The sequence below is a fragment of the Hydrogenophaga sp. NH-16 genome (assembly GCF_004006415.1).
Classification (GTDB): domain Bacteria; phylum Pseudomonadota; class Gammaproteobacteria; order Burkholderiales; family Burkholderiaceae_C; genus Hydrogenophaga; species Hydrogenophaga pseudoflava.
Genome location: NZ_CP029344.1, coordinates 2184821 through 2241856, shown reverse-complemented (window position 1 = coordinate 2241856; position 57036 = coordinate 2184821). Strand labels below are relative to the sequence as shown.

General features: G+C 67.4%; 50 protein-coding genes and 2 pseudogenes (2 of these 52 only partly in view). 31 read left to right on the top strand and 21 right to left on the bottom strand.

Annotation, left to right across the window (positions count from 1 at the left end; all coding sequences use genetic code 11):
* Positions 1 to 1198, bottom strand: partial view of a M48 family metalloprotease gene (locus tag DD542_RS10855; protein ID WP_127805673.1) — the 5' portion only. 371 nt of this gene lie to the left of the window's left edge; 1198 of the gene's 1569 nt are visible here — the first part of the coding sequence; the start codon lies at positions 1196 to 1198; its stop codon lies beyond the left edge, outside the window.
* A gap of 61 nt (positions 1199 to 1259) precedes the next feature.
* Between DD542_RS10855 and moaC the strand changes: the two genes are divergently transcribed.
* The 3 genes and pseudogenes from moaC to DD542_RS10840 form a co-directional block, all read left to right on the top strand.
* Positions 1260 to 1760 carry a cyclic pyranopterin monophosphate synthase MoaC gene (gene moaC / locus DD542_RS10850; protein ID WP_127805672.1) on the top strand — a complete coding sequence of 167 codons (501 nt, stop codon included), beginning with the start codon at positions 1260 to 1262 and terminating at the stop codon, positions 1758 to 1760.
* A gap of 87 nt (positions 1761 to 1847) precedes the next feature.
* Entirely contained in the window at positions 1848 to 2813 is a 966-nt protein-coding gene (locus DD542_RS10845; protein WP_127805671.1) for a GSU2403 family nucleotidyltransferase fold protein, read from the top strand.
* Positions 2814 to 2859: 46 nt separating this feature from the next.
* A pseudogene (locus DD542_RS10840) lies at positions 2860 to 3018 on the top strand (cyclic pyranopterin monophosphate synthase MoaC); the annotation flags it as partial.
* On the opposite strand, the gene tfpZ reads toward DD542_RS10840, so the two are convergent.
* From tfpZ to sucC, 8 genes are all read right to left on the bottom strand, one after another.
* The gene (tfpZ, locus tag DD542_RS10835; RefSeq protein WP_127805670.1) at positions 3015 to 3782 is read right to left on the bottom strand and encodes a TfpX/TfpZ family type IV pilin accessory protein; all 768 of its coding nucleotides are present in this window, start codon (positions 3780 to 3782) and stop codon (positions 3015 to 3017) included. The pseudogene DD542_RS10840 and the gene tfpZ overlap by 4 nt on opposite strands.
* A 100-nt stretch (positions 3783 to 3882) precedes the next feature.
* On the bottom strand, positions 3883 to 4491 hold the full coding sequence (locus DD542_RS24205; RefSeq protein WP_127805669.1) for a prepilin-type N-terminal cleavage/methylation domain-containing protein: 609 nt from the start codon (positions 4489 to 4491) through the stop codon (positions 3883 to 3885).
* 187 nt (positions 4492 to 4678) lie between these two features.
* Positions 4679 to 5482 carry a 3',5'-cyclic-nucleotide phosphodiesterase gene (locus DD542_RS10825; protein WP_127805668.1) on the bottom strand — a complete coding sequence of 268 codons (804 nt, stop codon included), beginning with the start codon at positions 5480 to 5482 and terminating at the stop codon, positions 4679 to 4681.
* Positions 5483 to 5517: 35 nt separating this feature from the next.
* Positions 5518 to 7779, bottom strand: a complete 2262-nt coding sequence (locus tag DD542_RS10820) for an adenylate/guanylate cyclase domain-containing protein (RefSeq protein WP_241559750.1) — start codon at positions 7777 to 7779, stop codon at positions 5518 to 5520.
* 42 nt (positions 7780 to 7821) lie between these two features.
* A complete protein-coding gene (locus DD542_RS10815) occupies positions 7822 to 8442 on the bottom strand; it encodes an FHA domain-containing protein (protein ID WP_066159395.1) in 621 nt (206 codons plus the stop codon).
* A 39-nt stretch (positions 8443 to 8481) separates the two neighbouring features.
* Entirely contained in the window at positions 8482 to 9270 is a 789-nt protein-coding gene (locus DD542_RS10810) for a Stp1/IreP family PP2C-type Ser/Thr phosphatase (RefSeq protein WP_066159398.1), read from the bottom strand.
* 188 nt (positions 9271 to 9458) lie between these two features.
* A complete protein-coding gene (gene sucD, locus DD542_RS10805; RefSeq protein WP_066159401.1) occupies positions 9459 to 10352 on the bottom strand; it encodes a succinate--CoA ligase subunit alpha in 894 nt (297 codons plus the stop codon).
* A 15-nt stretch (positions 10353 to 10367) separates the two neighbouring features.
* Positions 10368 to 11528, bottom strand: coding sequence for an ADP-forming succinate--CoA ligase subunit beta (gene sucC, locus DD542_RS10800; RefSeq protein ID WP_066159404.1), 1161 nt, complete (start codon positions 11526 to 11528; stop codon positions 10368 to 10370).
* Positions 11529 to 11711: 183 nt separating this feature from the next.
* Here sucC and argC point away from each other — a divergent pair, with 183 nt between their 5' ends.
* Entirely contained in the window at positions 11712 to 12635 is a 924-nt protein-coding gene (argC, locus tag DD542_RS10795) for an N-acetyl-gamma-glutamyl-phosphate reductase (protein ID WP_079364815.1), read from the top strand.
* 11 nt (positions 12636 to 12646) lie between these two features.
* Here argC and recX read toward each other — a convergent pair whose 3' ends face one another.
* On the bottom strand, positions 12647 to 13096 hold the full coding sequence (gene recX, locus DD542_RS10790; protein ID WP_079364814.1) for a recombination regulator RecX: 450 nt from the start codon (positions 13094 to 13096) through the stop codon (positions 12647 to 12649).
* A gap of 8 nt (positions 13097 to 13104) precedes the next feature.
* Positions 13105 to 14199: a recombinase RecA gene (gene recA, locus DD542_RS10785; RefSeq protein ID WP_066159414.1), complete on the bottom strand. Its 1095-nt coding sequence runs from the start codon at positions 14197 to 14199 to the stop codon at positions 13105 to 13107.
* 137 nt (positions 14200 to 14336) lie between these two features.
* On the opposite strand from recA, the gene DD542_RS10780 reads away from it, so the two are divergent.
* The 3 genes from DD542_RS10780 to DD542_RS10770 are packed head-to-tail and all read left to right on the top strand — an operon-like array spanning position 14337 to position 17033.
* Positions 14337 to 14825, top strand: coding sequence for a helix-turn-helix domain-containing protein (locus DD542_RS10780; protein WP_066159416.1), 489 nt, complete (start codon positions 14337 to 14339; stop codon positions 14823 to 14825).
* Between the two features lie 43 nt (positions 14826 to 14868).
* Positions 14869 to 15537, top strand: a complete 669-nt coding sequence (locus DD542_RS10775) for a response regulator transcription factor (protein WP_066159418.1) — start codon at positions 14869 to 14871, stop codon at positions 15535 to 15537.
* A gap of 26 nt (positions 15538 to 15563) precedes the next feature.
* On the top strand, positions 15564 to 17033 hold the full coding sequence (locus tag DD542_RS10770) for a sensor histidine kinase (RefSeq protein ID WP_127805667.1): 1470 nt from the start codon (positions 15564 to 15566) through the stop codon (positions 17031 to 17033).
* Here DD542_RS10770 and DD542_RS10765 read toward each other — a convergent pair whose 3' ends face one another.
* Together DD542_RS10765 and DD542_RS10760 are read right to left on the bottom strand one after the other, a co-directional pair.
* Positions 17034 to 17684, bottom strand: a complete 651-nt coding sequence (locus DD542_RS10765; protein ID WP_127805666.1) for a glutathione S-transferase family protein — start codon at positions 17682 to 17684, stop codon at positions 17034 to 17036.
* A gap of 33 nt (positions 17685 to 17717) precedes the next feature.
* Positions 17718 to 20657, bottom strand: coding sequence for a DNA topoisomerase III (locus DD542_RS10760; protein WP_127805665.1), 2940 nt, complete (start codon positions 20655 to 20657; stop codon positions 17718 to 17720).
* A 99-nt stretch (positions 20658 to 20756) separates the two neighbouring features.
* On the opposite strand from DD542_RS10760, the gene DD542_RS10755 reads away from it, so the two are divergent.
* From DD542_RS10755 to DD542_RS10745, 3 genes are read left to right on the top strand one after another with little or no spacing between them, the layout of a single operon-like run.
* Positions 20757 to 21242: an SET domain-containing protein-lysine N-methyltransferase gene (locus DD542_RS10755; protein WP_241559749.1), complete on the top strand. Its 486-nt coding sequence runs from the start codon at positions 20757 to 20759 to the stop codon at positions 21240 to 21242.
* Positions 21239 to 22036, top strand: a complete 798-nt coding sequence (locus tag DD542_RS10750; protein ID WP_127805664.1) for a biotin--[acetyl-CoA-carboxylase] ligase — start codon at positions 21239 to 21241, stop codon at positions 22034 to 22036. The genes DD542_RS10755 and DD542_RS10750 overlap by 4 nt, the downstream gene beginning before the upstream one ends.
* A complete protein-coding gene (locus DD542_RS10745) occupies positions 22030 to 22713 on the top strand; it encodes an SPOR domain-containing protein (protein WP_127805663.1) in 684 nt (227 codons plus the stop codon). Before DD542_RS10750 ends, DD542_RS10745 begins: the two co-directional genes overlap by 7 nt.
* Before the next feature lie 120 nt (positions 22714 to 22833).
* Here DD542_RS10745 and gap read toward each other — a convergent pair whose 3' ends face one another.
* Both gap and tkt read right to left on the bottom strand, forming a co-directional pair.
* The gene (gene gap / locus DD542_RS10735; protein WP_127805662.1) at positions 22834 to 23832 is read right to left on the bottom strand and encodes a type I glyceraldehyde-3-phosphate dehydrogenase; all 999 of its coding nucleotides are present in this window, start codon (positions 23830 to 23832) and stop codon (positions 22834 to 22836) included.
* A gap of 46 nt (positions 23833 to 23878) precedes the next feature.
* A complete protein-coding gene (tkt, locus tag DD542_RS10730) occupies positions 23879 to 25954 on the bottom strand; it encodes a transketolase (protein WP_127805661.1) in 2076 nt (691 codons plus the stop codon).
* Between the two features lie 146 nt (positions 25955 to 26100).
* On the opposite strand from tkt, the gene DD542_RS10725 reads away from it, so the two are divergent.
* The 15 genes from DD542_RS10725 to DD542_RS10655 all read left to right on the top strand — a co-directional run bounded on the left by DD542_RS10725 (position 26101) and on the right by DD542_RS10655 (position 44311).
* On the top strand, positions 26101 to 26802 hold the full coding sequence (locus DD542_RS10725) for a nucleotidyltransferase family protein (protein WP_127807364.1): 702 nt from the start codon (positions 26101 to 26103) through the stop codon (positions 26800 to 26802).
* Between the two features lie 43 nt (positions 26803 to 26845).
* Positions 26846 to 28243, top strand: a complete 1398-nt coding sequence (locus DD542_RS10720; protein ID WP_127805660.1) for an aminopeptidase P N-terminal domain-containing protein — start codon at positions 26846 to 26848, stop codon at positions 28241 to 28243.
* 46 nt (positions 28244 to 28289) lie between these two features.
* The gene (locus DD542_RS10715) at positions 28290 to 28823 is read left to right on the top strand and encodes an MOSC domain-containing protein (protein WP_079364871.1); all 534 of its coding nucleotides are present in this window, start codon (positions 28290 to 28292) and stop codon (positions 28821 to 28823) included.
* Between the two features lie 44 nt (positions 28824 to 28867).
* The gene (locus tag DD542_RS10710) at positions 28868 to 29818 is read left to right on the top strand and encodes a 1-phosphofructokinase family hexose kinase (protein WP_127805659.1); all 951 of its coding nucleotides are present in this window, start codon (positions 28868 to 28870) and stop codon (positions 29816 to 29818) included.
* Between the two features lie 168 nt (positions 29819 to 29986).
* Complete coding sequence (locus DD542_RS10705; protein WP_127805658.1) at positions 29987 to 32143, top strand: TonB-dependent siderophore receptor; 2157 nt, start codon at positions 29987 to 29989, stop codon at positions 32141 to 32143.
* Positions 32144 to 32187: 44 nt separating this feature from the next.
* On the top strand, positions 32188 to 34350 hold the full coding sequence (locus tag DD542_RS10700) for a TonB-dependent siderophore receptor (protein WP_127805657.1): 2163 nt from the start codon (positions 32188 to 32190) through the stop codon (positions 34348 to 34350).
* A 38-nt stretch (positions 34351 to 34388) separates the two neighbouring features.
* A complete protein-coding gene (locus DD542_RS10695) occupies positions 34389 to 34694 on the top strand; it encodes an iron uptake protein (RefSeq protein WP_079364801.1) in 306 nt (101 codons plus the stop codon).
* 11 nt (positions 34695 to 34705) lie between these two features.
* Positions 34706 to 36418, top strand: coding sequence for a PepSY-associated TM helix domain-containing protein (locus DD542_RS10690; RefSeq protein ID WP_127805656.1), 1713 nt, complete (start codon positions 34706 to 34708; stop codon positions 36416 to 36418).
* On the top strand, positions 36411 to 36779 hold the full coding sequence (locus DD542_RS10685) for a DUF3325 family protein (RefSeq protein ID WP_127805654.1): 369 nt from the start codon (positions 36411 to 36413) through the stop codon (positions 36777 to 36779). Before DD542_RS10690 ends, DD542_RS10685 begins: the two co-directional genes overlap by 8 nt.
* A gap of 70 nt (positions 36780 to 36849) precedes the next feature.
* Positions 36850 to 38037 (top strand): imelysin family protein, encoded by a 1188-nt coding sequence (locus tag DD542_RS10680; RefSeq protein ID WP_127805652.1) that lies wholly within the window; start codon positions 36850 to 36852, stop codon positions 38035 to 38037.
* A 6-nt stretch (positions 38038 to 38043) separates the two neighbouring features.
* The gene (locus DD542_RS10675) at positions 38044 to 39549 is read left to right on the top strand and encodes a di-heme oxidoredictase family protein (RefSeq protein WP_241559748.1); all 1506 of its coding nucleotides are present in this window, start codon (positions 38044 to 38046) and stop codon (positions 39547 to 39549) included.
* Positions 39550 to 39559: 10 nt separating this feature from the next.
* Positions 39560 to 40624 (top strand): imelysin family protein, encoded by a 1065-nt coding sequence (locus tag DD542_RS10670; RefSeq protein WP_127805650.1) that lies wholly within the window; start codon positions 39560 to 39562, stop codon positions 40622 to 40624.
* A 136-nt stretch (positions 40625 to 40760) separates the two neighbouring features.
* Positions 40761 to 41795, top strand: coding sequence for a DUF1513 domain-containing protein (locus DD542_RS10665; protein WP_241559747.1), 1035 nt, complete (start codon positions 40761 to 40763; stop codon positions 41793 to 41795).
* Positions 41796 to 41921: 126 nt separating this feature from the next.
* On the top strand, positions 41922 to 42284 hold the full coding sequence (locus DD542_RS10660) for a hypothetical protein (protein WP_127805648.1): 363 nt from the start codon (positions 41922 to 41924) through the stop codon (positions 42282 to 42284).
* A 191-nt stretch (positions 42285 to 42475) separates the two neighbouring features.
* Entirely contained in the window at positions 42476 to 44311 is a 1836-nt protein-coding gene (locus DD542_RS10655) for a hypothetical protein (RefSeq protein ID WP_127805646.1), read from the top strand.
* A gap of 102 nt (positions 44312 to 44413) precedes the next feature.
* Here DD542_RS10655 and DD542_RS10650 read toward each other — a convergent pair whose 3' ends face one another.
* From DD542_RS10650 to DD542_RS10640, 3 genes are all read right to left on the bottom strand, one after another.
* Positions 44414 to 45835: a class II fumarate hydratase gene (locus DD542_RS10650; RefSeq protein ID WP_127805644.1), complete on the bottom strand. Its 1422-nt coding sequence runs from the start codon at positions 45833 to 45835 to the stop codon at positions 44414 to 44416.
* A gap of 100 nt (positions 45836 to 45935) precedes the next feature.
* Positions 45936 to 46376 (bottom strand): hypothetical protein, encoded by a 441-nt coding sequence (locus DD542_RS10645; RefSeq protein ID WP_127805642.1) that lies wholly within the window; start codon positions 46374 to 46376, stop codon positions 45936 to 45938.
* A 14-nt stretch (positions 46377 to 46390) separates the two neighbouring features.
* On the bottom strand, positions 46391 to 46717 hold the full coding sequence (locus DD542_RS10640; RefSeq protein ID WP_127805640.1) for a hypothetical protein: 327 nt from the start codon (positions 46715 to 46717) through the stop codon (positions 46391 to 46393).
* Between the two features lie 220 nt (positions 46718 to 46937).
* On the opposite strand from DD542_RS10640, the gene bfr reads away from it, so the two are divergent.
* The 5 genes and pseudogenes from bfr to DD542_RS10615 form a co-directional block, all read left to right on the top strand.
* Positions 46938 to 47414 carry a bacterioferritin gene (gene bfr, locus DD542_RS10635; protein ID WP_066159482.1) on the top strand — a complete coding sequence of 159 codons (477 nt, stop codon included), beginning with the start codon at positions 46938 to 46940 and terminating at the stop codon, positions 47412 to 47414.
* Positions 47415 to 47524: 110 nt separating this feature from the next.
* Complete coding sequence (locus tag DD542_RS10630) at positions 47525 to 47737, top strand: (2Fe-2S)-binding protein (RefSeq protein ID WP_066159489.1); 213 nt, start codon at positions 47525 to 47527, stop codon at positions 47735 to 47737.
* A gap of 205 nt (positions 47738 to 47942) precedes the next feature.
* Complete coding sequence (locus DD542_RS10625) at positions 47943 to 50249, top strand: NADP-dependent malic enzyme (protein ID WP_127805638.1); 2307 nt, start codon at positions 47943 to 47945, stop codon at positions 50247 to 50249.
* A 205-nt stretch (positions 50250 to 50454) separates the two neighbouring features.
* Positions 50455 to 50886, top strand: a complete 432-nt coding sequence (locus DD542_RS10620; protein ID WP_066159496.1) for a ribonuclease — start codon at positions 50455 to 50457, stop codon at positions 50884 to 50886.
* 58 nt (positions 50887 to 50944) lie between these two features.
* Positions 50945 to 51340: pseudogene (locus DD542_RS10615) on the top strand (barstar family protein); the annotation flags it as partial.
* Between the two features lie 192 nt (positions 51341 to 51532).
* Here the strand turns inward: DD542_RS10615 and rsmA are convergent.
* From rsmA to DD542_RS10600, 3 genes are read right to left on the bottom strand one after another with little or no spacing between them, the layout of a single operon-like run.
* The gene (gene rsmA, locus DD542_RS10610) at positions 51533 to 52297 is read right to left on the bottom strand and encodes a 16S rRNA (adenine(1518)-N(6)/adenine(1519)-N(6))-dimethyltransferase RsmA (RefSeq protein ID WP_079364789.1); all 765 of its coding nucleotides are present in this window, start codon (positions 52295 to 52297) and stop codon (positions 51533 to 51535) included.
* 22 nt (positions 52298 to 52319) lie between these two features.
* On the bottom strand, positions 52320 to 53657 hold the full coding sequence (locus tag DD542_RS10605) for a peptidylprolyl isomerase (RefSeq protein ID WP_241559746.1): 1338 nt from the start codon (positions 53655 to 53657) through the stop codon (positions 52320 to 52322).
* Between the two features lie 25 nt (positions 53658 to 53682).
* Positions 53683 to 56085, bottom strand: a complete 2403-nt coding sequence (locus tag DD542_RS10600; protein WP_127805634.1) for an LPS-assembly protein LptD — start codon at positions 56083 to 56085, stop codon at positions 53683 to 53685.
* Between the two features lie 236 nt (positions 56086 to 56321).
* Here DD542_RS10600 and DD542_RS10595 point away from each other — a divergent pair, with 236 nt between their 5' ends.
* Positions 56322 to 57036 carry the 5' portion of a phosphotransferase gene (locus tag DD542_RS10595; protein WP_127805632.1) on the top strand. It continues 377 nt past the right edge of the window, so only the first 715 of its 1092 coding nucleotides appear in the window; it begins with the start codon at positions 56322 to 56324; the stop codon falls past the right edge of the window.

Here is a 57036-nt window from a genome sequence, read left to right as displayed (position 1 = left end):
CCCGCAGTGTGGCCAGCGAAGCGTCGTTGAGCGCCCGGGCATTCGGCCCAACCAGAATCTCCAGCTGCAGCAGAGCCCAGGCGTCCTGGGTACCCGGCGCTGCGGCGGCGCGGCCCTGGCGCGCGATGGACAAGGCCTGCGCCGACTGCCCGAGCCGGTGGGCGGAGAGGGCTGCCGCGTACTGGGCCGCGGGCGCGGCGTTGGGCGCCTGCCCGGCCTGCAGCCAGGCGCGCTGGCGGTCTGGCCCGTTCTCCGACAGCACCCGGGCACGGGCCGCCATCAGTGAATGCAAGGCCTTGGAGGGCGTGGCCGCCGGCCCCGTGACCGGAGCGCCGACGCGCGGACCGGTCGGTGGAGCCTCGGCCAGCGGCACCCGGGCCCGCATGTCGGCCATGCGCTCGCTGGTCAGCGGGTGGCTGCGCAGATAGGGGAACGACCCGTCGTCATTCAGCCGGGCCGCCTGCTGCAGCTTTTCGAACATGGTCACAAAGCCCAGTGGCTCAAATCCGGCGCCGGTCAGCACACCAAAGCCGACGCGGTCGGCCTCGCGCTCCATGTCGCGCGAGAAGTTGAGCTGGTTCTGGATCGCCACCGCCTGGCTGCCGGCGATGGCGGCGTTGGCCACGTCCACATTGGCCCGCGCCGCCAGCACACCGAGGATCATGGCCCCCATCAGCCAGGGCGCCGCCTGGTCCTGTTTGGTGAGCATGCGCGCGATGTGGCGCTGCGAGACGTGGCTGAGCTCGTGCGCTAGCACGCTGGCCAGCTCCGCAGACGACTCGGTCGCCGCCACCAGCCCCAGGTGCACCCCCAGGTACCCTCCCGGCAGGGCGAATGCGTTGACCCGCTTGTCGCGCGAGATCAGCAGTTGCCAGGCCAGCCGGTCCGACAGCTCGGGCGGCACGTCGCCCCTGGCCCGCGCAGCGCCCAGCAGCGGCTGCCAGAGCGTCTGCAGGTAGTCGACCAGCACCGGGTCGTCCAGGTAGTCCGGGTCGCGGTAGATATCGCGCGCGATGCTGTCGCCCAGCCGCCGCTCGGCCGCGATGGACATGCCTGCGCCGTCGCCCAGCGAGGGCAGGTTGACACCGGACTGCGCATGCGTGACCGCCGAGGGCGGCAGCAGCAGCGCGGCAGCGAGCACGGCGACGGACCAGCGGCGGAAAGGCGGCGACAGCGGGGGGCGGGCGTGGAAAACCATCCTCGTATGATGCCGCCAAGCCCCAGAGGTTTCTGTAAAGACCGCGCAAAGACCAGCCACCATGTCCGACACATCCACCCAGCCGCCCAGCCCGCTCACCCACTTCGACGCCCAGGGCCAGGCCCACATGGTCGACGTGTCGGCCAAGGCCAGCACCCACCGGGTGGCCATCGCGGAGGGCCGCATCACCATGCTGCCCGCCACGCTGGCGCTCATCCGCAGCGGCAGCGCCAAGAAGGGCGACGTGCTGGGCATCGCCCGCATCGCGGGCATCCAGGGCGCCAAGAAGACCAGCGACCTGATCCCCCTGTGCCACCCGATCGCACTCACCCGCGTGGCGGTGGAGTTCGAGGTGGACGAGGCTTCAAGCAGCGTGCGATGCCGCGCGACCGCCGAATGCACCGGCCAGACCGGGGTGGAAATGGAGGCCCTGTCCGCCGCCAGCGTGGCGCTGCTGACGATCTACGACATGTGCAAGGCCGTGGACCGCGGCATGACCATCAGCGGGGTGCGGCTGATGGAGAAGCATGGGGGGAAGAGCGGGAGTTTTGTGGCGGAGTAGCTTCCGCCCTCTGAAGATCAACAACGTATTGATTTTTATGAGTGTTCAATGTAATTTGCAATTTTCGAAAAATACATTGAACACCCCATGGCACTGACGCACCTCATCACCGAAAACTCGGAAAACCAGCTTCGGCAGTACACCGATGCGTCGGCTGTTTTTGAAGCGCACCGACGTGCCGCGAAAGAAGCCTCGGCGGTGCGTGGCTCCATGTTCTGGCGCGATCTGAGGGGCGCCAGAACCCTCATTCGTACGTCGGCAGCGGGCGCCCAGCATTCATTGGGCAAAGAGTCCGAACAGACCCGAGCCATGTACGCCAGCTTCATGGAGAGAAAAGCGCAACTGGAGCAGCGCTACAAGTCCCTCTCCATCAAGCTGGAAGAGATGCGCAAGCTCAACAAAGTCTATGGCGTCGGTCGAACGCCTCAGGTGGTGGTCTCCTTGCTGCAAGCAATGGAAAAGGCGGGCATTGCCGAGCAGTTCCAGACGGTTGGAACGCACGCGCTGTATGCCTACGAATCGGCCTGCGGGGTGCGGGTGGGCACTGAAGCGCTGGCCACCCGCGACGTCGATTTGTTGTACGACACGCGCCAGCATGTCTCGTTCGTCACCACCATGAACCGGCTGGATGCCTCGTTGATCAGCGTCTTCCAGAAAGCAGACAAAACCTTCCGCGTGCGCAAGGAGCAGTTGCAGACCGCTGTGAACGACGACGGTTTCGAGATCGATGTCATCCGCCGCATCGCCATGGACAACGATCCCCACCCACTGCCCATGAGCGGCGCAGAGGAAGACCTTTGGGCGGCTCAGGTCGGCTCAGGGAATCAGCTGGTTTCTGGCCGGAGGCACGAACAAATGGTGGTCTCGCCCAGAGGCGACATGGCCTTGATGCGCACCGTCCATCCGCTGGATTTCATCCGCGTGAAAGCTGCGTTGGCGGCATCGGTGGATCGCGATCCGCTCAAACGCCCCAAGGACAGGCTGCAGGCGCAGGTGGTGCAGCGGCTGTGGGACGAGTATTTGCGTCACCGACATCAGGACACGGCGGTTTGAAACGGGCGGTTGATTCCACTTGCGTCGCGCGACCGCCGAATGCACCGGCCCGACCGGGGTGGAAATGGAAGCCCTGTCCGCCGCCAGCGTGGCGCTGCTGACGATCTACGACATGTGCAAGGCCGTGGACCGCGGCATGACCATCAGCGGGGTGCGGCTGATGGAGAAGCATGGCGGGAAGAGCGGGAGTTTTGTGGCCGGCTAGAAGCCATCCACGGGCGCAAACGACTTTATCTCGGCGGATGTGGCGTCGACGAAAGCCACCCATCCTGTAGATTGAAAACTCGTGATCGGCAGCCAGCGCAGCTGCGCCTCCTGCAGACCACTCTCCGAGATCGAAGCATCGATCAGTGATCTCTGGTCTGGGCGCTTCTCGCGCAGCTCAGAGACCGGACGAGACTTTGCCAATACGCGCGGACGAACCTCTTCATACGGAACCCACCAGTCCGGACGCACTGCAGGATCAATACCCCCCAACGAAAGGTCCAGACTGCGCATCATTTCTTCATTGTTTTTGGGTTGACGCACGCCGATCACACGAGGTCCAGTCCAGCCGATTGCATGCAGGCCGCCCATTTCAGGATGCAGCTTGTCGCGCTGGACATCGGCCATCGTGACCGCCCGGAACCTGTCGACCTCGAAGGCCAGGTACACCGGCCGCGCCTCCACCACCGTGTGCAAGCCATAGGCCAGTGCTGCAAGCTGTATCACCGCGACGATGGACAAGTCCAGAGCCAGTTCACGGCGGGATTTCAGGTGGTTGAACAAGACCAGTGTGAGCAAAGGCCCACACACCACGTCCACCGCCACCACGATCACGAACAGCTCACGCCCCCCCACCAGCTCCCGGTACGGGTAAGGAAACCAGACCCCGAACACCAGGCCCGCAGCCACCACCGCCACCAGCACGCTCACCAGCAGATGCCATCCTGCGGCACCCAATGCACGACGTAGACGCGTTTTCACCATGTTCGGAAGCGATCGGTTGTTGAGCCAGTGCCGATCGTAGCTGTTTCAACGCCCAAAAAAAAAGAGCGCCGTAGCGCTCATTTTTTATGTTCAGCCGAAATCAACGGCATTCGGCCGGAGCGAACTTGGCGAGCACACCGTTCGCCAGAGCCGCTGGCGGGTTTGCAAAGTTGCGGTCAGCGTTGTTAGCCGTCGCAGCGGTTGCGCTCACGCAAGCCCAGTCAATAGCACCGGTCCCGCCAGCCGCCCACGCGACCGCCAGCGCAACCGCGTCGGCACCGGCAGCGCCGGTGCGCACACGGGGGTAGAGAGCCAAATGTGATGCGGCGGCAGTGATACCACCCACCGTCACAGGGTTGTAAATGATCCGAATATTTTCCGCGGCGACGCCAGTTCCTGCGCCCGCAGCCAGAGGAGCACCGGCTGCGTCCGAGAACAGCACCGAGTTAACAAATTTGGAGTTGGCACCCGAGTTACCTGCCTGGGCGTTCCAAGTGTCAACGAAGCTGGCGTAGTCGGCCACAGACGCGGCACCGTCCGTGGCCAGACCCGAGCGTGCCGGCTGGGCCAGCGTGAAGCCTTCAGAGATGCGGGTGCGGACCGTGTAGTCCTGGTAAGCCGGCAGAGCGATCGCAGCCAGGATACCGATGATGGCCACCACGATCATCAGTTCGATCAGGGTGAAACCTTTTTGCAGGGAACGCTTCATTGAAAACTCCTTGAAGGGGGTTGTGGGTTGAGGACAGGGACTTCGACGCACAGAGCGTGCCAGCCCGATTTGCCCTGCTTTTCGCATGCTTTTTCACGCCTCGCCCGCTGTAAGTGACGATTTGTGTCCTCTGTCGCCGGCGGTCACTGACAATTTTTGTCACCCGACCCTCGGGGGACAAAAATTGTCACAGCTCGAAGGTCTGTCCTGCGCTGAGCCAGCGGATGTCGTGGCGCACGTCGTTCGGGCGGTTGGGTGCGTCGTCGAAGCGGCGGATCTCTTCCATGATCAGCCCGGTTTCCGCCGGCTTGGTGTGGGTGATGTAGATCGGAAAGCGTCGGCTGCGGTCGATCTGGTCCAGTTCGTCGGCCAGCGAACTGGGCGCCAGATGCAGGCTGCGCTGGGCCAGTTCGCGTTCGCGGTCGCTGAACGCGGTCTCGATGATCAGCATGGCCACATCGATCCGGTTGACGCGCTGCCAGAACGCCGGGTTGCGCTCGGTGTCGCCGCTGAACACCCAGTGGCCGCTGGGGCTGTCGACCGCATAGCCCACGGCCGGGACGGTGTGCACCGCCGGCAGCACCTCGATGCGTTTGCCCCCCACGCGCAGCAGTTCGCCCACGGTGATAGGCACAAAGCGCATCAGCGGCGTCTCTGCGCTGGGGATGGTCGAAAAATCGGGCCAGATCAGGTTGTTGAAGATGTGCACCCGCAGCGCGGAGATGGTGCCCGGCAGGGCGTGTACCACCAGCGGCGCGGCGCCCGCCGCCAGCCGCCGCGCGGCGACGGCATCGAGCATCAGGGGCAGGCTGGCCACATGGTCGAGGTGGGAATGGGTGAGCAGCACATGGTCGACCCGGGCCATTTCGTCGAGGCTGAGGTCGCCCACCCCTGTCCCGGCGTCGATCAGCACATCGTCGTCGAGCAGGAAAGAGGTCGTCCGGCAGCCTTGCGATATGGCGCCCGAGCAGCCCAGTACGCGTACCCTCATCAATGTTCCAGGAGTTGGTGGCCCGTTCGGGCGGGTTATTTGGTGTCGAACGCGGTGGAGCCGTCCCAGTCCGGCGGCGCCGGCTCGATCCGCATGGAGACTACCCGTTCGGCGTAGAGCCGGTAAAGGACTTTTTTGGCATTCTTCCGCTGCAGCTTCTCCAAATGAGCAAGGCAGCGGTCCCAGTTCTGCTGGCGCCAAGCCTGCAGTGCCTGCTCCCATTCTTTCAACTCGTCTGAAAGTTCCGGCGTCATCTGGTCGCCGGCGCACAGGGGCGTGTGGATGTCCACGGCCTGCGCCTTGCCCTTGACCCGCACCCGGTCCAGCTCCTGCCAGACGAAGTCCGGCGCCTGCTGGCGCGTGGACCCGCTGGCCACCACGTCGACGCCGTACACACGGGTCAGCCCCTCCAGCCGGGCGCCAAGGTTCACGGCGTCGCCGACCACGGTGTAACTGCGCCGCACGTCCGATCCCATGTCACCCACGCACATGTCGCCAGTGTTCAGCCCGATGCCCACACCGATGGCAGGCTGATTCGCTGCCTGGCGTTCGCGGTTGATGGTCGTTATCTCGGCCGCCATGTCCAGCGCCGCCTGCACGGCCAGCGCCGCATGCCCCCGGGTGTCGACAGGAGCACCCCAGAAGGCCATCACACAGTCCCCCATGTATTTGTCGATGGTGCCGCGGTGGTGGCGGATCACCCGCGTGAGTCGGCTGAACACGGTGTTGAGCAGCGACTGCAGCCCGGTGGGCGTCATGGATTCGGCAATGGCCGTGAAGCCGCGCATGTCGCAGAACAGCACGGTCAGTTCCCGGGTGCTGGCCTCCATGCTGTAGCTGTCCGGATCCTTGACCATCTCGTCCACCAGCTCGGGCGGCACGTAGGTGCCGAACAACTGGGCCAGCTCCCGTTTGGCCCGGCTTTCCACCAAGTAGCCGTAGCTCATGTTGATCACGAAGGTGAGCCCTGCCATCACCAGGGTGCCGGCCATGGGCAGTGCCAGACCATGGCCCAGGTACAGCCAGGTGTTGAGCCCCACCACGGCGGCGAATACCGCCAGGCTCAGGCCTACGGCACCGGCAGCGCCCACCAGAGGCAGCCCGAACGCCAGCACCATGCCGACCAGCAACAGCACGACCAGCTCGTAGCCGGTGGCGTAGTCGGGTCGTGCGACCATGCGCCCGTCCATCAGTGCCGTCAGCACGTTGGCATGGGTTTCGACGCCGGGATAGGCCTCGCCCACAGGTGTGGCGCGCAGGTCCAGCAGACCGGGGGCGGTGGTGCCCAGCAGCACGATGCGGCCCTTCAGCACATCAGGCGCCACCCGATGGGCCAGCACATCAGACGCCGAGATATAGCGGAACGATCCCCCCTGAGGACCACCAGGCCCGCGGAATGGCACCAGCACCGCCAATCGTTCGTCCACCGGGATCTCCAGCGTTCCGCCTTCCTTGCGCAGTGCGATGCTGCGGGGCAGGTCGTAGCGGCCGCCCACCGCCGGCTGTGGCGGATAGCGCGGCTCGACCGTCGGCATGCCGGTGATCGTCCGGAACATGGCGAGGGACAAGGACTCGTAGTACGCCCCGCCGTGCTCGGCCAGCAGGGGGAGGGAGCGCACCATTCCGTCGTCACCGGGCACGGCATTGAAGAATCCCGCCAGTGGCGCAGCAGACGCCAGACCCGGCAGGTTGGCGCCGTAGCCCGTCCACTGCGTGGCCTGCAGAGCGCGGCCCTGCAGGTCGGCGCGCCTGAGCACGGGCTCAGGCAAAGCCCCGAATGTCCGCCCGCCGGATTCGTTGCTGAAGTAGAAGCCCATCACCACCGGCCGACCGCGCAAAGCGTCGGCCAGGCGCAGGTCATGATCCAGCCCCTGACGCAGGCGTGTGAGCGCTGATGAAAACTCTGGAAGATCTTTCAGGTCTTCGCGAGCCAGTCGCTCCAGTTGGGGCAAACCGGAACTTCCGTCCGGCTCGGCAAACACCGTGTCCATGCCGAGCAAGGCGATCTGGTGGCGATCAAACAGCGCATCCACCAAGTCCGCCACGCGGTTCCTGGGCCAGGGCCAGCGCCCCACCTCCGCCAGGCTCTGTTCATCGATGTCCACGATCACCACGCGCTCGTCCAGGGTCGCCGGCATGGTCCAGCGCAGGCGCGCATCATAGAGATGGTCGTCGAGCCGCTGCAGACTGTTCAGAGGCAGCAGGCCCAGGACGTGCAGCACACCCAGCAGAAGCGGCAGCAGGGAAACGGCCACGCGCCGGCCATGTCTGCTCAAGGCCCGCATGAGGCGTTTCATGGCAAGCGGGCCGCCTAGGCGGCGACTCCCGCAGACAGAACGTCAGGCTTGGACGAACTGCATCTGGGTGCCGGCCAGTTCGATCATGTCGCCGTTCTGGAGGTTCACGGCCTCGGTGGTCAGCGCCTTGCCGTTCACCGTGGGCTTGACCGCCCCCTCCACCAGCGCCACAACGAAGCCATGCGGACGGCGAGTGATGGCCGCCACGGCAACACCGGGCTTGCCGATCGTGGTCACCACCTTGACCAGCGGCACCTCGCGGCCAGCCGCCGCCCCCGACATGACCCGGATGGAGGCTTCACCCACCGTCGAAGGCTCGGATGCCACCACCGCACCCGAATTGATCACTGTCGTTTTTTCCTGCTGATCGGAAGCCCCTTCGTGGAAGAACTTGATCTTGTACTTGCCGATCTCGACGGTATCGCCGTTCTGCAACTGCTGCTTCTTGATCGCCTTGCCGTTGACGTACGTTCCGTTGGTGCTGTTGAGATCTTCCAGGAACACATCTGCACCCGACATCTGCATGACGGCATGCTCGCCGCTGACCGCCAGGTTGTCGATCACGATGTCGTTGTAGGGCCGACGGCCCAGCGTCGTGCGATCCTTGGTGAGCTGCACTTCCTTGATGACGACGCCGTCGATGGAAACGATCATTTTCGGCATGGCCGACTCCTCTGGAACCTAATAACTAATGCCAATTGTTTACGGCTGCCCCAGCATACGCGACAACAGGCCCCTCTTGACCGGTTTGGCGCGGGCCTGGGCCAGTATCACCGAAATATTATCGCGACCCCCGTTGCCATTGGCGCAGTCGACCAGGCTGCGACCCGAGGCCTCGAGCCCAGCCTCCTCCAGCAGGATCTCTGCGATGCGCTCGTCGGGCACCATGTCGCTCAGACCGTCGGAACAGAACAGGTAGATGTCGCCGTCCTCGACCCGGAACTCGTTGACTTCAAGCAGCACGGTGTCTTCAACACCCAGCGCCCTCGTCACCAGATTCTTGTGGGTGGCAAATTGCGCCTGCTCCACCGAGATCAGCCCGGCATCGATCTGCTCCTGCAGCAGCGAATGGTCTCTGGTGATCTGCTGAAGGGTCCCGCCCCGCAGGCGGTAGCAACGCGAATCGCCCACGTGCCCAATCATGACCCGGGCGCCCTGGAACACCCCCATGACCAGCGTGGTGCCCATCCCCGCATACAGCGGATTGGAATTGGCCGCATTGAAGATCGACCGGTTGGCGTTGTCGACGCAGATCTCCATGGCCCGCTTGAGCTCGCGCGCATGCGCCTCGTGACCGCCCTCGGTCATCCAGCGGCCCAGTTCGTTGTGAATGAAGCCCGTGGCCATGGCACTGGCCACTTCGCCAGCGTTGTACCCACCCATGCCATCAGCCAGAACGACCACCTGATTGGCAGGATCGAGCGCGACCGAGTCTTCGTTGTTTTCACGAATCAGGCCGGGATCTGTCTGGCTGTAATACTCGAAGATCATGTAGACCGGTTTTATAGCTTGAATCAGATTCCGCGGCCGTTGCTCGCTGAGACATTTGTCACGCTTTGAAGACAGTCACCTGTCTTTTCTCGGCTTCAAACCCGGATGCCAGACTTTGAACCATCGACCGCCAACGGAACAAAAAAAGGCCACGAATGCGTGGCCTTTTCTCTCGTTGTTGACGCTGATTACAGCTGTGCCTTGAGCAGCTTGCCCAGCTCGGACGGGTTGCGCGTGATCACGAAACCACACTCTTCCATGATGGCCAGCTTGGCGTCGGCTGTGTCGGCACCGCCAGAGATCAGCGCGCCGGCGTGGCCCATGCGCTTGCCGGGAGGGGCCGTCACGCCAGCGATGAAGCCCACCACGGGCTTCTTCATGTTGGCCTTGCACCACTGGGCCGCTTCGGCTTCGTCCGGGCCGCCGATTTCGCCAATCATGATCACCGCGTCGGTGTCTGGATCGTCGTTGAAAGCCTTCATCACGTCGATGTGCTTCAGGCCGTTGATGGGGTCGCCACCAATGCCCACGGCGCTCGACTGGCCGAGGCCGACTTCGGTCAGCATGGCCACGGCTTCGTACGTGAGCGTGCCCGAACGTGACACCACGCCGATGCGGCCCTTGCGGTGGATGTGGCCGGGCATGATGCCGATCTTGATCTCGTCTGGGGTGATCAGGCCAGGGCAATTGGGGCCCAGCAGCAGGGTCTTCTTGCCGCCGGCAGCTTCCTTCGCCTTCATCTTGTTGCGCACCATCAGCATGTCCTTGACGGGAATGCCCTCGGTGATGCAGATGGCCAGATCCAGGTCGGCTTCCACGGCTTCCCAGATCGCATCTGCAGCGCCTGCTGGAGGCACGTAGATCACCGACACGGTCGCGCCGGTCTGCTGGGCTGCTTCCTTCACGGAGGCGTAGATAGGGATGTTGAAGATCGACTCGCCAGCCTTCTTGGGGTTCACGCCAGCGACAAAGCAGTTCTTGCCGTTCGCGTATTCCTGGCACTTCTCGGTGTGGAACTGGCCAGTCTTGCCCGTGATGCCCTGGGTGATGACCTTGGTGTCTTTGTTGATGTAGATCGACATGTGTGTTCTCCGGGCTTACTTGACGGCAGCAACGATCTTGGTCGCTGCTTCGGCCATGGTGTCTGCAGCGATGATGGGCAGGCCGGACTCGGCCAGCATCTTCTTGCCCAGCTCTTCGTTCGTGCCCTTCATGCGCACGACCAGCGGCACGCTCAGGTTCACGGCCTTGCAGGCGGTGATCACGCCGGTGGCGATGGTGTCGCACTTCATGATGCCGCCGAAGATGTTGACCAGGATGCCCTTGACTTTGGGGTTCTTGAGCATGATCTTGAAGGCTTCGGTGACCTTCTCGGGGGTGGCGCCGCCGCCCACGTCCAGGAAGTTGGCCGGCTCGCCGCCGAACAGCTTGATGGTGTCCATGGTGGCCATGGCCAGGCCAGCACCGTTGACCAGGCAACCGATGTTGCCGTCCAGGCTGATGTAGGCCAGGTCAAACTTGGAAGCCTCGATTTCGGCCGGATCTTCCTCGTCCAGATCGCGGAAGGCCACGATTTCGGGATGGCGGAACAGGGCGTTGGCGTCGAAGTTGAACTTCGCGTCCAGGGCCATCAGGTTGCCCTTGGAGTCGCAGTTCAGCGGGTTGATTTCCACCAGCGATGCGTCGGTGTCCATGTAGCACTTGTAGATCTTGGCAAACAGATCGACCGCCTGGTCCACGGAGCCGCCTGTCAGGCCGATGGCGGTCGCCACCTTGCGCGACTGCGCTTCGGTGATGCCGGTCAGCGGATCGATCATCTCGGTGATGATCTTCTCGGGCGTGGAGTGGGCCACTTCCTCGATGTCCATGCCGCCTTCGCTCGACGCGATCAGGGCCACCTTCTGCGTGGCGCGGTCGGTGACCAGCGACACGTACAGTTCGTTCTTGATGTCGGCGCCGTCTTCGATGTAGAGGCGGCGGACCTTCTGGCCTTCTGGACCGGTCTGGTGCGTGACCAGTTGCATGCCCAGAATATCCGTGGCGCGGGCCTTGACGTCGTCAATGCTCTTGGCCACCTTCACACCACCGCCCTTGCCACGGCCACCGGCGTGGATCTGGGCCTTGACCACCCAGACCGGGCCACCGAGTTTCTGCGCGGCTTCGACGGCTTCCTGCACCGTGAACGCGGGAATGCCGCGGGGGACCGGCACACCAAACTGACGCAAGATTTCCTTGCCTTGGTACTCGTGAATCTTCATGAGGTTTCTCTCGGACTGGGGTTGTTCGATCCGGCCAAAGGGCACAGCCGGTGCGCGGACTCGTGGACACGGCAACCGACGACTGTATCATGTTGCGACGCACCAATATATAAGCGCTGGCTTACATAATGCATAATTATCGAGCCCGTCGCTGAACCCTGACTGACACCAACAGGAGCCGCCATGACCAGAATCTTCATCGACGGCGAGGCCGGGACCACCGGCCTGCAGATACGCGAGCGTCTGCAACAGATGCCCGTCATCGAAATGTTGAGCATTGCGCCCGAACGGCGCAAGGACCCCGAGGCCAAGAAGGCCCTCATGGCAGAAGCCGACCTGGTGATCCTGTGCCTGCACGACGATGCGGCCATCGAGTCGGTCGCCATGGTCGACAGCCTGCCGGGCCGCAAACCCCGCATCATCGATGCCTCCACCGCACACCGCTGTCACGATGGCTGGATCTACGGCTTCCCCGAACTGAGCGCGGGTCAACGCGAGGCCGTGCAGAAGGCGGACCGCGTCGCCAACCCCGGGTGCTACGCCACAGGAGCCATCGCGATCCTGCGCCCCCTCATCGATGCAGGCCTGTTGCCCAGAGACTTTCCGGTGTCGCTGCCCTCGGTCAGCGGTTACTCGGGCGGTGGCCGCACCATGATCGAGGCCTACGAGGCCGGCAACGCCCCGCTGCACGAGGCCTACGCGCTGGGCCTGTCGCACAAGCACATTCCCGAGATCCTGCGCTACACCGGCCTGAACCGGCGCCCCATCTTCATTCCTGCGGTCGGCAACTTCCGCCAGGGCATGCTGGTGCAGCTGCCCCTGCATCTGGACGACCTGCCCGGTCAGCCCAAGGCCAGCGATCTGCACGACGCGCTGGAGGCGCACTATGCGGCCAGCGCGGCGCAAGGCGGCTGGGTCAGCGTATTGCCCGCGACCAGCGACGGCAAGCTGGACGCCACCGCACTGAACGACACCAACCAACTCGAATTGCGCGTGTTCGCCAACGAGACGCACCGCCACGCCGTCGTCATCGCGCGCCTGGACAACCTCGGCAAAGGCGCCAGTGGCGCGGCCGTGCAGAACCTGCAGCTCATGCTGGGGCTGTAACGCCCGCCGTATCAATCGTCGTCCGCACCGCGGACCACACGACGGATCGCCTCGGCGCCAAAGCCGCGCGATGCGAGGAATCGCATCTGCTTGGCACGACCCGCCGCGTCCGCCGCGGGCTCGCCAAATTTCTTGCGCCAGACCTCGCGGGCCCGCTCGGTCTCGGTGCCCCGAAGCCGGTCCACCGCCTCGGCAACCGCCTCGGCACTGACGCCCTTGGCCTGCAGTTCCTGCTTCACGCGACCTGCGCCCAGCCGGGCGGACCGCCGGTGGATCACCGACTCGACCACCCGCTGTTCGCTGATGAAGCCCTTGGCCTGCAGCTCGTCCAGGGCGCGCTGCACTTCACCAGGCTCCTGCTCGTGGGGTGCCAGCTTCTTCTCCAGCTCGGCGCGCGAGTGTTCGCGGCCGGCCAGCAGCCGCAGCGCTCGGCCCTTGAGCGAGATCTTGTCGAACCCCACCGCAGGACTTATTCAGCGGCCTCGGCTTCGGTGGCCTTGGCCTTCTTGCCCTTGGCAACGGCCGGGGCAGCTTCTTCGGCTCCCGCATCAACCGGCAGCAGGGGCACCCCCAGCTCGGTGCGCACCTTGTTCTCGATCTCCACGCGCAGCTCGGGGTTCTCCTTGAGGAACTCGCGCGCGTTGTCACGACCCTGGCCGATCTTCTCGCCGTTGTAGGCATACCAGGCACCGGACTTCTCGACCACCCGGTGCAGCACGCCCAGATCAAGGATTTCGCCTTCGCGGCTGATGCCTTCGCCGAACAGGATGTCGAATTCGGCCGTCTTGAACGGTGGCGAGACCTTGTTCTTCACCACCTTCACCTTGGTTTCGTTGCCGATCGCGTCCTCGCCTTTCTTGATGGTGCCGGTGCGGCGGATGTCCAGGCGGACGGAGGCGTAGAACTTGAGCGCGTTGCCACCGGTGGTGGTTTCGGGCGAACCGAACATCACGCCGATCTTCATGCGGATCTGGTTGATGAAGATGACCGTGCAGTTGGTCTTCTTGATGGTGGCAGTGAGCTTGCGCAGGGCCTGGCTCATGAGGCGGGCCTGCAGGCCGGGCAGGCTGTCGCCCATCTCGCCCTCGATTTCGGCCTTGGGCGTGAGCGCCGCCACCGAGTCGATGATGACCAGATCGACCGCACCAGAGCGCACCAGTGAATCCACGATCTCCAGCGCCTGTTCGCCGGTGTCGGGCTGACTGATCAGCAGGTCGGGCACATGCACGCCCAGCTTCTGCGCGTACTGGATGTCCAGCGCGTGTTCGGCATCGACGAAGGCGCAGGTGCCGCCGAGCTTCTGCATCTCGGCAATCACCTGCAAGGTCAGCGTGGTCTTACCCGAGGATTCCGGGCCGTAGATTTCGATGACACGGCCACGGGGCAGGCCGCCGACACCCAAAGCAATGTCCAGACCCAGCGAACCGGTGGAGACCACCTGGATGTCCTCGATGGCCTCGCCTTCGCCCAGGCGCATGATGGTGCCCTTGCCGAACTGCTTTTCGATCTGGGCCAGCGCGGCCTGCAGGGCCTTGGCTTTTTCGGTGTTGGTGGCGTTGTCCATGTGCGGTGCTCCTGTGTGTGAGTGGGTACTTGCATCAGTCTGTGGATTTATGTACAGGCTGGATGTCTGAACAGGAGTGTATCGCCACATAAACTTCTCACAAGCCAATAAATGGTCAGTTTGCCTTACCATTTGCCATGCCTGTCTCACCCGCTTCCACGACCGCCGACGACCGCTGGCGGGCCACCCACCTGGGCCGTGTCATGGGTCATGCGCTGCGCCGCTTTGACGAGCGCGTGCTGTTCCTGATGGCGCACGACGCCAATGTGCCCCTGGCCCTGTCCAACCTGGCCGCACGCGAGCAGATCGGCGCCGCCCACATCCACATCACGCGCCACCTCGCCCTCAAGGGTTCGCGCCTGACCGAACTGGCCGCCGCCGCAGGCATGAGCAAGCAGGCCATGGGCGATCTGGTGGCGCAGTGCGAGGCCTGGGACCTGGTGCGGCGCGAGCCCGATCCGCTGGACGCGCGTGCGCGGCGCATCGTCTTCACCGAGACCGGCCTGCTCTGGCTGGAGGCCTTCCGGCTGGCAGTGGCGCGGGCGGAAACCGAGTTCCGCGCGCAGGTCGGCACCGAGGTGGCGACCGTGGTCGCGCTGGGGCTGGAGGCGTATGCTTCGCGCTAGGCGCGCCACCTACAATGACCCCAGAACCCGTAAGGAGACACCCATGCGCATCCTGATTGCAGAAGACGACCAGGTCCTGGCCGACGGTCTGTTGCGCAGTCTGCGGGCCGCAGGTGCCGCGGTCGACCATGTGGCCAATGGCAGCGAGGCCGACGCGGCCCTGATGACCAACAACGAGTTCGACTTGCTGATCCTCGATCTCGGCCTGCCCAAACTGCACGGCCTGGAGGTGCTCAAGCGCCTGCGTTCACGCGGCTCGGCCCTGCCCGTGCTGATCCTGACCGCCGCCGACAGCGTCGATGAGCGGGTCAAGGGCCTGGACTACGGCGCCGACGACTACATGGCCAAGCCGTTCTCGCTGCAGGAGCTCGAAGCCCGGGTGCGCGCGCTCACGCGCCGTGGCATGGGCGGCGCCAGCTCCACCATCAAGCACGGCCCGCTGGTGTACGACCAGGCCGGCCGCGTGGCCACCATCGACGGCAAGATGGTCGAACTCTCGGCACGCGAGCTGGGCCTGCTGGAGGTGTTGCTGCAGCGCGCCGGCCGCCTGGTCAGCAAGGACCAACTGGTCGAGCGGCTGTGCGAGTGGGGCGAGGAGGTAAGCAACAACGCCATCGAGGTCTACATCCACCGTCTGCGCAAGAAGATCGAGAAAGGCCCGATCCGCATCGCGACCGTACGGGGGCTGGGCTACTGCCTCGAAAAGATCTGAGCGCCTGAGCGCCCTCCTGCCCCGACATGCCCGATCACAAGCAGGACAGCCACCGGATCACCTTCGGACTGTTCCAGCGCGAGCAGCGCAGCCTGTTCGGTGAGATCCTCGACTGGATGCTCACGCCGCTGCTGCTGCTGTGGCCGCTGTCGCTGGCACTGACCTGGTTCGTGGCCCAGAGCATTGCGTCCAAACCATTTGACCGGGCGCTCGAGTTCAACCTTCAGGCACTCACACAGTTTGTCGTCACTAAGGACGACAAGGTCAGCTTCAACCTGACCCCGCAGGCGCGCGACCTGCTCAAGGCGGATGACAGCGACCTGGTGTACTACCAGCTCCGGGATGCCCGGCAGGGCGTGATCAGCGGCGAGGCCGATTTCCCGCCACCACCCGACACCAGCGTGCCGGCCGCCGGGCGGGTGCTGTTGCGCGACGACGAGGTGCGCGGCGACGAGGTCCGCGTGGCCTACACCTGGCTAGCGCGGCACAGCGACCCCAGCCAGCTGGTGCTGATGCAGGTGGCCGAAACCAAGGGCAAGCGCTCGACGCTGGCCACGGAAATCATCAAGGGCGTGATGGTGCCGCAGTTCGTGATCCTGCCGCTGGCGGTGCTGCTGGTGTGGCTGGCGCTGGTGCGCGGCATCCGCCCGCTCTCCGACCTGGAGCAGAAGATCCGCGCCCGCAAGCCCGACGACCTCAGCCCGATCGAAGAGTCCTTCATCCCGCAGGAGGTGGCCCCGCTGGTGTCATCGATCAACGACCTGCTGACACGCCTGACCGCCTCGCTCACCACCCAGAAGCGTTTCCTGGCCGACGCCGCGCACCAGCTCAAGACGCCGCTGGCCGGCCTGCGCATGCAGGCCGAACTGGCGCAGCGGGAATCCAACCCGCAGGAGATCCGCAGCTCGCTGCAGCAGATTGCGCACTCCAGCACACGCGCCACCCACACCGTCAACCAGTTGCTGGCCCTGGCCCGCGCGGAAACCACCGGTCGCACGCTTCCCACCGCGCAGATCGACCTCGCGCAGCTGGTCACCGGCGTGGTGCGCGACTCGGTGCCCCGGGCGCTTGAACACGGCATCGACCTGGGCTACGAGGGCCCGGACGAGATGCCCGAGATCTGCCTGATGGATGGCAACCCCACGCTGCTGCAGGAGATGACGCGCAACCTGGTCGACAACGCCATCAACTACAGCGGCCGCAGTGGCGTGGTGACCGTGCGCGTGCTGTTCGACCGCTTCAGCGGCGTGCAGATCCTGCAGGTGGAAGACAACGGACCGGGCATTCCGGAGAACGAGCGCGAGCTGGTGCTGCAGCCCTTCTACCGGGCGCTGGGCACCAACGTCGATGGCTCAGGCCTGGGGCTGGCCATCGTGCACGAGATCGCCCAGCAGCATGGCGCCGTGGTGATGATGGAGGACGCCCACCCGGACGCTCCGCGGCGCGGACTGCGGGTCTCGATCCGCTTCGCCGCGCGCCGTTCACCCGACGAGTGATCAAGTGGCGGGCTGGTAGACGTTGAGTTGCAGGCGCTCGCGCTCGATGACGCGGGCCACCGCCGGCAGCGCGGCGAACCGCTGGACCAGGGTCCAGGTCGCGGGCAGCGTGGTCGGGTCGATGCCGGCGTAGCCACCCCAGCGCAGCAGGGTCAGCGCGTAGGCGTCCAGCGCACATGGCGCCTCGCCGCACAGCCAGGGCGAGGCCTTGGCGGCCATGGCCTCGATCTCGCCGAGCAACCCCTTGTAGCTGTTCGCCGCAAAGGCACGGATGATCTTCTGCGCCCCCTCGTCGTCGGTGAACTTCTGCGGCATGAACACGTGGGTGAAGGTCGGGTGCACCGTGTTGTTCATCCAGGCCAGTGTGGACAGCGCGCGGGTGCGCGCCACGCCCGAGGCGGGCAGGATGCCGGCCTGCGGGAACTTCGCGTCCAGGTGCAGCAGGATGGCCACGATCTGCGTGATCACCTCGCCGTCGTCCACCAGCACCGGCACCTGGCCGCGCGGGTTCATCGCGAGGTACTCGGGGCTGCGCTGCTCGCCCTTGTGCAGCTTGACCATCATCGGCTCGAACGGCACGCCGGCCAGTTCGAGCATGGCGTGTGGCACGAACGAGCAGGCGCCTGGGGCGAAGAAGAGTTGGAGGCTCATGGACCGTGTCTCCTGGTGTTGTGGTGAATGGAATCAGTCGACCAGGTGCTGGCCGACGATGCCGGCGATCTCGAACATCGTGACCTGGTCCTTGCCGAACACCGGGCGCAGCTTGGCGTCGGCGTTGACCTTGCGCTTGTCGGCCGCGTCCTGCAGGCCATGGGCCTTGATGTAGTCCCACAGCTTCTTGACCACCTCGGGGCGCGAGACCGCGCCTTCGCCGATCACCGCGGCCAGCGCAGCGCTGGGCTGCTTGCCGGTGGCGGCGGTGGTCTTGCGCGGGGCCTTGGGCGCGGCGGCCTTTTTCGCAGCCGGCGCCTTCTTGGCTGCGCCAGCCTTCTTGGCAGGTGCGGCCTTGGCCGCAGCTCCGGCGGTCTTGCGCGGTGGGAACTTGCTCTCGCGCGGCTCGAACTCGAAGTTCACTTTGCCGGCATCCTTGTCCCAGGCCAGGAAGGCCTTGAAGCTGCGGCGCGTGCGCATGGAGACGAACTTGTCCAGCAGGTCGGTCTTGCCCGTTGCCAGCAGCTTGCTCATCTGCTCGCGCGCCACCGGCTGCTGCAGGATGATCTTGCCGCTCTTGAACGTGCAGCTGGGCGTGGGCTGGGCGGCCGTGGGCACCGCCTTGCTGCAGACGTAGTTGGCCCCGTGCTCGAACACCTGGGCGCCGCAGACCGGGCAGGCGCCCAGGCCCTCCTGGTCCGCAAAATCCACCAGCTCGCCGGTTTCTTCGGCGTTCTTGTCGTCGCCGAAGTCGAACTCCAGCTTCCAGTTTTTGTCCTCGTCGCTGTACTTGAGGGTCATCTCGGCCACGAAGGGCCAGCCGGCCTTGGAGCGGAAGCCTTCCAGCGGGCCGATGTGCCTGTCGCGCACAAAGGCCTCGGCTTCGGTCACTTCGAAGGTGCGGCCGGCGGGCGACTTGGTGAACGAGAAGCCGCAGCCCTCGCTGTTGCCGTCGGCGCCGGTGCAGGCGTAGCGGCGGTAGTTTTCCTTCACCACGCCGCCGCAGTTGGGGCAGGGCGCTTCGAGCGTGGCGTAGTTGCCAGGCACGGTGTCGCGGTCGTATTCCTTGGCCTTCTTCACCATGCGCTCGGTCATGGCGGCGATCTCGGCCATGAAGGCCGCGCGCGAGAGCTTGCCGTGCTCCATCTGGGCCAGCTTGTATTCCCACTCGCCGGTCAGTTCGGGGCGCGAGAGTTCCTCGACCTCCAGGCCGCGCAGCAGGGTCATGAGCTGGAAGGCCTTGGCGGTGGGGATGATCTCGCGCCCTTCGCGCAGCATGTACTTCTCGTTCAGCAGGCCTTCGATGATGGCTGCGCGCGTGGCCGGGGTGCCCAGGCCCTTCTCCTGCATGGCCTCGCGCAGCTCGTCGTCCTCGATGAACTTGCCCGCGCCTTCCATGGCGCCCAGCAGCGTCGCTTCCGAATAGCGCGCCGGCGGCTTGGTCTTCAGGCCCTTGGCCTCCACGGTCTCGGTGCGCACGGTCTCGCCCTCGCGCACCGGCACCAGGTTCTGGCCCTTGTCGCCGGCCTGGGCGCCTTCCACGTCCTCAGCGGCTTCCTTACCGTAGACCGCCATCCAGCCCGGCTTGACCAGCACCTTGCCCTCGGTCTTGAAGTGGTGGTTCAGCACCTTGGAAATGCGCGTCGTCACCATGAACTCGGCGCTGGGGAAGAACACCGCCAGGAAGCGGCGCACCACCAGGTCGTAGAGCTTCTGCTCGGCCTCGCTCAGGCCGCTGGGCGCCTGCAGCGTCGGGATGATGGCGAAGTGGTCCGAGACCTTGCTGTTGTCGAAGATGCGCTTGCTGGGCTTGATGTAGTTGCCGTTGAGCGCCGTCAGGGCGTGCGGCGCCAGGTGCTTCATGCCGCTGTCGGCCAGCATCTCGAAGGTCTGCTTCACGGTGCCCAGATAGTCCTCGGGCAGGTGGCGCGAATCGGTCCGCGGGTAGGTCAGGGCCTTGTGGCGCTCGTACAGGCTCTGCGCCAGCTGCAGCGTGGTCTTGGCCGAGAAGCCGAAACGGCCGTTGGCCTCACGCTGCAGGCTGGTCAGGTCGTACAGCAGGCCGCTGGCCTGCGTGGTGGGCTTGCTCTCTTCGGTGACGCTGGCGGCCTTGCCGCGCACCGCCTCGACGATGGCCAGCGCCTCGCGGTGGTCCCACAGGCGGTCCGCGCGCAGGTCGGCGTCGGCGTCGTCGCCGGTGGGCTTCTTGAAAGCGGGATCGAACCACTTGCCGGGGTACTCGCCGGCCTCGGCCAGGAAGCTGGCGTGGATTTCCCAGTAGTCGCGGCTGCGGTGGGCGCGGATCTGCTCTTCGCGCTCGACCACGATGGACAGCGTGGGCGTCTGCACCCGGCCGACGGTGGTCAGGAAGAAGCCGCCGTCGCGCGAGTTGAAAGCGGTCATGGCGCGGGTGCCGTTGATGCCCACCAGCCAGTCGGCTTCTGAGCGGCTGCGCGCGGCGTCGGCCAGGCCGCGCATCTGCTCGTCGCTGCGCAGCTTTTCAAACCCGTCGCGGATGGCCTGCGGCGTCATGGACTGCAGCCACAGCCGCTGGACCGGCTTGCCCAGGCCCTGGTACTGGCCGCTTTTCTGCCCGCCGGCATACTGCTCGATCAGGCGGAAGATCAGCTCCCCCTCGCGGCCCGCGTCGCAGGCGTTGATCAGGCGGCCCACGTCCTTGCGCTTGGCCAGCCTGACCACGGCCGACAGGCGCGACTTGGTCTTGTCGATGGGCTTGAGCTCGAAGAACGGCGGCAGCACCGGCAGGTGGGCGAAGCTCCACTTGCCGCGCTTGACGTCGAACTGCTCGGGCGCGGCGATCTCCACCAGGTGGCCGACGGCGGAGGTCACGACGTACTGCTCGTTCTCGAAATGGTCGTCGTGCTTGTCGAACTTGCCCGCCACCGGGGTGAGCGCGCGCACGATGTCCTGGGCCACGGACGGCTTCTCTGCAATGACCAGTGTTTTGTTCATCTCTACAATTTGGGCTTCACGCGCGTGTACACGCGCACGGGGGCGCACACGCACATACGCGCGCACCTGCATGAAACAACCTTACCAAAATTCCCGATCGTGAAGAAAACCGCCCCCGCACGCCGCATCCAGACCCGCCGCTCGGGCGTTCACGGCAAGGGGGTGTACGCCCTGGTCGATCTGGCCGAAGGCGAAACCGTCATCGAGTACGTGGGCGAGGTCATCAGCTGGGACGAGGCGCTACGCCGCCACCCGCACGATCCGAAGGACCCCAACCACACCTTCTATTTCCACATCGACGAGGACCACGTCATCGACGCCAAGTACGGCGGCAACTCCTCACGCTGGATCAACCACAGCTGCGACCCCAACTGCGAGGCCGAGACCGACGAGGGCCGGGTCTTCATCCGCGCCAAGCGCAACATCAAGGCCGGCGATGAGCTGTTCTACGACTACGGCCTGGTGATCGACGAGCCCTACACGCCAGCCCTCAAGAAGCAGTACCCCTGCTGGTGCGGCTCGAAAAACTGCCGCGGCACGCTGCTGGCCCCCAAACGCGGCGGCCGCGCCACGAAGCTCGGATGACCGACCTGCTCGCCCACGCCGAATCCGTCTGGCAGTCGGTCGTCGCCGACCTGCCGACCTTCACCGTCGAGGTGCTGCCCCGCATCGACTCGACCAGCAGCGAACTGATGCGCCGCGCCCGCGACGGGCTGGTGGAGCCGGTGCTGCTGGCGGCCGAGGAACAGACGGCTGGCCGGGGCCGCATGGGCAAGGGCTGGCACAGCCGGGCAGGCCAGTCGCTGACCTTCTCGCTGGCGCTGCCGCTGGCGCCGGCCGACTGGTCGGGCCTGTCGCTGGCGGTGGGCGTGAGCCTGGCCGAGAGCCTGCATCCGGACGTGCAGCTGAAGTGGCCCAACGACCTCTGGCTGCAGCAGCGCAAGCTGGGCGGCATCCTGGTCGAGACCGCGGGCACCGGTGACGGTGCCTCGGCGCCGCGCACCGTGGTGGTCGGGGTCGGCATCAACATCGCACGCCCGGAGGCTGCAGTCGTGCAGTCGCTGGCCACGCCCGGTGCGGTGGCGGCCATGCCGCCGGCCGGGCTGGCCGAGGTGCGCATGGGTGTGACCGCCGGCGAGACCCTGGCCCTGGTTGCGCCCGCGCTGGTGCGCGACGTGCTGCGCTTCGGCGCGGACGGGTTCGCCCCCTTTGCGAACCGCTTCGCGCTGCGCGACGCCCTGCTGGGCCGCGCCGTGCGGCTGACCGACGGCACGGAAGGCACCGCCGAGGGTGTCGACGCGCAGGGCGCCCTGCGCGTGCGGACGGCACAGGGGCTGCGCACCGTGCACAGCGCGGAAGTGAGCGTGCGCCCATGCTGAGACTCGTCGCCATCGCCCTGCTGCTGGCCAACGCGGTCTACTTCGCCTGGACCCAGGGTTTCCTGGCGGGGCTGGGCCTGGCGCCCGTCCAGCAGAGCGAACCGGAACGGCTGAACGCGCAGATCGAACCGGGCACGCTGCGCCTGCTCAATGGCCCTCGCGCAGAAGCGGAAGACGTGGCGCAGGCCACCGACGCAACCCCCAGCTCGCCCGAGGTCGCACCCGCCACGTCCTGCTGGCAGGCCAGCGGCTTTACGGCGCCTCAGGCCGACGCGCTGCGCGCTGCGCTGGCCAGCACCGGCCTGAACGAAGCGCTCTGGCAGTTCAGCGAGGCCAAGTCCTCCGGCCGCTGGATCGTCTACATGGGCCGCTACAACGACGAGCAGATGGCGAAGAAGAAGGGCGAGTTGCGCGAGCTCAAGATCGAGTTCCGCGAGGTCAACCTGCCGTCGGCCGGGCCGGGCCTGGCGCTGGGCACTTTCTCCAGCGAGGAGTCGGTGCAGCAGGCGCTCAAGGACGTCGCCAGGAAGGGCGTGCGCACCGCACGCGCCGCCCTGGAGCGCCCCGAGAGCGTTTCGTGGACCCTGCGCCTGCCCGCGATCACCGACGAGCAGCGCACGTCGATCGAAAGCCTGGGCGAGTCCCTGGCTGGCAAAAAACTCCAGCCGTGCGAATGAAAAAAGCCGCTGTTTCCACAGCGGCTTTTTAAGTCCAGGGCACCCGTGGAACCGGCTTTGCCGGGCCACAGGGTGCGTCCCCTCCCCGGGGGGAAGCCGCGAAGCGGCGCAGGGGGGAGCTTATTTGCTCACGACGCGGACCATTTCCAGGCACTTGTTCGAGTAGCCCCACTCGTTGTCGTACCAGCTCACGACCTTCACGAAGGTCTTGTCCAGCGCGATGCCTGCGTCGGCGTCGAACACCGAGGTACAGGTCTCGCCGCGGAAGTCGGTGGCCACCACCTTGTCTTCCGTGTAGCCCAGCACGCCCTTCAGGGCGCCCTGGCTCTGCGCCTTCATCTCGGCCTTGATCTCTTCGTAGGTGGCTTCGCTGTTGAGTTCAACGGTCAGGTCCACCACCGACACGTCGGAGGTCGGCACGCGGAAGGACATGCCGGTCAGCTTCTTGTTCAGCTCGGGGATCACCACGCCCACGGCCTTGGCGGCGCCGGTGGAGGACGGGATGATGTTTTCCAGGATGCCGCGGCCGCCGCGCCAGTCCTTGTTGGACGGGCCGTCCACGGTCTTCTGCGTGGCTGTGGCGGCGTGCACCGTCGTCATCAGGCCGCGCTTGATGCCCCACTTGTCGTGCAGCACCTTGGCCACGGGGGCCAGGCAGTTGGTGGTGCATGAGGCGTTGGAGATGATGGTCTGGCCGGCGTAGGTCTTGTCGTTCACGCCGAACACGAACATCGGGGTGTCGTCCTTGGACGGGGCGGAGAAGATGACCTTCTTGGCGCCCGCGGCCAGGTGTTTCTCGCCGCCGGCCTTGTCCAGGAAGATGCCGGTGGATTCGATCACCACGTCGGCACCGACTTCATTCCACTTCAGGGCGGACGGGTCCTTCTCGGCGGTCAGGCGGATCTTCTTGCCGTTGACGACCAGGGTGTTGCCCTCGACGGACACGGTGCCCTTGAAGCGGCCGTGCACGCTGTCGTACTGGAGCATGTAGGCCAGGTAGTCGGGCTCCAGCAGATCGTTGATGGCCACGATCTCGATGTCCGGGAAGTTCTGGATCGCGCTGCGCAGCACGTTGCGACCGATGCGGCCGAAACCGTTGATACCGACTTTGATAGCCATGTCTTCTGCTCCTGTGGATGGATGAAAAAGGGAAACCGAAATCTGCTTACTTCGCCAGCACGGCACGCACCGTGTCGGCCACGTTCTCGGGGGTGAAGCCGAAGTGCTTGAACAGCACCGGCGCCGGGGCCGATTCGCCGTAGGTGTCGATGCCGACCACGGCCGACACGCCGTACTTCCACCAGCCGTCGGTGGCACCCATCTCGACGGCGACGCGCGGCAGCCCCTTGGGCAGCACGGCGGCCTTGTAATCGGCGCTCTGGCGGTCGAACACACTGGTGCTGGGCACCGAGACCACGCGCACGGCGATCTTGTGTTCCTTGGCCAGGGCTTCCTGCGCCTTGAGCGCCAGCTGCACTTCGGAGCCGGTGGCGATGATCACGGCCTGGGCCTTCTTCTTCAGGCCCACGTCGGCCGGCTCGGACAGCACGTAGCCGCCCTTGCTGATGTCGGCCAGGTCGGCCTTGGGTGCGTACGGCAGGTTCTGGCGCGACAGGCACAGGGCGCTGGGGCGGTTGGCGGTCTGCAGGGCCACGGCCCAGGCCACGGCGGTTTCGGCCGTGTCGGCCGGGCGCCAGACGTCCAGGCCCGGGATCAGGCGCAGGCTGGCGACGTGTTCGATGGACTGGTGCGTCGGGCCGTCTTCACCCAGACCGATGGAGTCGTGCGTGAACACGTGGACCACGCGCTGCTTCATCAGCGCGGCCATGCGGATGGCGTTGCGGCTGTAGTCGCTGAAGGTCAGGAAGGTACCGCCGTAGGGGATGAAACCGCCGTGCAGGGCAACGCCGTTCATGATCGCGGCCATGCCGAATTCGCGCACGCCGTAGTTGATGTGGCGGCCACCCACGCCAGCATCGTTCTTCACGACGTTGCCAGCCAGGTCAAAGCGCAGGTTGGGTGTGGACTTGGTGTTGGTCAGGTTGGAGCCGGTCAGGTCGGCCGAACCGCCCAGCAGCTCGGGCAGGGCCGCGGTGAAGTGCTCCAGCGCGATCTGGCTGGCCTTGCGGCTGGCCACGGTCTCGGCCTTGGTGTGGGCTTCGACGGCGGCGTTGACAGCGACCTGGTTGAAGGACTTGGGCAGCTCGCCCTTCATGCGGCGAGTGAACTCCTTGGCCAGCTCGGGGAAGGCGGCCTTGTAGGCGGCGAACTGTTCGTTCCAGGCGGCCTCAAAGGCCTTGCCAGCCTCCTTGGCGTCCCAGGCGGCGTACACGTCCTTGGGGATCTTGAAGGGCTCGTGGCTCCAGCCCAGCGCTTCGCGGGTGAGCTTGATTTCTTCGGCGCCCAGCGGCTCGCCGTGGGCCTTGGCGGTGTTGGCGCGGTTCGGGCTGCCCTTGCCGATGCTGGTCTTGCAGCAGATCAGCGTCGGCTTGTCGGCGCTGTTCTTGGCGGCGGCAATCGCGGCGCTCACGGCGTCGGCGTCGTGGCCGTCGACGGCGCGGATCACGTTCCAGCCGCAGGCTTCAAAACGCTTGGGCGTGTCGTCGATGAACCAGGGTGCGACCTGGCCGTCAATGGAGATGCCGTTGTCGTCGTACAGGGCGACCAGCTTGTTCAGCTTCCAGGCGCCGGCCAGGGCCACGGCCTCGTGGCTGATGCCTTCCATCAGGCAGCCGTCGCCCAGGAACACGTAGGTGTGGTGGTCGACGATGGCGTGGCCTTCGCGGTTGAACTCGGACGCCAGCAGCTTCTCGGCCAGCGCCATGCCCACCGCATTGGTGATGCCCTGGCCCAGCGGGCCGGTAGTCGTCTCGACGCCGGGCGTGTGGCCGACTTCGGGGTGGCCGGCGGTCTTGCTGCCCAGCTGGCGGAAGTTCTTGAGTTCGCCGATGGGCAGCTTGTAGCCCGTCAGGTGCAGCACCGCGTAGATCAGCATGGAGCCGTGGCCGTTGGACAGCACGAAGCGGTCGCGGTTGGCCCAGGCCGGGTTGGCCGGGTTGTGGCGCAGGTGGCGGCCCCACAGCGCGACGGCCATGTCGGCCATGCCCATGGGGGCGCCGGGGTGGCCGGAGTTGGCGGCCTGCACCGCGTCCATGGCGAGCGCGCGGATGGCGTTGGCCTGGGTCTGGGCGCTCACGGCGGAAACTGGGGCGGGGGCGGTGCTGGGGGTGGCGTCGGACATGGTGCGGGGGAGGGGAGGAGAGAAGGGGTCGGCGCGGGCCGAAACCAGGGATTTTATCGGCCCCCGTCGGCGGACCATAATGCGCGCGGCGGTTCATCGAACGCGCACCCACCATGGCCTCCACCCTCCACACGCCCATTCCCGCCATGATCCTGGCCGCCGGCCGGGGCATGCGCATGCGGCCGTTGACCGACACCACCCCCAAGCCCCTGCTGCCGCTGCGCGGCCAGCCGCTGATGCAGTGGGCCATGGAAGCGCTGTCGCGGGGCGGCTTTGACCGGCTGGTGATCAACACCGCCTGGCTGGGCGAGCAGATCGCGGCGCATTTCGCCGACTGGCCGCAGCAGCACCCCGGTGCCGAATTGCGGTTCTCCCACGAAGGACAGGACTTCGGCTACGCCCTGGAGACGGCCGGTGGCATCTCGCGCGCGCTGCCCCTGCTGGGCGAGGTGTTCTGGGTGCTGGCGGGCGACGTGTACGCGCCCGACTTCGTCTTCAGCCAGGACAGCGTGGACCGCTTCGTGGACAGCGACCGGCTGGCCCACCTCTGGCTGGTGCCCAACCCGCCGCACAACCCCCGGGGCGATTTCGGTCTGTCGCCCGACGGCCGCGCGCTGAACAGCGCCGACGGCGAGCGCTACACCTACAGCACCATCGGTCTGTACCGCCGCGAGCTGTTCGAGTCGCCATGGAGCGACACCGTCCCAGGCAACCCGCAGGGCACGGCCGAGCCCCTGGCACCGCTGCTGCGCAAGGCCATGGACGCCGGCCGCGTGGGCGCCGAGCTGTACCGCGGGCCCTGGACCGACGTCGGCACGCCCGAGCGACTGGACGAGCTGAACCGCTGACCCTGCGCTGCGCGCGAGCAAACAAAAGCCGCACAATGCGGCGATGGACGCCCAGACCTCATTCACCCTCTACGCACAGCGCCGCGCCCGCCTGGCCGCGCAGCTGACCCCCGGCGGCATCGCCATCGTGCCCACCGCGCCCGAGCAGCAGCGCAACCGCGACAGCGACTTCCTGTTCCGGCACGACAGCTACTTCTACTACCTGACCGGCTTCACCGAGCCCAACGCCTGGCTGGTGCTGACTGCAGAGGGAGAGGCCACGCTGTTCTGCAACCCGAAAGACGCCGAGCGCGAGATCTGGGACGGCATCCGCCTGGGCCCGGCCGCCGCGCCCGACGCGCTGGGCGTGCAAGCCGCCTTCCCCGTGAGCGAGCTGGACCAGCGCCTGCCGAAGCTTCTGGAAAACCGCAGCGTGGTCTGGTACCCGTTCGCCACCCACAAGGGGCTGGACGGCCGCATCAACGGCTGGCTCGAACCCGTGCGCGCCCGCGTGCGCTACGGCGCGCTGTGCCCCGAACAGCAGCGCGACCTGTGCGGCCCGCTGGACGAGATGCGCCTGATCAAGGACGCGCACGAGCAGGCCGTGATGCGGCGCGCGGCGCAGATCAGCGCACGCGCCCACATTCGCGCCATGCAGAGGAGCGCCGCCATGCTGCGCGCCGGGCAGGACGTGCGCGAGTACCACCTGGACGCCGAGCTGCTGCACGAATTCCGCCAGCACGGCTCGCAGTACCCGGCCTACGGCAGCATCGTCGCGGCCGGCGCCAACGCCTGCGTGCTGCACTACCGCGCCGACACCGCGCCCATCCGCAGCGGCGAGCTGGTGCTGATCGACGCCGGTTGCGAGCTCGACGGCTACGCCAGCGACATCACCCGCACCTTCCCTGCCAACGGCACGTTCACAGGCCCGCAGCGCACGCTCTACGACCTGGTGCTGGCCAGCCAGGACGCGGCCGTGGCCGCGACGAAACCCGGCAACCGCTTCACCGACCCGCACGAAGCCACGGTGGCCGTGCTGGCGCAGGGCCTGCTCGACGTCGGCCTGCTGGACAAGAACAAGGTCGGCAGCGCACAGGACGTGATCGCCAACCGCAGTTACTTCCCGTTCTACATGCACCGCACCGGCCACTGGCTGGGCATGGACGTGCACGACTGCGGGAGCTACGTCGAACCGTCGGAAGTGGGTACGGTGAACGAACGCAAGGACCCGCTCTCGGGCGAAGTCATCAAGGACCGCCCCAGCCGCATCCTGCGCCCGGGCATGGCGCTGACCATCGAGCCCGGCCTGTACGTGCGCCCGGGCGAAGGCGTGCCGGAGGCGTTCTGGAACATCGGCATCCGCATCGAGGACGACGCCATCGTCACCGAGAGCGGTTGTGAGCTCATCACCCGCGACGTGCCGGTGAAGGCCGACGAGATCGAAGCGCTGATGCGCGGCTGAGGTGACGCGGATCGTCAGCGTCCAGACCGGCGTGGTCCGCCCCCTGATGGTGGGTGACCGGCGTGTGCTGTCGGCCATCGGCAAGACGCCGGTGGGCGGCGCGGTGGCGGTCGGACCGCTGGGCCTGGCCGGTGACGAACAGGCGGACCCGGCCTACCACGGCGGCCTGGACAAGGCGGTCTACGCCTACCCGGTGGAGCACCTGCCGACCTGGCAGCGCCTGCGGCGCGAACGCGGCGTGTCGATGTTCGACGAACCGCTGCCGTTCGGCTTCGTCGGCGAGAACCTGAGCGTGGAGGGCCTGCGCGAGAGCGAGGTGTGGATCGGCGACGAATGGGTCATCGGCGATCTGGTGCTGCGCGTCACCGCGCCGCGCGAACCCTGCTCGAAGTTCAATGCCGTAGCCGGTCTGCCCGACGCAGGGCGCCTCATGGTGGACGCCTGCAACTGCGGCTGGTACCTGGCCGTGGCGCAGCCGGGCACGGTGCAGGCCGGACAGGACATCGTGGTGCGCCCCGGCCGGCGCGGCATGACCGTGGCGCAGGCCTTTCTCGCCAAGCGGGCCAAACACATCCGTTGAGGCCGGGCAAAGCCGCCGGGCGGCGCATGCGGTACAACCGCCGCATGAACACCCCGCCCCGCATCCTCTGCCTGACCATGAACCCCTCGGTCGACCTCGCGACCGAGACCGAATCCGTCGTGCCCACGCACAAGCTGCGCTGCGGCGACACGCTGCACGACGCGGGCGGCGGCGGCGTCAACGTGGCGCGCGTGCTCACCCGCCTGGGCGGGCGCTGCGTGGCGCTGTGCCCGACCGGCGGCTCCCCGGGGCAGTGGCTGGAGAAGCGCATGCGCGACGAGGGCCTGGACAGCGTGTTCCTGCCCATTGCCGACGAGACCCGCGTGAGCTTCACCGTGCACGAGCACAGCACCGGCGCCGAGTTCCGCTTCGTCATGCCCGGCCCGCACCTGAGCGAGGCCGAGTGGATGGCCTGCCTGCAGCACCTCGAAGGCCTGAGCGAATTCCCCGACCTGGTGGTCGCCAGCGGCAGCCTGCCGCCGGGCGTGCCCGCCGACTTCTATGCCCGCGTCGCGCGCCTGTGCCGCCAGCGCGGCGCCAGGCTGGTGCTCGACGCCTCCGGGCCGGCGCTGGCGGCGGCGCTGGCCGAGGGTGTGTTCCTGTTCAAGCCCAACCTCAAGGAGCTGGCCGAGCTCAGCGGCCAGACGCTGGAGACGCCGGCCCAGTGGCAAGCCGCGGCGCGCCAGCTGGTGCTGGACGGCCGGAGCGAGATCGTGGCGCTGACCCTGGGCCACCTGGGCGCGCTGCTGGTCACGCGCGAGGCGATGTGGTTCGCACCGCCACTGGACATGCCGGTGGCCAGCGCGGTGGGCGCGGGCGACAGCTTCGTCGCCGGCCTGGTCTGGGCCTGGCAGCACGGCATGCCGATGGATCAGGCCTTCGCCTGGGGCGTGGCCGCCGGCTCGGCCGCACTGCTGACCGCCGGCACCGGGCTCGCACGGCCGGACGACGTGCGGCGGCTGTTCACCAAGGTCCAGGTGCGGGCAGTGGCCTGACGCGGCAGTGCCCGGTCTGCGGACGGGCGGCGAGGGCAACGTCTTGAAGCATTTATTGATAATGGTTATCATTTAAGACCAGCCAGCCACGGGCGCGCCTCCCGCCGCGCGCCGTCAAGAGCCAGCCAATGACCCCCGTCGTACGACGGAACTGCTGTCTCTTGACCCATGAACACCCACCTGTCTGCCCCGGCAGCGCTCAGCCCGCTCGCCCTCGCTTCCCGCATCGCCTTCGCCAGTTCGGTCCTGTTCGGACTGGCCCCGTCCGCCCTGGCCCAGACGGCACCTGCCGCGCCTGAGCCCACGCTGGGCACGGTGGTCGTGCGCGACAGCGCCAGCGCTGCGCCTACCGAACAGTCGCCAGCCTTCGGCGCATCGGTGTCCAGCTCGGCCACTGGCCTGGACCTGCGCCTGCGCGAGACGCCCCAGTCCGTCAGCGTGACCTCGCAGGCCCAGATGCAGGCCTTCGGCCTCAACGAGGTGCGCACCCTGCTGTCCGGGGTGACCGGCGTGCAGGTCGAGAAGGTCGAGACCGACCGCACCTACTTTTCCGCCCGCGGCTTCGACATCACCAACTTCCAGGAAGACGGCATCGGCCTGCCCTTCGCCTCGGGCCTGCTCAACGGCGACATGGACACCGCGATCTACGACCGCGTCGAGGTGCTGCGCGGCGCCAACGGCCTGCTCTCGTCCACCGGCAACCCCTCGGCCACGGTCAACTTCGTGCGCAAGCGCCCGACCGCGAAGCTGCAGGCCAGCGCCGGCCTGACCCTGGGCTCGTGGAACCTGCGCCGGGTCGACGCCGACCTGGCCGGCCCGCTGAACGCCAGCGGCAGCCTGCGCGGCCGCCTGATCGTGGCCGACGAAGACAAGGACTCCTACCTCGACCGCTACCACGCCCGCAAGCAGGTGGCCTCGGGGGTGATCGAGGCCGACCTGGGCCCGTCCACCGTGCTGACCCTGGGCCACGCCCAGCAGAACAACCGGCCCCAGGGCCTGATGTGGGGCGCGCTGCCGCTGTACTACAGCGACGGCTCGGCCATCGACTACGACCGCTCGGCCAGCTCGGCGCCCGCCTGGGCGCGCTGGGACACCGACGACGGGCGCAGCTTCGCCGAGCTGCTGCACGACCTGGGCAGCGGCTGGAGCGCCAAGGCCACGTTCAACCAGCGCCGCATCCGCTCGGACACCGCCATGCTCTACATCTACGGCACGCCCGACCGCGCGACCGGCGCCGGCCTGTTCAGCTGGCCCTCGACCTACGACCACCAGGAACGCCAGACCCTCGCCGACCTGCAGTTCAAGGGGCCGTTCCAGCTGGCCGGCCGCCAGCACGAGGCCGTGTTCGGCGCCTCGGCCGGCCGCAACAAGGTCGACATGGCGTCGAGCTACGACGACCTGGGCCAGGCGCTGACGCTGCAGCAGGTGCTGGACGGCAGCTTCGCGATGCCCGACTTCGACCAGGGCGTCTCGGCCTTCGGCCACCGCATCGACAAGCGCCGCACGGTCTACAGCGCCGGCAAGTTCAACTTCTCGGACAGCCTCAAGCTGATCGCCGGCCTGAACCTCACGCGCGCCAGCAGCGCCGGCGTGCAGTACGGCGTCGACCACAACTACCGCGCCAGCAAGACCCAGCCCTTCGCCGGCCTGGTCTACGACGTCCACCCGAACGTCTCGGTCTACGGCAGCGCCGCCAGCATCTTCAACCCGCAGATCGAGCTGGACGCCAGCGGCGCGGTGCTCGACCCGGTGGAGGGCCGCACCGGCGAACTGGGCCTGAAGTTCGAATCGAGCGACAAGCGCCTGAACGCCAGCCTCGCCGTCTTCCGCACCCAGCAGGACAACACCGCCGAGTACGCCGGTTTTGCCAACGGCATCTCCTACTACCGCGGGGTCGACGCCACCGCCCGCGGCTTCGAGGCCGAGATCGCCGGCACCGTGGCCCCGGGCTGGCAGCTGAGCGCAGGCTACGCGCAGAACCGCATCAAGGGCGAGGACGGCCAGAACGTGCGCACCTTCGTGCCGCGCCAGACCCTGCGCCTGTCGACCACGGTCGCCATCGACGCCGTGCCCGGCCTGGAGCTGGGCGCCAGCCTGAAGTGGCAGAGCGCGATTTCGCGCGACCAGGGCGGCGGCATCACCTCGGCCCAGGACGCCTACGCCCTGCTGGACCTGATGGCGCGCTACCGCTTCAGCAAACACTGGAGCCTGACGGCCAACCTGCGCAACACCACGGACGAGAAGTACCTCAACAGCCTGCTGTGGGACCAGAACTACTACGGCGAGCCGCGCAGCGCCTCGGTGACGCTGAACTGGGCGTACTGAAGCCACACGCCCCGCCTCGTCCACCCACGCCGTCCCGATCCGCCATGCACCACCCCCTCACGTCCCTCTGCGCGGCGCTGTCCGCCGCCTGTCTGCAGACCCTGCCGGCCCAGGCCCTGGCCCAGCCCACCGAAGAAGCCACGCTCGCGCCCGTCACCGTCAAGGCCCAGCGAACACCCGACGCCACCTCGGAGGGTTCGGGTTCCTACACGACGGAAGCCACGTCGACCGCCACCGGCCTGCCACTCTCGATCCGCGACACGCCGCAGTCGGTGAGCGTGGTGACCAGCGAGCGCATGCAGGACCAGGCGATGGACACGGTCGAGGACGCGCTGCGCGCCACCCCCGGCGTCTCGCTCAAGAGCATGGACCGCGGGCGCAACGGCCTGTCGGCGCGCGGCTTCCTCATCACCAACTACCAGTTCGATGGCGTGCCCATGTTCACCGGCAACATCGGCGCGGAGACCATCAGCACCGCGCCCTTCGACCGGATCGAGGTGGTGCGCGGCGCCACCGGACTGCTCAACGGCGCGGGCGACCCGTCCGCGGCCATCAACCTGGTGCGCAAGCACGCCACCAGCAAGACCTTCACGGCCACGGTGGAAACGGAGCTCGGCAGCTGGAACCACCGCGCCGGCACCCTGGACCTGAGCACGCCGCTGAACAGCGACGCGTCGGTGCGCGGGCGCGTGGTGCTGAGCGCCGACGCCCAGGACGCCTTCATCGACCTGGAGAACACCCGGGGCAGCGTGTTCTACGGCGTGGTGGACGCCGATCTGGCCCCCGGCACGCGCGTGAGCGTGGGCGCGAGCCACGAGACCCGCCAGCGCAACGGCGTCTACTGGGGGGGACTGACCTACTGGTACGCCGACGGTGGGCGCACCCAATGGGACCGCTCCAAGACCACCGCCACACGCTGGAACCAGTGGGACACCGAAGAGACCACGGCCTTCGCCAGCCTGGAACATCGGCTGGCCAACCGCTGGCGCGTGCGCGCCGACCTCGCCCACCGCAAGCAGGTGGAAGACTCCAAGCAGCTGTGGGTCTGGGGCACGCCCGACCGGTCCACCGGCCTGGGCCTGTCCGCCTATCCCTACCACTACCACGCCGAGCCCACGCAGAACCACGCCAGTGTCTCGGCCAGCGGTCCCTTCCGCCTGGGCGGACGGGAACACGAACTCAGCGTTGGCGCGATGCACAGCCAGCTCAAGGACGGCTGGGACAACCGCGACGCCCTCTCGGGCCTGCCCGAGGTGGGCAACTTCAACGAATGGGACGGCAGCTACCCCGAACCGGCCATGTCGCCGTTCTACCTGGCCAGCCGGGACACCACCACCCAGACCGGTGCCTATGCGGCGTCGCGCCTGCAGATCACCGACGCGCTGAAGTTCATCGTGGGCGGGCGCGTGAGCCAATGGAAACGCCAGGGTGAGGTCGGCGCATGGACCGCCGAGGCCTACACCCTGCGGCACAGCAGTGTCTTCACGCCCTACGCCGGCGTGGTCTTCGACCTGAACGACCACCTGTCGGTCTACGCCAGCCACACCACCATCTTCAAGCCCCAGACCGAGAAGGACCGCCAGGGCCAGTACCTCGACCCGCTGGAAGGCGACAGCTCGGAAATCGGGATCAAGGGCGAGTTCTTCAACGGCAGGCTCAACGCCACGGCCGCCGTGTTCCGCACCGACCAGGACAACCTCGCCACGCCCGATGCGGGTTACTTCGTACCGGGCACCGCGACCGTGGCTTCGCGCGCTGCGCAGAGGGTCGAGTCGCAGGGCGTCGAACTGGAGGTGTCGGGCGAAGTGGCCCCCGGCTGGCAACTGGGCGCCGGCTGGACCCAGTTCAGCGCCCGCGACGCACAGGGCGCCCATGTGGTGACCGAGCACCCGCGCCAGCAACTCAAGCTGTTCACCCGGCACACCCTCGGCGGTGCCCTGCAGAAGCTGAGCCTGGGCGGTGGTCTGGTGTGGGAAAGCAGGCCTCCGGTCACGGCGACCCACCCGGTCACCGGTCTGGAAGAGCGGGTCGGCCAGCCCGCCCACGCCCTCGTGGATGTCATGGCGGCCTATGCCCTGACCCCGCGCACCTCCGTGCAACTGAACATCAGCAACCTGCTGGACAAGGTCTTTTACGACAGCTCCTGGAGCGGCTACACGCAGGGAGAACCGCGCAAGTTCACCCTCGCGCTCAAGCATCGCTTCTGAGTGGCTCCGCCTCCTCCCATCCTCTGCACACCCCCACCATGGCACATCCCCACAACTCGCTTCGCTGGCCGGCGATCACCGCCCGTGTGACCGCCGGCATCTTCGGCGCCTACGCCTTCACCTGGGGCTTTGCGGCCGCCGGCGTGGCCGCGCTGACGGGCCTGGGCGTGGCGTACCACGACGCCGAGATGGGCGTGCTCATGCTCGCCTTCCTGGTGTTCCTGGGCCTGTTCCTCTGGAGCTTCGCCGCCGCCAGCATCGCCCGCGTCTGGGCCGTGCTGGCCGGGGGCGCGGCCCTGCTGTTCACCGCCGCCTGGGCGATCCAGCGCGCGATCCTGTCCTGAAAGGAAACCCCATGTTCCAGAACGTCCGGCAGTCCATGGCCTGGCTGCACACCTGGTTCGGCCTGGTGATCGGCTTCGTGCTGATCGTGGTGTTCTTTTTCGGCTCCCTCTCGGTGTTCGACCGCGAGATCGACCGCTGGGCCATTCCCGAGACGCGCTTCGACCCGCAGCCCATGCCCTCGTTCGACGACCTGCTGCTGCCGGCGTTCAGGAAGATCGAGCCCGACCAGGCCGACTACGCGGCCAACATGGCCACGCTGCACGACCCGGCCAAAGGCCCGATGACGCCACGCCTGTCGCTGCCGGCCGACGAGTACTGGGCCTACACCACCCACCGCGACCCGGTGCTGCGCATGGGCATCGGCTTCAAGGTGCCGCTGGCCAAAGACCCGGACGGCCACAACCACATCCACGGCGAAACCACCATCGACCCGCGCAGCGGCGCCGTGGTGCGCGCCGACCAGCTCAAGATCGGCAGCGACTGGTTCTATCCCATGCACTACAGCCTGAACTGGTCGTGGAAGAACCTGGGCATCTTCCTCGTCGGCCTGGCCGCGCTGGTGATGCTGGCCGCCCTGGTCAGCGGCGTGGTGATCCACCGCAAGGTCTTCCGCGAGTTCTTCACATTCCGGCCGAAGAAGCACACTCAGCGCAGCGCGCTGGACCTGCACAACATGACCGGCGTGGTCGCGCTGCCCTTCCACTTCTTCTTCGCCTTCACCGGCCTGGTGATCTTTGCGGCCTTCTACTTCCTGCCGGTCTCGCAGTTCCAGCTCAAGGGCCTGCACGACCAGCACGAGGTGATGGAGGCGCAGGAGACCGGCCTGCCCCACGAGGCCGCCGGTGTGCCCGCGCCCCTGGCCTCGGTGGACACGATGGTGGCCGAGGCCAAGCGCCGCTGGGCCGCGCGCGACATGGCGGGCGAGGTGGGCTTCCTGGTGGTGCACCACGTGGGCGACGCCAACAGCTACGTCAGCGTCTACCGCGCCGGCAGCGACCGTGTGGCCCTGGTGGGCGAGGGCATCCACTTCAAGGGCAGCACCGGCGAACTGCTGCGCGAGGACCCGCCGCGCAGCCCGGTCTCGGAAGTCAACGAGTTCCTCACCGGCCTGCACCTGCAGCATTTCGAACACTGGTTCCTGCGCTGGCTCTACGTGCTGGGCGGCCTGCTGGGCTGCGTCTGCATCGCCACCGGCTTCGTCTTCTTCGTCGAGAAGCGCAAGCAGCAGCACGCGAAGGCGGGCGGGCAGGGCAGCCGCGTGGTCGACGCGCTGGCCGTGACCACGGTCACCGGCATGGTGATCGCCGCCATCGGCATGCTGGTGGCCAACCGCCTGCTGCCGCCCGACCTGGCGGGCAAGGGCGACTGGGAAAAGACCGTCTTCTTCGGCGTCTGGGCGCTGGCCCTGGTGCACGCCCTGGTGCGCAGCGCCCCGGTGGCGCGGGCCCGCATGAACCCGGCCTGGCGCGAGCAGTGCTGGGCCATCGCTGCGCTGGCCGTGGCGGCGGTGGCGCTCAACGCCCTCACCACCGGCGACCACCTGGTCAAGACCGTGTTCACCGAGACCTACTGGGCCGTGGCCGGCGTGGACCTGAGCCTGCTGGCCAGCGCGGCCATCGCCGGCTGGGCGGCGCGCCTGCTGACCCGGCGCGAACAGGCTGCGCCTCGCGCGACAGCCGCCCCGGCGGGCAGCGATGCGGTGGCGGAGGTGGCCCATGTCTGAAGCCTTGTGGCTGCTGCTGGCCGCGGCGCTGAGCTTCAGCGGCATGGCCTGGCTCGCGCTGGCGATGGAGGTGCACTGGGGCCAGGTGATGCACCGGCACGCCGACGAGGCGCTGCGCCCGCGCCGGCGGCTGCGGGCCCTGGGCGCAGCCGCCTTGCTGCTCTCGCTCCTGGCCTGCCTGTCGGCCGACCGGCCGTCGATGGCGGTGCTGGTGTGGACCATGCTGCTGGCCGGCAGCGCGCTGGGCGTGGGTCAGTTGCTGGCCTGGCGGACGCACTGGCTGCGCCCCTGGGCCTCTGCCGAGCCTTTCAGATCCTTGCGCCGCGAACAATCCTCACCAGGCCCGGTCGACATCCGGTGAATGGCGTCAACGAATCTTAAGTTTTTCAAACTAGAATCATTCTCATTTATTTTCTCAGGAGCAACCACCGATGAAACTGCACACCGTCGCCGCCGCCGTGCTGGCCCTGGCTTCCCTGACCGCCGCCTCGCTGCCGGCCCACGCCCAGACCGCCGCACCCGCGGCCGCGGCGGCCGCAGCCGTCGACCACAAGGCCGTGGCCGCCCACTACGCCGCCCTGGTGCACGCCAACTACGCCGACACCCTGGCCGCCGCCAAGGACCTGCAGGCCGCCATCGCCGAGTTCACCAAGGCGCCCTCGGCCGACGGTCTGACCAAGGCCCGCAAGGCCTGGCTTCATGCCCGCGAGTTCTACGGCCAGACGGAAGCCTTCCGCTTCTACGGCGGCCCGATCGACGACGACAAGGGCCCCGAGGGTCAGATCAACGCCTGGCCGCTGGACGAGGCCTATGTGGACTACGTGACCGGCAAGCCCGGCGCCGGCATGGTCAACAACGCCAAGTTCAAGATCACCAAGGCGGCACTGGCCAAGGCCAACGAACGCGGCGGCGAGGAGAACATCAGCGCCGGCTGGCACGCCATCGAGTTCCTGCTGTGGGGCCAGGACCAGAGCGAGACCGGCCCGGGCAACCGCTCGTTCGAGGACTATGTGGTGGGCAAGGGCCAGAACGCCGAGCGCCGCGGGCAGTACCTGACCGTGGCCACCGAGCTGCTGATCGACGACCTGTCGGCCCTGGTCAAGGCCTGGGAACCCAACGCCAAGAACTACCGCGCGAAGTTCGAGAAGGGCGGCAAGGAGTCGGTGCGCAAGATCATCGTCGGCCTGGGCTCGCTCTCGCGCGGTGAACTCTCGGGCGAGCGCATGGAAGTGGCCCTGAACTCGCAGGACCAGGAAGACGAGCACTCCTGCTTCTCCGACAACACCCACCGCGACGTGGTGACCAACGCCAAGGGCATCCAGAACGTGTGGACCGGCGAGTACACGCGCCGCGACGGCAGCGTGCTCAAGGGCCCGGGCGTGCGCGACCTGGTGGCCGCGAAGAACCCGGCCCTGGCCGAGAAGACCACGGCCCAGATCGCCGACTCGGTGAAGGGTGCGGAAGCCATTCCGGCGCCGTTCGACCGCGCCATCGTCAAGGGCTCGGCCGGCCGCCCCGCCATCGAGAAGACCATCGCCAGCCTGGTGTCGCAGTCCAAGCTGCTGGTGGAATCCGCCTCGGCCGTCGGCATCGCCAAGCTGACCCTCGTGGAGCCCTGATCCCTCATGAACCTCCTTCCCACAGCCAAGCGCTTCGCGCCAGCCATGGGGGCCGCCGCCATCGGCGCGGCGGTCTGGGCCCTGATCGGACCCGCCGCCGCCGACGCCGACCCGGACCCGCTGGGCGAGTTCACCGGCGGCGCCACCACCGTGCACACCACGGGCAGAAACTCCTTTTCTTTCCCGCTGGCCAACCTGGACGATGCCGAGCGCACGCGCTTTGTCATCGGCAATTCCTTCTTCAAGCGCAACTGGGTCGAGGCCCCCGCCTCCACCACGGCGCGCGACGGCCTGGGGCCGCACTTCATCGCGCGCTCCTGCGCCGGCTGCCACGTGATGGACGGCCGCGGTGCGCCGCCCGACTGGAAAAAGACGCTCGGCCCCGAGCCCGACCCGACGGTCGCGCTGCTGTTCCGCCTTTCGGTGCCCGGCACGCCCGCGCCGCACGACGGCGTCGTGCCCGAACCGACCTACGGTGACCAGTTCAACAACGCCGCCATCCAGGGCGTGAAGGCCGAGGGCACGGTGCGCATCCGCAGCACCCCGGTGCATGGCCGCTTCGCCGACGGCACCCGCTACACCTTGCACCAGCCGGTCTACACCTTCACCGACCTCGGCTACGGCGCCATGGCCAGGGACGTCATGGTCAGCCCGCGCATCGCGCCGCACATGGCCGGCCTGGGTCTGCTCGAAGCGATTCCCGAGAGCGAGATCCTGGCCAACGCGCGCGAGCAGGCCGCCGCGCCCGGCCCGGTCAAGGGCCAGCCCAACCGCGTCTGGGACGCCTTCGCGCAGAAGGAGGTCATCGGCCGCTTCGGCTGGAAGGCCAACACCGGCAGCCTGGCACACCAGAGCGCGGGCGCGTTCCTGGGCGACATGGGCATCACCAGCAGCGTCAACTGGCGCGAGGCCTGCACGCCCGCGCAGAAAGACTGCCTGGCCGCGCCGCACGGCGGCGGCAAGCGCACCGGCCACGACGGCCTGATACCCTCGTCGCAGGCCAGCGCGCAGGTGCCCGAGATCGACGACCAGACCCTGGGCGATGTGGTGTTCTACGCCGCCACCCTGGCCCCGGCCGCGCGCCGCAAGCCCGACGACCCGCAGGTGCTGCGCGGCCAGGCGCTGTTCGCGCAGGCCCAGTGCGCCGCCTGCCACCGGCCTAGCTACACCACCGGCGAGCCGCTGTTCCCGCGCCTGACCAGCCCCAAGGTGGCCGGCCAGCGCATCTGGCCCTACACCGACCTGCTGCTGCACGACATGGGCGAGGGCCTGGCCGACGGGCGGCCCGACTTCCAGGCCAACGGCCGGCAATGGAAGACGCCGCCGCTGTGGGGCGTGGGTCTGTTCAAGGACGTGAACGGCCACCAGCGCCTGCTGCACGACGGCCGCGCCAACGGCGTGCTCGAAGCCGTGCTGTGGCACGGCGGCGAGGCACAGGCGTCGAAGGACCAGGTGCTGAAGTTTTCGAAACGTGACCGCGACGCGCTGGTCGCGTTCGTCAACTCCTTGTGAAGGCGCAAACATGATCAACCGCCGACACACCCTGGCCGGCCTGCTGGCCATCGCGGCGCTGCCCGTCACCAGTCTGCACGCGCAGACCGGTGGCGCACTCGCCTTCCCCTACTACAGCGGCGAGGACGCGCTGCAGGGCCTGTATGCGCAGCACCTGCCGCCGCTGGCGCGCGACTTCGAGACCCAGGCCAAGGCCCTGACCGCCGCCGCGCGCCAGCACTGCGCTGGCCCTGCCGCCCCGGCGGCGCTGAAGGACGCCTGGCGCCGTGCCCTGCTAGCCTGGGACGCCCTGTCCACCCCCGCGCTGGGCCCGGTGATCGAGCGCCGTTCGCAGCGGCAGATCGACTTCTGGCCCACGCGGCCGGCCCTGCTGGCCAAGGCGCTGGCGCGCGCGCCCAAGACACTGGCGGACATGGAGTCCGTCGGCACACCGGCCAAGGGCTTTCCAGCGATGGAGCAGCTGCTGGCCGCCCCACCCTCGCCCGCCCACTGCCCCTACCTGGTGCTGGTGGCCGAGGGCATCGAGGCCGAGGCGGTGGCACTGCGCACGGGGTTCGACGCACTCGCCGCGCGCGACTGGACCAGCGACGAGGACGCCGCCCGCAGCGCCTTCGCCGAGTGGATCAACCAGTGGCTCGGCGGTCTGGAGCGGCTGCGCTGGGCCCACATCGAGCAGCCGGTGCAGAAGGCCCGCACGGCCGGCAAGGGCCATGCTCCCGAGTTCGCCCGTCTGGCCCCTGCCGACAACGCCGCTGAATGGCGCGCGCAGTGGCAGGCGCTGCGCACGCAGGCGCGCCTGAGCGCCGCGCAACGCGCCCAGCCGCCGCAGCCGGGCCAGGGCCTGGTGCCCATCGAGGCCCTGCTGATGGGCAAGGGCCAGATCGCGCTGGCGCAGCGCTGGGGCCAGGCGCTGGACCGCGCCGACGCCGCCATCACCGCGCTGCCCGCGAAGGCGGGCGACAAGGAGCTGATGGCGCTGTCGAAAACGCTCAAGGGCGTGACCACGCTGTTCCAGGCGGAGGTGGCGGCGGCGCTGGATGTGCCGCTGGGGTTTTCCGATGCGGATGGTGATTAAGGGCCTCCCCCCTGCGCCGCCTTCGGCGTCTTCCCCCCTGAGGGGGGACGCCACTGGCGGCCCGGCAAAGCCGGTTCCGCGGTGGCTGCTGGATGAAGGCATTTCGCGCCGGCGGCTGTTGCTCATGGTCGCAGGCGTGGCTGCTTCTGTACCGACCTGGGCCGGTGCAGCGAAGAACACCACCTTGCTCGCCGCCTGGCAGAGCGGCACCGAACAGCACATCGGCCTGCTGTCGGTGGGTGATTCGTCGTGGTCGGTGCAGCGTTCGCTCGTGGTGCCGACGCGGGCGCATGGGCTGTGGGCCGAGGCCGGGGGCTCGGTGCTGGCGGTCGCGCGGCGGCCGGGCGACTGGCTGCTGCGCTGGCACCAGGCCAGCGGCCGCACGCAGTGGCACTGGATCGGCGAGGACCGGCGCTTCAACGGCCATGTGATCGCGCGCACCGGCAGCGCCACGCTCTGGACCACCGAGACCGACCTCGACACCGCGCAAGGCCGCATCGGCGTGCGCGACGCGGCGTCGCTGGAGAAGGCCGGCGAGTGGGCCACGCACGGCATGGACCCGCACCAGCTGCTGGCGCTGCCGCAGGCCGTGGGCGACCTGCCCGCCGGCACGCTGATGGTGGCCAACGGCGGCATTCCCACCCTGCCCGAAACCGGGCGCAGCAAGCGCGAACTCGGTCGCATGGATTCGTCCCTCGTCGCGCTGCACCCCGCCAACGGAGAGCTGCTGGGTCAGTGGCGCCTGGCCGACCCGTTCCTGAGCCTGCGCCACCTGGCCTTCGACCCGGTCTCGGGCACGCTGGGCATCGCGCTGCAGGCCGAACACCCGCAGTCCAGCGACAAGGCCGGCGCGCCGGTGCTCGCGGTGTGGGACGGCCGCACCCTGCGCCCCGCCGAAGGCCAGCCGCCGGTGGCCGGCTACGGCGGCGACATCTGCGCCTGGCCGGGTGGCGGCTTCGCCGTCAGCTGCCCGCGCGCGAACCAGCTGGCGTTGTACGACGCGCGCGGGGTCTGGCAACGCGCACTGGCGCACCGCGAAGCCTGCGCCCTGGCCAGCCACGACGGCCGCTGGTGGTTGGGCGGCGCCGGCAGCGTGCTCGGCACGCAGGGCGAGGCCCGCCCCACCTCGGCACCGCTGCAGCTCGACAACCACTGGGTCCCGGTGGGCTGAAGACCGCGCCGGACCACGCCGCCTAAGGGCGGTTGCGGTGGGCCGCAAACGGTTGAACCGGGCGCCGCCGGGGTGTGGGAACATCCCGGTTCGTCGTTCACAACAACCGTTTTCAGGGAAGCCACCATGACACAGAAGATCGATCCCGCCAAGCTCAAGGCCGCCGCCGAGCGCCTTGAATGGGTTTGCCAGCAGTATCCGAATGAGGATCGGGTGCAGGGCCTGCTGGAGAGCATGCGCACATTGATTGAGGACGCCAAGGCGGGCAAAGTCTCGGAGCCCTTTGACGACGAGCACCGCTTTCCGGGTCAGTGGGCGGTTTTTGCGGAAGGTCTCTATCGCGATTACCTCGACCCCAACGTGGAAAGCGCCTACGGCGATTTCACCGAAGAGTTGAGGGGTGGGCTGACGGAAGATGACAAAGAGATTGAAGCCATCATTGAACAGCTGAGAAACAAGAGACTCTCTGGCAACGGGGAGCGCCAGTGAGTGCCCCCGATCTGACCCCTGACGACGTGCGACTAGCAAACGTCGAGGCGATTGCAAAGGCCAATACCTTCACAACACACGGTGTGACGCCACAGGAAGCAAGGCAGTACCTCCGAACTCCGGAAGGGGTGTTGTACCTGTCCAGGCTGGAGGAAGCCGCGCCAACGGGCACTCCCATAGCGGACTTGCGTATGCGGGCCATCAACCAGATCACCTCCGGTCGCGAACTCCCCCGCATGGAGATGCTCGACGAGCCCCTGGTCAAGATCGTCCCCAAAGGCCAGCAACCTTCACCCTACTCTCCGTTCTGGGCCAAGGAAGCCGACCTCGACGCAGCCATCCAGCAACGCAAGAACCTCTCGCGACACTTCGCCCTCCCCGTCGCCAGCGAATCGCCCCAATACGACGTCTACAAGATCACTCCCAAAGCGCCCACCGAAGTCTTCGTCAACACCGTGGCGCCGACCAGCGAGCTGGACGGCCAAGTCACCAAACCAGGTGGCGCAAGGCAGTTTCTGACGCCCAACCGCCAGCTCTACGAACCCGCGGAATTGGTCAAGACCATCGACAACCGGCTGCCCCTCTCCACCGCCATCCAGCACGGCATCCGTCCCGCCAGCAAAGCCGCGGGCGTGCTGGGCACGGCCTACGGCGTGGTGGACGCCAAAGGCCAGGTCGACGCCGCCATCGACACCGCACGCTCCAACCGCGAGCAGTGGGTGCGCGGGGGCGAGGAGACGGCCAACCAGACCGTCAAGACCGCTGTCACTGGAGGCGCTGCCACTGTGGGCGCCATCCCCGGCGCGGCCGCAGGCGCGCTCACCAGCCCGGTCACGGGGCCGGTCGGCCCGGTGGTCGGTGGTCTGGCCACCGGTGGCGCCGCAGCCTATGGCGCCGAGAAGCTCTACGAGGAATCGCGCCTGCAGCAGTGGAGCAAGACGCTGGGGCGCGAGGTGGGGCAGCTGGGTTATGACTACGTGTCGAAGGAAGGCCGCCTGCTGCGCCAGATCAACGGGCTCAGGGAAGATCTTTCGCACACCACCGACCCGGCCGAGCGCGCACGCCTGCAGACCCGGCTGGCCACGGCCAGCGCGGCCTTCGGCAAAGAAGCCGAACGCAACGGGCGCTACTTTGAGGGCCGGGCCGGCATCGACAAAAGCTGGGAGGCGATGCACGCGCGCTTTCCCAAGGTGGACAAGGACGACGTGAACGACGCCCTGGCCCGCCACATCGACGCCGACAAGAAGCCCGCCGACGCCGTGCGTGGGGCCTACAGCGACGCTGTGCACGAGCAGTACCCGCGCGCCCTGCCCCACGAACCGCTGGAGAACTACCGCGCGCTGAGCAACGAGCAGCTGGCGCAGAAACACCGGCAGTTCACGGGCGAGGTGGTGCAGGGGCGGCGGGATTTGATGGCGCTGCAGTCGAACAGGGACTCGCACAACAACATCGACCAGGGCTGGCCCAAGGCGCTGGCGCAGCAGCGCCAGGCCGGGCGCGTGCAGCAGGGGGCCAACGAGCTGTGGCGGGACATCGGTCACCTGGGCGCGATCCGCGAGGCCTACAAGGAGCGCGGCCTGCCGCTGCCGGAGCTGCCGGCCGAGCTCAAGCCCCGGGACCCTCAGGCCGCGCCGGTGCGCCCGGGCCAGAACTCATCGCTCACGCCCGAACAGCAGCGCCACCACGCGCTGGCCCGCGAGCAGCTGGCGCCGGGGCTGCGCGCGCGGGGACTGGACGACGAGCGCATCGACCGCGTGAGCGCTGCCGCCGTGAGCCACGCACAGGCGCACGCGAACCGCGGCGAGGTGCGCGCCTTTCACCTGAGCAAGGACGGCGAGCGGATCGCGATGGTGCAGGAAGGCGCACCGGTCAGCGAGTTCAGCGTGCGCGAGGCGCAGGCCCGGCCCGCAGAGCAGCACCTGGCGCAGGCGCAGCAGACGGCCCATGCGCAGACGCAGGACACCGCTCGCACCGCCGCAGCCCCTGCCGCACCGACCCACGCCGCGCCCGAGCGCGCGATGGCCTGAGCGGTTGAGCGTGGGGGCCAGGAATTCAGCGCCGGGCCGCCCCAAGCTGAATTCGCACCCCCTCGGGGGGGCAGCGACCCGCGCAGCGGCGGAGCGTGGGGGCTACCCCTCCTCCCCGGTCAGCCGCGCCGGGTCGAGCAGCCGCTCCAGCTCTTCGCGCGGCAGGTCGGTGTGCTCGACCGCGACATCGACGATGGGCCGACCCTCGCGGTAGGCCTGCTTGGCGATCTCGGCGGCCTTTGCGTAGCCGATCAGCGGGTTGAGCGCCGTCACGAGGATCGGGTTGCGCGCCAGCGCCTGCTGCAGCCGCGCCTCGTTGACCCTGAAGCTGGCGATGGCCTTGTCGGCCAGCAGGGGCATCACGTTCGCCAGCAGGCCGATGCTCTCCAGGAGGTTGCGCGCGATCACCGGCAGCATCACGTTGAGCTCGAAGTTGCCCGACTGCCCGGCGACGGTGAGGGTGGTGTCGTTGCCGATCACCTGCGCCGCCACCATCGCGGTGGCCTCGGGGATCACCGGGTTGACCTTGCCGGGCATGATGGACGAGCCCGGCTGCAGGCTCTCCAGCTCGATCTCGCCCAGGCCCGCGAGCGGGCCGGAGTTCATCCAGCGCAGGTCGTTGGCGATTTTCATCAGCGCCACCGCCAGCGTCCTGAGCGCGCCCGAGGTGGCCACCGCCGTGTCCTGCGCGCCCATCAGCGCAAAGCGGTTGGCGGCGGGCGCGAACGGCAGGCCGGTGGCGCCCGCCAGCGCGGCGGCGCACAGCGGCGCGAAGCGCGGGTCGGCGTTCACCCCGGTGCCCACCGCGGTGCCGCCCAGCGCGAGCTGCTGCAGCGCGGTGGTCGCGGCGCGCAGGGGCAGGGCCGCAGCCTCCAGCTGAGCTGCCCAGCCGGCCAGCGCCTGGCCCATGCGCACCGGCGTCGCGTCCATGAGGTGGGTGCGCCCGGTCTTGACGTGGGCGTGGGTCTGCGCGGCCTTGGCCTGCGTGACCGCCACCAGGTGGTCGAGCGCCGGCAGCAGGCGCTGGTGCAGGGCCAGCGCGGCGGCCACGTGGATGGCGCTGGGCACCATGTCGTTGCTGCTCTGGCCGGCGTTGACGTGGTCGTTGGGATGCACCGGCGAGCCCAGCGTGCGGCTGGCCAGCGTGGCGATCACCTCGTTGGCATTCATGTGGCTGCTGGTGCCCGAGCCGGTCTGGAAGACGTCGACCGGGAAGTGCGGCATCAGCGCCGCGTCGTCCAGTGCCAGCAGCGCGGTGCAGGCCTGGGTGATGGCGCCAGCTTCGGCGGCGGGAATGGCCTGCAGCTCGCCGTTGGCCTGTGCGGCGGCGGACTTGAGCTGCAGCAGCGCGCGCACGAAGCCCACGGGCATGGGCTGGCCACTGACCGGAAAGTTGAGCACGGCGCGCTGGGTCTGTGCACCGTAGAGCGCCTGGGCCGGCACGCGCACCGCACCCATGGAATCGTGTTCGGTGCGCCAGTCGCCGCTTTCCGGCGCGGGGCCGGACGTGTGGGGTGGGTTCATGGGTGGCTCCCTTCGGATGGCCGCAGGGCCGGGGCGCCATGGTGCGCCCGTCCGCCCGGCCCCGCCCCGGGGCCGCCCGATGCGACCACTGCAGGCAGGGTCAAGCGGGGTCCGACGGGCCGGTCCCGCGGGCGGCGGTGGACACGGCCTCGTCTTCCAGGCGGTCGCACGCCTGCCCGGTGCGTCGGCACTGCCCGTCGGGCTCCAGCCAGGGGTGGGCGTGGCCGGCACAGCCGGTCTGGCAGATCACGGCCTGGGCCTCGAGCAGCCCGGGAGCGATGCGCGGAGCAAGACCACGCGGGCCGGTCGCGGCCCGCGGGACCAGCGCTGCCGACCGGAGGTCCCAGGCCACGGCCGTGCGCATCCGCACGAGTTCGCCGCGCAACCGGATGTTCTCTCCGTCCAGCGCCGCCTGCCGCCGGGCGCTGGCCTGCAACTGATCGCCAACACGCTGCTGCAGCTGTGCCAGCCGCCGCGACAGGACGCCGTGTTCGGCCACCAGCTCGCGCACCACCAAGGCCCTCGCTTCGTGTCTGGCCATGGCGGGGCGGCCACTCACTGCACCACCTCCGGTGCGCTGTGCCACAGCGGCGTGGGGGCCGGTACGCACCTCGGGGCACCTCCCTGTTCGACCTCCAGCTGCCAGCGCGTTCTCAGGTTGGCCAACATGCAGCGCATGTGGGGCGAGACCTGAGGGTGCTCGGACAGGAAAAACAGGTTGGACACCAGCTTGCGCGCCAGCAGCGACCGGTGCAGGTCGCCCGCGGCGGCCTGCGCATAGCCGGTCATGAGGGCCAGCGTGCCGGCCATGAGTGCCTCCACCGAGGGCAGCACATATTCCTCGTCGCAGCAGGCGTTGATCGGGGTGTCGGGATGATTCACGGGAGGGCCTCCATGCCGGTGGGTTCCATCGCTGGCTGGCAGGAAACAGGCGTCGCAACGGAGCCTGGCTGGCTGGCGGTCAACAGATGACTCAGTATATGAGAATCATTCTCATCATTCAACTACCGAGGTGCACCTGCCTGTCCGGCGTTTGGTGTCGGCGCGGCGCGACGCCACAATGCGGGTCGAGCGCTGCCAATTTTCAAGAAAGGAGCTCACCATGAAAGGCGACCCGCAAGCCATTGCCCACCTGCAGGCCCAACTCAAGAACGAGCTGACCGCCATCAACCAGTACTTCGTGCACTACCGCATGCTCAAGCATTGGGGTCTGGACAAGCTGGCCAAGAAGGAATATTCGGAGTCGATCGGCGAGATGAAACACGCCGACTGGCTGATGGACCGCATCTTCATGCTCGACGGCCTGCCCAACCTGCAGGACCTGGGCAAGCTCAACATCGGCGAAAACGTGCCCGAGATGCTGGGCAGCGATCTGGCGCTGGAGCGCGGTGCGCAGGCCACCATCAAGGACGGCGTCGCCTATTGCGAGTCGGTGCGCGACTTCGTCTCGCGCGACCTGCTGATGAAGATCCTGGACGACACCGAGGAACACATCGACTTCCTCGAAACCCAGCTCGAACTCATCGACAAGGTGGGCATCCAGAACTATCTGCAGAGCCAGATGGGCGACGAGGGCTGACCGGAGATCCCCCGGACACCGGGGGTCAATTCCCTGGGCACACAGGGGACTTTGCGGTTTGAATGCGAGCAATTATCATTTGCTTGTTCTTCCTCTGACCCCTTGCCACCATGATCGTCTGTGTCTGCCGCCGTGTGAACGACAAAGCCATCGCCCAGGCCGCGCGCTGCGGCGCGAGCTTCGACGACATCCAGATCGACATGGGTGTGGCCACCCAGTGCGGGCAGTGCGAGTCCAGCGCCCGCGCCGTGTGGATGCAGTGCCGCCCCTCCCAGCCCACCGCACACCTGCAACTGCAGACCGAGGCACCGGCGCCGGCCTGATTCCGGACCCCTTGCAGCAAAAAGCCGCCCCCGGGGCGGCTTTTTGCTGTGGAAAACCGTGCTTGCGCGCGCCGGATTCCGGCCCAGAATGTCACAGGCACCCGAACCATCCGTTCGCAAAAAAACGATGGTCATGCCGAATCCCAAGATTTAGAATGCGCAATAGCGTTTCGCATTGCAGAATCACCTCGCCGGAGACAGTCCAATGAGCACCGAACAAGCCCAGAACAAGCGCGCAGAGCTGCGCCGCGCCGCCCTCGAATACCACGAGAAACCCGTCCCCGGCAAAGTGGCCATTGCCGCCACCAAGCAGCTGGTCAACCAGCGCGACCTGGCGCTGGCCTACTCGCCCGGCGTGGCTGCGCCCTGCGAAGAAATCGTGGCCGACCCGGTCAACGCCTTCAAGTACACCAGCCGCGGCAATCTGGTGGCGGTCATCACCAACGGCACCGCCGTGCTGGGTCTGGGCGACATCGGCCCGCTGGCGGCCAAGCCGGTGATGGAAGGCAAGGGCGTGCTGTTCAAGAAGTTCTCGGGCATCGACGTCTTCGACATCGAGATCAACGAGAAGGACCCGGACAAGCTGGTCGAGATCATCGCGGCACTCGAACCCACCTTCGGCGGCATCAACCTCGAAGACATCAAGGCGCCGGACTGCTTCTACATTGAGCGCAAGCTGCGCGAGCGCATGAAGATCCCGGTCTTCCACGACGACCAGCACGGCACCGCCATCGTGGTCGGCGCTGCCCTGCTCAACGGCCTGAAGGTCGTGGGCAAGGACGTCAAGAAAGTCAAGCTGGTGACCTCGGGCGCCGGGGCCGCCGCGCTGGCCTGCATCCAGCTGCTGGTCAAGCTGGGCCTGCCGCGCGAAAACATCTGGGTCACCGACCTGGCCGGCGTGGTCTACGAAGGCCGCACCGAACTCATGGACCCTGACAAGGCCGTGTTCGCTCAGAAGACCGAGCAGCGCACGCTCAGCGAGGCGATCGAAGGCGCCGACGTCTTCCTCGGCCTGTCAGCCGGTGGCGTGCTCAAGAAGGAGATGGTCGCCAAGATGGCCGCCAACCCGCTGATCTTCGCGCTCGCCAACCCGAACCCCGAGATCGCGCCCGAAGACGTCAAGGCGGTGCGCGACGACGCCATCATGGCCACCGGCCGCACCGACTACCCGAACCAGGTCAACAACGTCCTGTGTTTTCCGTACATCTTCCGCGGTGCGCTGGACGCCGGCGCCTCGACCATCACCGACGAGATGGAGATCGCCGCGGTGCACGCGATTGCCGAGCTCGCCCAGGCCGAACAGAGCGAGGTGGTGGCCGCCGCGTATGCGGGCGAGAAATTGGCCTTCGGCCCCGAGTACCTGATCCCCAAGCCCTTCGACCCGCGCCTGATGATGAAGATCGCGCCGGCCGTGGCGCAGGCTGCGGCTGACAGCGGCGTGGCGCTGCGACCGGTCACCGACATGGACGCCTACAAGCAGCGCCTGCAGAGCTTCGTGTTTGCCTCCGGCACCATCATGAAGCCGCTGTATGCGGCCGCCAAGACGGCACTGAAGAAGCGCGTCGCCTACGCCGAGGGCGAAGAGGAGCGGGTGCTGCGCGCCTGCCAGATCGTGGTCGACGAGAACCTGGCCCGCCCGACGCTGCTCGGCCGCCCGACCATCATCGCCCAGCGCATTGAGAAGTTCGGCCTGCGCCTGAAAGAGGGTCTGGACTACGACGTGGTCAACGTCGAGCAGGACGCACGCTACCGCGAGCTCTGGACCACCTACCACCAGCTCATGGAACGCCGCGGCGTGACCGAGCAGCTGGCCAAGATCGAGATGCGCCGGCGCCTGACCCTGATCAGCTCCATGCTGCTGCGTCGCGGTGACGTGGACGGCATGATCTGCGGCACCTGGGGCAACACCCAGCTGCACCTGGACTACATCGACCAGGTGATCGGCAAGCGCGAAGGCTCCAACTGCTACGCCGCCATGAACGCGCTGATGCTGCCCGGCCGCCAGGTGTTCCTGGTGGACACGCACATCAACTACGACCCCACGGCCCAACAGCTGGCCGAGATCACCCAGATGGCGGCCCGCAAGATGATGCGCTTCGGCATCACGCCCAAGGCGGCGCTGCTCTCGCACAGCAACTTCGGCTCCAGCAACCAGCCCAGCGCGGTCAAGATGCGCGAGACCCTGGCCATCCTGCAATCGAATGCACCATGGCTGGAGGTGGACGGCGAGATGCACGGCGACGTGGCTCTGGACGCCGATGCACGGGTTTCGATCATGCCGCGCTCGACCCTGCAGGGCGACGCCAACCTGCTGGTCTGCCCCAACATCGACGCGGCCAACATCGCCTACAACCTGCTCAAGACCGCGGCTGGCGGCAACATCGCCATCGGCCCGATGCTGCTGGGGGTGGGAAAACCTGTGCATATTCTCACCGCGAGCGCCACCGTCCGCCGCATCGTCAACATGACCGCCCTCACGGTGGCCGAAGCCAACGTGCAGCGTCAAGGTTGATGCATATAGCAAGCACTAACTAATTTTCACAATTGCCCCTGCTCAACCTGCTTAATTAAGCAGCAACAACTTGCTTTTTTGCAGCGCATCAGGCACACTTGCGCGCTTGTATTTCAGGGTTAACCCACCCCGACAAGGGGGCTCAATTCGCGCTGAGCGAACGCCCCCGGGGCAGGTGGATGGCTTCAGGAACACAGGGACTTTGATGGGTCTGCAACCGATCCGGGCAACAAGGAGCCGTGTCGGGCTGGTCGTGGGACTGGCCCTTGCAGCGGTTCTGGCGACGTCGCTGAGCACCATGCTGGTGCAAGCCCGGACCCCTTCTTCCGTACTTCCCGGCTCAGCGGTGGCTTCGGTGGCCTTCACCGGCCTGCCGCCACAGGGACAGGATGTCATGGAGCAGATCCGCCAGGGTGGTCCGTTCCGGTATGAGAAGGACGGCACCGTGTTCGGCAACCGAGAGCGCCTGCTGCCCAGCCAGAAACGGGGTTATTACCGGGAATACACAGTGCCCACGCCGGGGTTGAGACACCGCGGGGCCAGGCGGATCGTGTGCGGAGGCCAGCAGCCACGTTCGCCAGATGCCTGTTATTACACCGAGGACCACTACAGCAGCTTCCGGCTGATCGTGCAGTGACCCGCGGTGATGTGAGTGGATTTCGTTTTCAACTTTGACTGTAGAAAGAGACGCGGAGATGGACACGCCACTTCGTAATGTTCGTACCAACATCGTTCAGTCGATCCGCGCTTTCGGCGTGAAGGACCTGCAGGCCGCCGCCGAGCAGCTGGGTCACCACTTCCTGTATGCCAACCTGGCCAAGGCCCAGAGCAAGCAGGACGTGCTCGAACTGATCGCAGCGCAGTACACCTTGCCGCCGCATTTCGGCAAGAACTTCGACGCCCTCTACGACTGCATGACCGATCTGGTCCACAAATCGGGCCCGCAAACCGGCTTCATCGTCGTGCTCGAACACATCCCGGCGCATGCCAAGTTCGACAAGGAAGCGCGCGAGCAGTTGCTGGACATCTTCCGCGACGCGGCCGACTACTGGAGCGATCGCAAGATCCCGTTCCGCTGCTTCTATTCCTTCTCGGTCGCGCGCGCCCCAAAAGGTGAAGAGCCGATCGAGGTGGAAAACGAAGAGCCCATGCCCACGGACAAGATCCTGGATGTGAGCCCGATGGCGCTGCGCATGAGCAGCCCGTTCAATGCGGGTTACTGGCTGACCGCGGCCTGATCAACCGCAGAACCTGAAAAAGCCGCTGCTCATGCAGCGGCTTTTTCACGTCCGAACGGCCTGCGCGAGTGCGACGTACTCCGCCACCGGCACCTCTTCCGCCCGGCGCTGCAGGTCGAAGTCGCCCGAAAAGCCACGGGCTTCCAGCCATCTGCCCAAGGTGTTGCGCAGGATCTTGCGGCGCTGGCTGAACGCGGTCTGCACCAGGTCGCCATAGGTCCTGAAATCCATCGCTGGCGGCTGTACCAGCGGCACCATGCGCACCACCGCGCTGTCGACCCGGGGTGGTGGGTCGAAACTCTCCGGCGGCACGAACAGCACGTTCTCCATGGCATAGCGCCACTGGAGCATCACCGAGAGGCGCCCGTAGTCGGCGGTGGCCGGTGCGGCCACCATACGGTCAATGACCTCTTTCTGCAGCATGAAGTGCTGGTCCTGAACGACCGCGACATGATCGAGCAGGTGGAACAGGATCGGACTGGAGATGTTGTAGGGCAGGTTGCCCACCACACGGATCTTGCGGCCTGGCCAGCGCGCGGCCAGCGCGGTGAAGTCCACACGAAGCACGTCGGACTCGACCACATCCAGCAGGCGGTGCTCCCGCAGGCGGGCCGCCAGGTCCCGGTCCAGCTCGATCACCGTCAGGCGTCCGAGGCGCTCGACCAGCGGCTGGGTCAGGGCCGCCAGACCCGGACCGATTTCCACCATGGCATCCGATGGCGAGGGCGCTATCGCTGCGACGATCGCATCGATGATGGCGGTGTCGCTCAGGAAGTGCTGACCAAAGCGCTTTCGCGCGACATGCTTCATGCGCGGGCGTGCCGGTGACGACTCAAGGCTGCGGCGCTTCGCGCATCTCGACAAAGGCGCGGCTGCGCACTTCTTCGGTCCACGCGTTGATCGCGTCGTCGGCCTTCTGTTCGCGCACCAGTTCGCGCGCCATGTCGCGCTGCTCACGCTCGCTGAGCGCGGCCTGGCGACGCTCCTCCAGCCGGATCAGGTGCACACCAAACCGCGACACCACCGGTTGCGACACCTCGCCAGGGCGCAGCGCATTCATCACCTGCTCGAACTCGGGCACGAACTGGCCGGGCGACACCCATCCCAGGTCGCCGCCCTGGCGGGCAGAGCCATCCTGGCTGTGCTGACGGGCCAGATCTTCAAAGCTGGCCTGCCCCGCAGCGACCTGCTGGCGATAGCTGTTCAGCCTTGCAATGGCTTCGTCCTGGCTCAGCTGAGCCCCCGGACGAAGCAGGATGTGGCGCGCGCGGCTCTGCACGACACTCAGTTCGGGCAACGGTGCCTGGCGCTTGTCCACCACCTTGAGCACGTGCAGCCCGGCCGCACTGCGCAAGGGCCCGGCGACGCCGCCCACCGGCAGGTTGCGTGTGGCCTGCACAAACAGTTCGGGCAGGCGCGACAGCGGCCGGAACCCGAGGAGGCCGCCACTGGACGCCTCGGGCGCTTCCGAGTACTCGCGCGCCTGGACCGCCAGATCGGCACCCTTGCGCAGACGGTCGGCCACACCCTGGGCCCGGGCCTCCAGCTCACGCAGCTTGTCTGGACCACTGCCCTCGGGCACTTGCACCAACACGTGTCCCAGGTTGAGTTCCAGCCCCTCGGGACGGGCGGCCTGCCGCTCCGCGATGAAGCGGTCGATGTCGGCCTCGGTGACGCGCACGCGCGCTTCCACCTCACGGTCGCGCAGGCGCTGCAGCAGCACCTGGTTGCGCAGTTCGTTGCGCAGTTTGTTGATGTCCATGCCTTCGGCGGCCAGCCGCCGCCGGAAGGCCTCCACACTGAGCTGGTTCTGAGCCGCCAGCGATTGCTCGGCCTGCGCCAGTGTGGCCTCGTCCACCCGAACGCCCTGTTCGGTGGCCTGCTGCAACAGCGCCCTCTCCACGATGAGTTGCTCCATCACCTGCTTCGCCAGTTGGTCGCGAGGAGGAAGGCTGCGGCCCTGGGCCGCGAACTGCTGCTCGACACGCAACATGCGCTGCCGGACATCAAAATTGGTCACGGGCTCGGAGTTGACCAGTGCGACGATGTAGTCCACGGTGCGGGTCGAGGGCCCGCTGACCGGGCGCTGCAACTCCGCGGCAGGGCGCAGTGCCTGACCCTGCGCCGGCCACGCGCCCAGCAACAGCCCCCCGGCCAACAGGATCTGCAAGCCTCTGAGGTGAACTCCCGGACGGTCAGTCATATTGCTGGAAACGGTTGGGCTGGACGACTTCTTCACGCAGGTACTGGTATTTGGGCACGTTGGCCTGGATGCTCTGCAAGGAACTGCCACCGACCTTCGAGAACCCGTTGAACTCGAGCTGGAACAGGATGCGGCGATCCGAGGTGTTTGAACTGGTCTGCAGACGCTCCAGAACGACACGCCCCAGCCAGCAACCGGCGTCGTACTCGAAACCGGCAATCACGTCGATGAGCTTGCGGTCGGGCATGCTGTAGTTCAGGCGCCCGACGCCGTACCACTGCCCCGGACCAAGGGCCCGTCCCGGCACCGGCTCGGTCGTGCGACCCCAGATGCCGGACAGCGGCCACTGCCAGCCCAGATCGAGTTGCTCGCTCACACCTTTCTGGATGCGGTAGGCGGCGCTGAGCACCTTGTAAGGCCCCGGGGTGTACCGGCCGCCGAGAGTGGTGCGGCGGGACTCGCGGGTCTTGGTGTTGTACTGCACGTTGGCGTCGAGCGACCACAGCGGGTCCCACTGCACACGGGTCGACAGCAGGGTATCGCTCAGGCGCTCCGTGACCGGTGCTCCACCTGGCAGCGTCACGTTCTGGTCGGCCAGCAGGGCGCGCTGAGCGACACCCAGGCGCACCACCTCGGCGCCGGTCCCCGAGTCCAGCAGACGCGAGCTCACACCCACCGTCACCGCCCGGGTGTCGCTGATGCGGTCGTTGCCGCTGAAGGCATGTTCGGCAAACATGCTGGAGTAGTTGAAACTGCGCGCCGCCGAGTCGTAGTTGGGCAGATCGCTCTGGTCGCGGAACGGTGTCCAGGTCGCAAAGGCCCGCGGCTCCAGGGTCTGGATGTAGCTTGTGCCAAAGAATTCGGCCGGCCGCTCGAACACCAGACCGCTGTCGATGCTGACCGTGGGCACGGTGCGCGTGGCCGACACCGTGGACCCGGTCGTGTTGTCGTTGCTGTAGCGTGCCATGTGCACGCGTGCCTTGGGCGTGACATACCAGCCCGGGGCCTGCCAGCGCCGGGCAATCTGGGCCACCGCCACCGAACGGTCACCGCCAATCTCCCGCCCGGTGGGCACACCCGCACTCAGCACCGCCCGCTGGAAACGCGTCACGTTGGTACCGAGAGACAGATCCCAGCCCGGGGCACCGAACAGGGTCTGGTTGGGCTGCTCGTAGGAAAAACCTATGGACGGCAGCCGGTCGAACGGGGGCGTGATCGGCGCGTTCACATCCTGCAGGGTCTGGTACCGGTACATGCCGCCGCTGACCGACCAGGGGCCTATGCCCCAGCCCAGCGCGACCTCGTTGTGCAGCAGGCGAGAGGTCAGCGAGGTGATGGTGCGCGGGAAGTCGCGCCAGTAGTTGTCGTCGCTGACCTTGTTGAGGTTGACGCGCAGTCCGATCGGGCTGCCGCCGCCAATCGGGCGGGTCAGCTGGTGGTTGTGGCGGTACGCCACCGCCCAGCGGTCGTCGTCGCGCAGCTTGTCCGAGGGCATGTAGGACGTGCGCAGGTTGCCGGTGTAACCGGGCTGCAGGTAACGGAACTCGCCCGACAGATCCAGTCCGCGCTTGGTCATCAGCGTGGGGGTGACCGTGGCGTCGTAGTTGGGGGCGATGTTGAAGTAGTAGGGCGTCGACAGCTCCACGCCGCTCTGCGTGCTGATGCTCAGGCTGGGGGGCAGGGCACCGGTCTTGCGCTGGTCCGACAGCGGGAAGCTCAGGATGGGCGCGGCCAGGATGGGGACCCCCTTGAACTCGATCACACCCGACTTGGCAATGCCCACGTCCTCCACCTGGTCCAGTTCGATGGACGAGGCGCGCACGATCCAGTCGGGCATCCAGGTCGAGCCTGGCGGTCGCGGGCAGGTCGAATAGCGGCCGTCGTGCACCATCGTCCGGTCGTCGCCCATGAAGTCGACCCGGCGCGCATCGCCTTTGCCTTCGTTCTTCAGCAGCGAAAACTCGGGCTGGTTGAAGTGTCCCCAGTGGCTGTTGACGTTGACCTCGGCATCCGGGCCGGTGAATCGGTCGCCGTTGCGGTTGATGAGCACGTTGCCCTGGGCCTTGGTCTCGCCGGTGCGCTTGTCGTGCTCGATGCGGTCGGCACGGATCACGGTATCGTGCCGGCGCAGTTCGGCGCCGCCCTGCATGACCGTCACCCCGTCCATCTCGCCTTCCAGGCTCTCGCCCCAGATGAAAACGGGCAGCTGCTTGCGAACCTCCGTCGGCACCTGCTGGATCAGCGACTCGCCCGGTTTGAGCTGGATGGCCGCCGCGTCGGGCCCAGCCCCGGTGTTCTGGGCCCAGGACGGCGTGCAGGCGCCGCCCAGTGCGAGCACGGCCAACGCCCCCTGCACAGCGCGCGCCAGGGTGGTGGGTTCCGGAAGTCGCGCCATGCGCGGCAGACGGGCGGGGCTGTTCGGGGAGGAGGAATCAGGTTTCAAGGCGGTGTGTGGCGAAACGGCCGTCTCTGATTTCGGTGGCACATGCCCCGTCGCTGTCGATCGACCGGGCCTCGGACTGCCGGCGGAGGTGACCAACGGCAAGGGGGATTTGTAGAATCTCCGGCCATTATCCTATGCCACCCGCCCGGCCTGCCAGCACGTCGGCGCCTCCGTCTCCCCCCGCTTCCATGACGCCGAACACCCCCGCAGTCACCTGGGCCGATCCGGCCCGCCACGCCGCCTTCGACCACTGGCTGCAAGGGCTGGCCACGGCCCAGGGCCTGCGCCCCGAAACGTTGCGCCCGGCCTCGGCCGACGCCAGTTTCCGCCGCTACCTGCGCGTGGACACCGTGGACGGCGGCAGCCGCATCGTGATGGATGCGCCGCCCGACAAGGAAAACTGTGCGCCCTTCGTGCACGTGGCGGGCCTGATGAAGGCCGCCGGCCTGCTGGTGCCCGACATCCTGGCCTGGGACGAACCCCGGGGCTTCATGCTGCTGCCCGACCTGGGCACGCAGACCATGATGGAGCAGATCGACGCCGACCACCCCCAGGCCAACCATGCGCGCTACCTGCAAGCAGTGGACACGCTGCTGGCCTGGCAGCTCGCCTCCAGGCCAGGCGAACTGCCGCCCTACGACGAAGCCCTGTTGCGCCGCGAGCTGCAGCTGTTTCCCGACTGGTACCTCGCGCAGCATCGACAGGTCAAGGTCGAAGGCACGATGGCCGGCACATTGCAGAAGACCTTCGACACCATCGTGGCGCGCAACCTGGCCGCACCCACGGTGCACGTGCACCGCGACTTCATGCCGCGCAACCTGATGATCCCGGCCCACCCGGGTTCGACGCCCGCCCAACAGCTGGGCGTGCTGGACTTCCAGGACGCGGTGCATGGCCCCATCA

Bases quoted from the DNA above. Each gene is read 5' to 3' on its own strand.
- DD542_RS10660 (WP_127805648.1), top strand. From the start codon at position 41,922: ATGACACAGAAGATCGATCCCGCCAAGCTCAAGGCCGCCGCCGAGCGC.
- DD542_RS10625 (WP_127805638.1), top strand. From the start codon at position 47,943: ATGAGCACCGAACAAGCCCAGAACAAGCGCGCAGAGCTGCGCCGCGCC.
- DD542_RS10825 (WP_127805668.1), bottom strand. From the start codon at position 5,482: ATGAGGGTACGCGTACTGGGCTGCTCGGGCGCCATATCGCAAGGCTGC.
- gap (WP_127805662.1), bottom strand. From the start codon at position 23,832: ATGGCTATCAAAGTCGGTATCAACGGTTTCGGCCGCATCGGTCGCAAC.
- rsmA (WP_079364789.1), bottom strand. From the start codon at position 52,297: ATGAAGCATGTCGCGCGAAAGCGCTTTGGTCAGCACTTCCTGAGCGAC.
- bfr (WP_066159482.1), top strand. From the start codon at position 46,938: ATGAAAGGCGACCCGCAAGCCATTGCCCACCTGCAGGCCCAACTCAAG.
- DD542_RS10685 (WP_127805654.1), top strand. From the start codon at position 36,411: ATGTCTGAAGCCTTGTGGCTGCTGCTGGCCGCGGCGCTGAGCTTCAGC.
- DD542_RS10645 (WP_127805642.1), bottom strand. From the start codon at position 46,376: ATGGCCAGACACGAAGCGAGGGCCTTGGTGGTGCGCGAGCTGGTGGCC.
- DD542_RS10720 (WP_127805660.1), top strand. From the start codon at position 26,846: ATGGACGCCCAGACCTCATTCACCCTCTACGCACAGCGCCGCGCCCGC.
- tkt (WP_127805661.1), bottom strand. From the start codon at position 25,954: ATGTCCGACGCCACCCCCAGCACCGCCCCCGCCCCAGTTTCCGCCGTG.
- DD542_RS10630 (WP_066159489.1), top strand. From the start codon at position 47,525: ATGATCGTCTGTGTCTGCCGCCGTGTGAACGACAAAGCCATCGCCCAG.
- DD542_RS10710 (WP_127805659.1), top strand. From the start codon at position 28,868: ATGAACACCCCGCCCCGCATCCTCTGCCTGACCATGAACCCCTCGGTC.
- DD542_RS24205 (WP_127805669.1), bottom strand. From the start codon at position 4,491: ATGAAGCGTTCCCTGCAAAAAGGTTTCACCCTGATCGAACTGATGATC.
- DD542_RS10715 (WP_079364871.1), top strand. From the start codon at position 28,290: ATGGTGGGTGACCGGCGTGTGCTGTCGGCCATCGGCAAGACGCCGGTG.
- DD542_RS10655 (WP_127805646.1), top strand. From the start codon at position 42,476: ATGCGGGCCATCAACCAGATCACCTCCGGTCGCGAACTCCCCCGCATG.
- DD542_RS10770 (WP_127805667.1), top strand. From the start codon at position 15,564: ATGCCCGATCACAAGCAGGACAGCCACCGGATCACCTTCGGACTGTTC.
- DD542_RS10670 (WP_127805650.1), top strand. From the start codon at position 39,560: ATGATCAACCGCCGACACACCCTGGCCGGCCTGCTGGCCATCGCGGCG.
- DD542_RS10725 (WP_127807364.1), top strand. From the start codon at position 26,101: ATGATCCTGGCCGCCGGCCGGGGCATGCGCATGCGGCCGTTGACCGAC.
- DD542_RS10745 (WP_127805663.1), top strand. From the start codon at position 22,030: ATGCTGAGACTCGTCGCCATCGCCCTGCTGCTGGCCAACGCGGTCTAC.
- DD542_RS10810 (WP_066159398.1), bottom strand. From the start codon at position 9,270: ATGATCTTCGAGTATTACAGCCAGACAGATCCCGGCCTGATTCGTGAA.
- sucC (WP_066159404.1), bottom strand. From the start codon at position 11,528: ATGAAGATTCACGAGTACCAAGGCAAGGAAATCTTGCGTCAGTTTGGT.
- DD542_RS10760 (WP_127805665.1), bottom strand. From the start codon at position 20,657: ATGAACAAAACACTGGTCATTGCAGAGAAGCCGTCCGTGGCCCAGGAC.
- DD542_RS10700 (WP_127805657.1), top strand. From the start codon at position 32,188: ATGCACCACCCCCTCACGTCCCTCTGCGCGGCGCTGTCCGCCGCCTGT.
- DD542_RS10690 (WP_127805656.1), top strand. From the start codon at position 34,706: ATGTTCCAGAACGTCCGGCAGTCCATGGCCTGGCTGCACACCTGGTTC.
- moaC (WP_127805672.1), top strand. From the start codon at position 1,260: ATGTCCGACACATCCACCCAGCCGCCCAGCCCGCTCACCCACTTCGAC.
- DD542_RS10780 (WP_066159416.1), top strand. From the start codon at position 14,337: ATGCCTGTCTCACCCGCTTCCACGACCGCCGACGACCGCTGGCGGGCC.
- DD542_RS10820 (WP_241559750.1), bottom strand. From the start codon at position 7,779: ATGAAACGCCTCATGCGGGCCTTGAGCAGACATGGCCGGCGCGTGGCC.
- sucD (WP_066159401.1), bottom strand. From the start codon at position 10,352: ATGTCGATCTACATCAACAAAGACACCAAGGTCATCACCCAGGGCATC.
- DD542_RS10705 (WP_127805658.1), top strand. From the start codon at position 29,987: ATGAACACCCACCTGTCTGCCCCGGCAGCGCTCAGCCCGCTCGCCCTC.
- argC (WP_079364815.1), top strand. From the start codon at position 11,712: ATGACCAGAATCTTCATCGACGGCGAGGCCGGGACCACCGGCCTGCAG.
- DD542_RS10750 (WP_127805664.1), top strand. From the start codon at position 21,239: ATGACCGACCTGCTCGCCCACGCCGAATCCGTCTGGCAGTCGGTCGTC.
- DD542_RS10695 (WP_079364801.1), top strand. From the start codon at position 34,389: ATGGCACATCCCCACAACTCGCTTCGCTGGCCGGCGATCACCGCCCGT.
- DD542_RS10680 (WP_127805652.1), top strand. From the start codon at position 36,850: ATGAAACTGCACACCGTCGCCGCCGCCGTGCTGGCCCTGGCTTCCCTG.
- DD542_RS10620 (WP_066159496.1), top strand. From the start codon at position 50,455: ATGGGTCTGCAACCGATCCGGGCAACAAGGAGCCGTGTCGGGCTGGTC.
- DD542_RS10765 (WP_127805666.1), bottom strand. From the start codon at position 17,684: ATGAGCCTCCAACTCTTCTTCGCCCCAGGCGCCTGCTCGTTCGTGCCA.
- DD542_RS10845 (WP_127805671.1), top strand. From the start codon at position 1,848: ATGGCACTGACGCACCTCATCACCGAAAACTCGGAAAACCAGCTTCGG.
- recA (WP_066159414.1), bottom strand. From the start codon at position 14,199: ATGGACAACGCCACCAACACCGAAAAAGCCAAGGCCCTGCAGGCCGCG.
- tfpZ (WP_127805670.1), bottom strand. From the start codon at position 3,782: ATGGTGAAAACGCGTCTACGTCGTGCATTGGGTGCCGCAGGATGGCAT.
- DD542_RS10775 (WP_066159418.1), top strand. From the start codon at position 14,869: ATGCGCATCCTGATTGCAGAAGACGACCAGGTCCTGGCCGACGGTCTG.
- DD542_RS10650 (WP_127805644.1), bottom strand. From the start codon at position 45,835: ATGAACCCACCCCACACGTCCGGCCCCGCGCCGGAAAGCGGCGACTGG.
- DD542_RS10815 (WP_066159395.1), bottom strand. From the start codon at position 8,442: ATGCCGAAAATGATCGTTTCCATCGACGGCGTCGTCATCAAGGAAGTG.
- DD542_RS10600 (WP_127805634.1), bottom strand. From the start codon at position 56,085: ATGGCGCGACTTCCGGAACCCACCACCCTGGCGCGCGCTGTGCAGGGG.
- DD542_RS10675 (WP_241559748.1), top strand. From the start codon at position 38,044: ATGAACCTCCTTCCCACAGCCAAGCGCTTCGCGCCAGCCATGGGGGCC.